The 57671-nt window shown below is 60.0% G+C and carries 46 protein-coding genes (2 of these 46 cut by a window edge); 27 read left to right on the plus strand and 19 right to left on the minus strand.

Annotated elements, in window-relative coordinates:
• On the minus strand, positions 1 to 646 hold the 5' portion of the coding sequence (locus tag N008_RS12755; protein ID WP_071884529.1) for a murein L,D-transpeptidase family protein. Its footprint begins 143 nt before the window's first position; the window shows 646 of its 789 coding nt (coding positions 1–646); its start codon is at positions 644 to 646; its stop codon lies beyond the left edge, outside the window.
• Positions 647 to 985: 339 nt separating this feature from the next.
• Between N008_RS12755 and N008_RS12760 the strand changes: the two genes are divergently transcribed.
• From N008_RS12760 to N008_RS12775, 4 genes are all read left to right on the plus strand, one after another.
• Positions 986 to 1963: an alpha/beta hydrolase gene (locus tag N008_RS12760; protein ID WP_044018718.1), complete on the plus strand. Its 978-nt coding sequence runs from the start codon at positions 986 to 988 to the stop codon at positions 1961 to 1963.
• Between the two features lie 221 nt (positions 1964 to 2184).
• On the plus strand, positions 2185 to 2631 hold the full coding sequence (locus tag N008_RS12765; protein ID WP_081910782.1) for a DUF4174 domain-containing protein: 447 nt from the start codon (positions 2185 to 2187) through the stop codon (positions 2629 to 2631).
• Between the two features lie 152 nt (positions 2632 to 2783).
• A complete protein-coding gene (locus N008_RS12770) occupies positions 2784 to 3443 on the plus strand; it encodes a DUF2461 domain-containing protein (RefSeq protein WP_044016500.1) in 660 nt (219 codons plus the stop codon).
• A gap of 72 nt (positions 3444 to 3515) precedes the next feature.
• Positions 3516 to 4682, plus strand: a complete 1167-nt coding sequence (locus N008_RS12775; RefSeq protein ID WP_044016502.1) for an NAD(P)/FAD-dependent oxidoreductase — start codon at positions 3516 to 3518, stop codon at positions 4680 to 4682.
• Positions 4683 to 4804: 122 nt separating this feature from the next.
• Here N008_RS12775 and N008_RS12780 read toward each other — a convergent pair whose 3' ends face one another.
• Positions 4805 to 5536, minus strand: a complete 732-nt coding sequence (locus N008_RS12780; RefSeq protein ID WP_052381509.1) for a DUF2490 domain-containing protein — start codon at positions 5534 to 5536, stop codon at positions 4805 to 4807.
• Between the two features lie 194 nt (positions 5537 to 5730).
• Between N008_RS12780 and N008_RS21670 the strand changes: the two genes are divergently transcribed.
• The 3 genes from N008_RS21670 to N008_RS12795 all read left to right on the plus strand — a co-directional run bounded on the left by N008_RS21670 (position 5731) and on the right by N008_RS12795 (position 8092).
• Positions 5731 to 6495, plus strand: coding sequence for a CPBP family intramembrane glutamic endopeptidase (locus N008_RS21670; RefSeq protein ID WP_052381510.1), 765 nt, complete (start codon positions 5731 to 5733; stop codon positions 6493 to 6495).
• 98 nt (positions 6496 to 6593) lie between these two features.
• Complete coding sequence (locus tag N008_RS12790; protein WP_044016504.1) at positions 6594 to 7334, plus strand: J domain-containing protein; 741 nt, start codon at positions 6594 to 6596, stop codon at positions 7332 to 7334.
• Positions 7335 to 7603: 269 nt separating this feature from the next.
• Positions 7604 to 8092: an ankyrin repeat domain-containing protein gene (locus tag N008_RS12795; RefSeq protein ID WP_044016506.1), complete on the plus strand. Its 489-nt coding sequence runs from the start codon at positions 7604 to 7606 to the stop codon at positions 8090 to 8092.
• A 112-nt stretch (positions 8093 to 8204) separates the two neighbouring features.
• On the opposite strand, the gene N008_RS12800 is transcribed toward N008_RS12795, so the two are convergent.
• From N008_RS12800 to N008_RS12815, 4 genes are all read right to left on the minus strand, one after another.
• Positions 8205 to 8933 (minus strand): metal-dependent hydrolase, encoded by a 729-nt coding sequence (locus N008_RS12800; RefSeq protein ID WP_044016508.1) that lies wholly within the window; start codon positions 8931 to 8933, stop codon positions 8205 to 8207.
• A gap of 97 nt (positions 8934 to 9030) precedes the next feature.
• Positions 9031 to 9903, minus strand: a complete 873-nt coding sequence (locus tag N008_RS12805; protein ID WP_081910784.1) for an outer membrane beta-barrel protein — start codon at positions 9901 to 9903, stop codon at positions 9031 to 9033.
• Between the two features lie 149 nt (positions 9904 to 10052).
• The gene (locus tag N008_RS12810) at positions 10053 to 10490 is read right to left on the minus strand and encodes a hypothetical protein (protein WP_044016512.1); all 438 of its coding nucleotides are present in this window, start codon (positions 10488 to 10490) and stop codon (positions 10053 to 10055) included.
• 108 nt (positions 10491 to 10598) lie between these two features.
• On the minus strand, positions 10599 to 10937 hold the full coding sequence (locus N008_RS12815; RefSeq protein WP_044016514.1) for a winged helix-turn-helix transcriptional regulator: 339 nt from the start codon (positions 10935 to 10937) through the stop codon (positions 10599 to 10601).
• A 146-nt stretch (positions 10938 to 11083) separates the two neighbouring features.
• On the opposite strand from N008_RS12815, the gene N008_RS12820 reads away from it, so the two are divergent.
• The gene (locus N008_RS12820) at positions 11084 to 11848 is read left to right on the plus strand and encodes an MBL fold metallo-hydrolase (RefSeq protein ID WP_044016516.1); all 765 of its coding nucleotides are present in this window, start codon (positions 11084 to 11086) and stop codon (positions 11846 to 11848) included.
• A gap of 151 nt (positions 11849 to 11999) precedes the next feature.
• Here the strand turns inward: N008_RS12820 and N008_RS24065 are convergent, their stop codons facing one another.
• The 4 genes from N008_RS24065 to N008_RS21675 form a co-directional block, all read right to left on the minus strand.
• Complete coding sequence (locus tag N008_RS24065) at positions 12000 to 12125, minus strand: hypothetical protein (RefSeq protein ID WP_262489694.1); 126 nt, start codon at positions 12123 to 12125, stop codon at positions 12000 to 12002.
• 53 nt (positions 12126 to 12178) lie between these two features.
• Positions 12179 to 14587 (minus strand): AAA family ATPase, encoded by a 2409-nt coding sequence (locus N008_RS22385; protein ID WP_071884531.1) that lies wholly within the window; start codon positions 14585 to 14587, stop codon positions 12179 to 12181.
• A gap of 26 nt (positions 14588 to 14613) precedes the next feature.
• A complete protein-coding gene (gene scpA / locus N008_RS12825) occupies positions 14614 to 16734 on the minus strand; it encodes a methylmalonyl-CoA mutase (protein WP_044016518.1) in 2121 nt (706 codons plus the stop codon).
• Between the two features lie 197 nt (positions 16735 to 16931).
• Positions 16932 to 18713, minus strand: coding sequence for a methylmalonyl-CoA mutase family protein (locus N008_RS21675; protein ID WP_052381511.1), 1782 nt, complete (start codon positions 18711 to 18713; stop codon positions 16932 to 16934).
• 182 nt (positions 18714 to 18895) lie between these two features.
• On the opposite strand from N008_RS21675, the gene N008_RS12835 reads away from it, so the two are divergent.
• The 3 genes from N008_RS12835 to dnaA all read left to right on the plus strand — a co-directional run bounded on the left by N008_RS12835 (position 18896) and on the right by dnaA (position 22352).
• Positions 18896 to 19660, plus strand: a complete 765-nt coding sequence (locus N008_RS12835) for a 5'-nucleotidase C-terminal domain-containing protein (protein ID WP_081910786.1) — start codon at positions 18896 to 18898, stop codon at positions 19658 to 19660.
• A 111-nt stretch (positions 19661 to 19771) separates the two neighbouring features.
• Positions 19772 to 20701, plus strand: a complete 930-nt coding sequence (locus N008_RS12840; protein WP_044018724.1) for a bifunctional metallophosphatase/5'-nucleotidase — start codon at positions 19772 to 19774, stop codon at positions 20699 to 20701.
• Positions 20702 to 20855: 154 nt separating this feature from the next.
• Positions 20856 to 22352, plus strand: coding sequence for a chromosomal replication initiator protein DnaA (dnaA, locus tag N008_RS12845; RefSeq protein WP_044016520.1), 1497 nt, complete (start codon positions 20856 to 20858; stop codon positions 22350 to 22352).
• 69 nt (positions 22353 to 22421) lie between these two features.
• On the opposite strand, the gene N008_RS12850 is transcribed toward dnaA, so the two are convergent.
• Together N008_RS12850 and N008_RS12855 are read right to left on the minus strand one after the other, a co-directional pair.
• Positions 22422 to 22910 carry a hypothetical protein gene (locus N008_RS12850; RefSeq protein ID WP_044016523.1) on the minus strand — a complete coding sequence of 163 codons (489 nt, stop codon included), beginning with the start codon at positions 22908 to 22910 and terminating at the stop codon, positions 22422 to 22424.
• Between the two features lie 158 nt (positions 22911 to 23068).
• Positions 23069 to 23497 carry an OsmC family peroxiredoxin gene (locus tag N008_RS12855; RefSeq protein WP_044016525.1) on the minus strand — a complete coding sequence of 143 codons (429 nt, stop codon included), beginning with the start codon at positions 23495 to 23497 and terminating at the stop codon, positions 23069 to 23071.
• A gap of 91 nt (positions 23498 to 23588) precedes the next feature.
• On the opposite strand from N008_RS12855, the gene N008_RS23185 reads away from it, so the two are divergent.
• The 6 genes from N008_RS23185 (at position 23589) to N008_RS12875 (ending at position 28457) form a co-directional block, all read left to right on the plus strand.
• Positions 23589 to 23930, plus strand: coding sequence for a hypothetical protein (locus tag N008_RS23185; protein WP_156109306.1), 342 nt, complete (start codon positions 23589 to 23591; stop codon positions 23928 to 23930).
• Between the two features lie 277 nt (positions 23931 to 24207).
• Positions 24208 to 25707, plus strand: a complete 1500-nt coding sequence (locus tag N008_RS12860) for a GH3 auxin-responsive promoter family protein (RefSeq protein ID WP_044016527.1) — start codon at positions 24208 to 24210, stop codon at positions 25705 to 25707.
• 315 nt (positions 25708 to 26022) lie between these two features.
• The gene (locus tag N008_RS12865; RefSeq protein ID WP_052381512.1) at positions 26023 to 26499 is read left to right on the plus strand and encodes a hypothetical protein; all 477 of its coding nucleotides are present in this window, start codon (positions 26023 to 26025) and stop codon (positions 26497 to 26499) included.
• Positions 26500 to 26530: 31 nt separating this feature from the next.
• The gene (locus N008_RS12870) at positions 26531 to 27376 is read left to right on the plus strand and encodes an endonuclease/exonuclease/phosphatase family protein (RefSeq protein ID WP_044016529.1); all 846 of its coding nucleotides are present in this window, start codon (positions 26531 to 26533) and stop codon (positions 27374 to 27376) included.
• Between the two features lie 41 nt (positions 27377 to 27417).
• Entirely contained in the window at positions 27418 to 27984 is a 567-nt protein-coding gene (locus N008_RS23190) for a hypothetical protein (protein ID WP_156109307.1), read from the plus strand.
• Positions 27981 to 28457, plus strand: coding sequence for a hypothetical protein (locus tag N008_RS12875; protein WP_044016531.1), 477 nt, complete (start codon positions 27981 to 27983; stop codon positions 28455 to 28457). The genes N008_RS23190 and N008_RS12875 overlap by 4 nt, the downstream gene beginning before the upstream one ends.
• A 122-nt stretch (positions 28458 to 28579) precedes the next feature.
• Here N008_RS12875 and N008_RS12880 read toward each other — a convergent pair whose 3' ends face one another.
• Entirely contained in the window at positions 28580 to 29059 is a 480-nt protein-coding gene (locus N008_RS12880; protein ID WP_044016534.1) for a hypothetical protein, read from the minus strand.
• Positions 29060 to 29232: 173 nt separating this feature from the next.
• Here N008_RS12880 and N008_RS12885 point away from each other — a divergent pair, with 173 nt between their 5' ends.
• From N008_RS12885 to N008_RS12895, 3 genes are all read left to right on the plus strand, one after another.
• Positions 29233 to 30399: a 1-deoxy-D-xylulose-5-phosphate reductoisomerase gene (locus N008_RS12885; protein WP_044016536.1), complete on the plus strand. Its 1167-nt coding sequence runs from the start codon at positions 29233 to 29235 to the stop codon at positions 30397 to 30399.
• Positions 30400 to 30518: 119 nt separating this feature from the next.
• A complete protein-coding gene (rseP, locus tag N008_RS12890) occupies positions 30519 to 31865 on the plus strand; it encodes an RIP metalloprotease RseP (protein WP_044016538.1) in 1347 nt (448 codons plus the stop codon).
• Between the two features lie 104 nt (positions 31866 to 31969).
• Entirely contained in the window at positions 31970 to 32476 is a 507-nt protein-coding gene (locus tag N008_RS12895; RefSeq protein WP_044016540.1) for a cupin domain-containing protein, read from the plus strand.
• Positions 32477 to 32617: 141 nt separating this feature from the next.
• Here N008_RS12895 and N008_RS12900 read toward each other — a convergent pair whose 3' ends face one another.
• Positions 32618 to 34354 (minus strand): hypothetical protein, encoded by a 1737-nt coding sequence (locus tag N008_RS12900; protein WP_052381513.1) that lies wholly within the window; start codon positions 34352 to 34354, stop codon positions 32618 to 32620.
• Between the two features lie 235 nt (positions 34355 to 34589).
• Between N008_RS12900 and N008_RS12905 the strand changes: the two genes are divergently transcribed.
• Positions 34590 to 35087, plus strand: a complete 498-nt coding sequence (locus N008_RS12905; RefSeq protein WP_044018728.1) for a DUF6702 family protein — start codon at positions 34590 to 34592, stop codon at positions 35085 to 35087.
• Positions 35088 to 35343: 256 nt separating this feature from the next.
• Here the strand turns inward: N008_RS12905 and N008_RS12910 are convergent, their stop codons facing one another.
• The gene (locus N008_RS12910) at positions 35344 to 37335 is read right to left on the minus strand and encodes an OmpA family protein (protein ID WP_231569705.1); all 1992 of its coding nucleotides are present in this window, start codon (positions 37333 to 37335) and stop codon (positions 35344 to 35346) included.
• A gap of 261 nt (positions 37336 to 37596) precedes the next feature.
• On the opposite strand from N008_RS12910, the gene lon reads away from it, so the two are divergent.
• From lon to N008_RS12930, 4 genes are all read left to right on the plus strand, one after another.
• Positions 37597 to 40098 (plus strand): endopeptidase La, encoded by a 2502-nt coding sequence (lon, locus tag N008_RS12915; protein WP_052381515.1) that lies wholly within the window; start codon positions 37597 to 37599, stop codon positions 40096 to 40098.
• Positions 40099 to 40246: 148 nt separating this feature from the next.
• A complete protein-coding gene (gene porQ, locus N008_RS12920; protein ID WP_231569707.1) occupies positions 40247 to 41284 on the plus strand; it encodes a type IX secretion system protein PorQ in 1038 nt (345 codons plus the stop codon).
• A gap of 110 nt (positions 41285 to 41394) precedes the next feature.
• Positions 41395 to 42804 carry an ATP-dependent protease ATPase subunit HslU gene (gene hslU, locus N008_RS12925; RefSeq protein ID WP_044016548.1) on the plus strand — a complete coding sequence of 470 codons (1410 nt, stop codon included), beginning with the start codon at positions 41395 to 41397 and terminating at the stop codon, positions 42802 to 42804.
• Positions 42805 to 42933: 129 nt separating this feature from the next.
• Positions 42934 to 43671: an SDR family NAD(P)-dependent oxidoreductase gene (locus N008_RS12930; RefSeq protein ID WP_044016550.1), complete on the plus strand. Its 738-nt coding sequence runs from the start codon at positions 42934 to 42936 to the stop codon at positions 43669 to 43671.
• A gap of 79 nt (positions 43672 to 43750) precedes the next feature.
• Here N008_RS12930 and N008_RS12935 read toward each other — a convergent pair whose 3' ends face one another.
• The 4 genes from N008_RS12935 to N008_RS12950 all read right to left on the minus strand — a co-directional run bounded on the left by N008_RS12935 (position 43751) and on the right by N008_RS12950 (position 53325).
• The gene (locus tag N008_RS12935; protein WP_052381516.1) at positions 43751 to 45115 is read right to left on the minus strand and encodes a RagB/SusD family nutrient uptake outer membrane protein; all 1365 of its coding nucleotides are present in this window, start codon (positions 45113 to 45115) and stop codon (positions 43751 to 43753) included.
• Positions 45116 to 45142: 27 nt separating this feature from the next.
• Positions 45143 to 48250: a SusC/RagA family TonB-linked outer membrane protein gene (locus N008_RS12940; protein ID WP_052381517.1), complete on the minus strand. Its 3108-nt coding sequence runs from the start codon at positions 48248 to 48250 to the stop codon at positions 45143 to 45145.
• Positions 48251 to 48678: 428 nt separating this feature from the next.
• Complete coding sequence (locus tag N008_RS12945; protein WP_071884532.1) at positions 48679 to 50172, minus strand: SusD/RagB family nutrient-binding outer membrane lipoprotein; 1494 nt, start codon at positions 50170 to 50172, stop codon at positions 48679 to 48681.
• A 33-nt stretch (positions 50173 to 50205) separates the two neighbouring features.
• Positions 50206 to 53325 carry a SusC/RagA family TonB-linked outer membrane protein gene (locus tag N008_RS12950; RefSeq protein WP_071884533.1) on the minus strand — a complete coding sequence of 1040 codons (3120 nt, stop codon included), beginning with the start codon at positions 53323 to 53325 and terminating at the stop codon, positions 50206 to 50208.
• Positions 53326 to 54265: 940 nt separating this feature from the next.
• Here N008_RS12950 and N008_RS12955 point away from each other — a divergent pair.
• Positions 54266 to 57301, plus strand: coding sequence for a SusC/RagA family TonB-linked outer membrane protein (locus N008_RS12955; RefSeq protein ID WP_044016553.1), 3036 nt, complete (start codon positions 54266 to 54268; stop codon positions 57299 to 57301).
• Between the two features lie 36 nt (positions 57302 to 57337).
• Positions 57338 to 57671: the beginning of a RagB/SusD family nutrient uptake outer membrane protein gene (locus N008_RS12960; RefSeq protein WP_052381520.1), read on the plus strand. It continues 1082 nt past the right edge of the window; only the first 334 of its 1416 coding nucleotides appear in the window; the start codon lies at positions 57338 to 57340; its stop codon lies beyond the right edge, outside the window.

Here is a 57671-nt window from a genome sequence, read left to right on the forward strand (position 1 = left end):
GGTGCGGGCTGCTCACGCGGCGCGCCAGGTTTTCGGCGGTCATGTCAAACGGGAAGATGTGCACGGCAATAGCCGGCTGGCCGGCGGCGCGAGCCTCCACCGCCAGCACGTATAGCTCCCGGATGCAGGCATCGGTGATGGGCAGGCAGCCGATGGTGACGTCGGAGCCGTGCAGGAAAATGTCGCCGCCGGGGTCGGGTCCGGCGTGGCGGCGGTCGGCGGCGTTGGGGTAGTCGAGGCCCAGCGAGAGGTGGTACTCGCTGTCGGGGTTGAACCGGTCGATGTGGTAGAAGCCTTCCGGAATCTGCCGGTCGCCGGCGCGGCGCTTGGGGCCCAGCGTGCCCGAGGTGCCGGCCAGCCGGTAGGTGCGCAGCAGCACAAACTGGCCGGCGTCCTGCTCGCGGCCCCACACTTCCACCCGGCGCCCCATCTTGAAGGCCCGCACAAACAGCTCCAGCCGCTCGGGCCGGATGCCGTTGCGGCGCAGCAGCTGGTGCAGGCTGGTCTGGTGGAGCACATAGGCGGCCCGCACCCGCTCGAAGTGGAGCTGGCGCTGGCGGAAGGCAGGATTGGGCATAAGGCCCGTGGAAGCCGGCGCACAAAGCGTCAGCAGCAAAGCCGCAGCCAGCAGGATAAGTAAGCGCATAGAGTAGCGAAGGATAGGAGGGGGAGAGCCTGCCGGGCAGGGTTGGCGTTGGAACGCCGGGTAGGCCGGCGGTAGTATCGGGAGTAGGATATATAGAGGTAGGTTGCGGATTATGCGGGGAGGATGTAGGCTCCGGTCCGGCGGCTTTTTAGCCGTCGGGCCGGTCGCCGCCAGCGGGCGTTGCCGGCCGTGACCATGCTACCGGTGGCCGGGCATACGACGACCGGCCCGACGGCTAAAAAGCCGCCGGACCGGCGCCTGTTCCGCAATCCGGATTGCAAAGCGCCCGAGAACCGCCGCGCTGTTGGCCGGCCGGGCCGGGAGTTACGTACTGTCGGCATGGCTTCTACTCCTGCTTCCGGCTCTTACACTCCCGACCCGCTGGGCCCCGATTTCGAGCAGCGCCGCCTGCCGCAGCCGCCCGACTACGAAGGGCCGGTGCAGGCCGTGCTGGTGCGCGCCACCGCCGCGCCCGCCACGGGCCGGGCGGTGCTCTACGTGCACGGCTTCAACGACTACTTCTTCCAGACCGAAATGGCCGCGCAGTATACCGCGCACGGCTACCGGTTCTACGCCCTCGATTTGCGCAAGTACGGCCGCGCCATCCTGCCGCATCAGCACCCCAACAACGTGCGCAGCCTAACCGAATACTTCGCCGACCTCGACACCGCGCTGGCCGTAGTACGCGCCGAAGGCGGTCAGCAGGTGGTGCTCAGTGGCCACTCTACGGGCGGGCTGATTGTGGCGCTCTACGCCGCCGCCCGTCCGGCCGCCGCAGTGGCGCTGGTGCTGAACAGCCCGTTTCTGGAGCTGCACCAAGCCCGTATCAAGCGGCTGGGCGTGCCGCTGCTGGCGGCGCTGGGGCGCCTGTGGCCCAATCTGCGGGTGCCGGCCGGCCTTTCCGACTCCTACGGCCAAAGTCTGCACCGCGCCTACCGCGGCCACTGGGACTACAACCTGGCCTGGAAGCCCAACCACGTATTTGGGGTGAATGCGGGCTGGCTGCGCGCCATCCGGCAGGGGCACGCGCAGGTACGGGCCGGGCTGGGCATCGCGGCGCCCGTGCTGGTGCTGCACGCCAGCCGCACCGCCGTCGGCCGGCAGTGGTCCGACGACTTCCAGCGCGCCGACATCGTGCTCAACGTAGCCCATATCCGCCACCTAGCGCCCCGGCTGGGCCCCAACGTCACGGTGCAGGAAATCCCCGACGGCATCCACGACCTGTTCTTGTCGGGCCCGGCGGCGCGGGCGCGGGCCTACCAAACCGTGTTTTCGTGGCTGGCGCAGGTGCTGCCGGCGCTGGCTGTGCGGCAGTAAAGTGTGTATAAGGTTCCCAACGGAACATTATGCTGAGCGAAGCCGAAGCATCTCCGCCTCTGGCTAAACCCAGTCATCTGGCTCCCCCTCCCCCCCTGGAGAGGGGGCCGGGGGTGAGGCGCCCACCAGCACGATGCGCCAAAGCTGTTTCGGCAAGTTCCGCAGCAAACCTTACTTCCGCGTCGCCAAAACATGCACTACGTCCCGCCACTTCTAATATCATGCGTTCTGCTTTTGCCTATATCGGCCTGCTGGCTGCTTTCCTGATGAATCCAGTACCTACTCCGGCCCAGACGGCTCCGAAACCAACATCCGTGGCGGCGCTGCTGAAAGCCAGCCGCTGGCAGCAGCGCGTACTGCTGCTTTACGCGCCCACCGCCACCGACCCCGCGTTGCTGCGGCAGCAGGAGCTGCTGCGCGCCGCAGGGCCCGAGCTGGAAGCCCGCCAGCTGCTGGTGCGGGAGCTGGTGGGCAGCATGCTGTCGGCTGCCGATGCGCGCTACCTTGCGCAGCAGCTGGGCGTAGCGCCGGGCGGCTTTGCCGTGGTGCTGATTGGCAAGGATGGCGGAGTGAAGAAGCGCGCCACGCAGCCCCTGCCACCTGCCAGCCTGTTTGCCACCATCGACGCCATGCCCATGCGCCGGCAGGAAATGCGCCAGCAGCCGTAGCTTCGACGCCTGAATCCTTGGGCCTTTACTACGATGTAGAGACGCATAATTGCGTCTCGTCGTTGAACAACAGCCCGTCTTGTGGCGCTGCCGATGAGACGCAACCAGGCGTCTGAACACCAGGCCCACGGCCTCTCAACCCTTCCGAAAGAATGAACACCACGAAGCTGTTTGCCTTCCTCACGGAGCTGGCTCGCCACAACGAGCGGGACTGGTTTCAAACCCACAAACCCACCTACGAGCAGCTGCGGCGCGAATTTGAAGCGGCCGTGACCGGCTGGCTGCGCGAGCTGACGGTTTCCGACCCGCGCTTGGCCGGCCTGGAGCCCAAGAAGACCCTGTTCCGCATCTACCGCGACGTGCGCTTCTCCAAAAACAAAGACCCGTTTAAAACCCACTTCAGCGCCTATTTCTCGGAGGGTGGTAAGGCCGGCACCGGGCCGGGCTATTACGTGCAGCTGGGGCCCCAGGGCCAGACGCTGCTGGCGGGCGGCATCTACGTGCCCGAAAAAGACCAGCTCACCCGCATCCGGCAGGAAATCGACTACAACGGGTCGGCGCTGCACCAGCTGCTGGAGGCGCCGGAGTTTCGGCGCTACTTCCCCGGCCTGGGCGGCGAGAAGCTGAAAAAGGCCCCGGCCGGCTACCCCGCCGACCACCCCGACCTGGAGCTGCTCAAGCACAAAAGCTTCGTCGTGACCCACCACATTCCCGCTGCCACCGTGCATCAGCTCGACCTGGATACCTACGTGCCCGCCGTTTTCCGGGCCCTGCAGCCGTTCTGCGAGTTTCTGCGCGAAGCCGTGGAGTAGCGCCAAGCCACCGGAGGACGCGAAATGCGGCCCCGGCAGCGCGGCGCGAGCAACTGGCGCTTACCTTCGCGTGTGCTCAGCTCGTTTACGCATGATGTGGTGATTGTGGGCGCCGGTCCGGCCGGGGCGGCGTGCGCGCTGGCGCTGCGCCACAGCGGCCTGCGCGTGGCCCTGCTCGACAAGGCCCATTTCCCGCGCGACAAAGTCTGCGGCGACGCCATTCCGGGCCCCACGCTGCGCCACCTCAGCCGCCTCGATGTCGCCTACGGCCCCGAGCTGCACGCCCTGCTGGCCCCGCACCGCACCGATGCCCGCTACAGCCGCCTGCTGGCGCCCGGCGGCCGCAGCCTGCGTATCCGCTGGCACAACCCCGCCTTCAACTGCGCCCGCCTGCCTTTTGATGATGCCCTGCTGACCTTGGTGCGCCGCCACACCGCCACTGAAATCCTGGAAAACTGCGCCATTCGGCGTGTTGTGCCCGATGAAACTGGCGTAACGATTCAACTAGCCGAGGCCGGCCGGGAGCCGCTGCGGGCGGCGCTGGTTATCGGCTGCGACGGGGCCAACTCCGTGGTGGCCCGCCAGGTGGGGGCCGCCGCGCAGCTCGACCGCGCCCACCACTGCGCTGCCGTGCGCGCCTACTACCAGGGCGTGGCCGACGCGCCCGCCGATACGTCGGATTTCTACTTCCTGCGCGAGTTTGGGGCAGGCTACTGCTGGGTGTTTCCGGTGGGCGGCGGGCGCTACAACGTGGGCCTGGGCGTGCTGTCGGAGGAAGTGGCGGCGCGCCGGCTTGATCTAAAGGCCGAGCTGCGGCAGCTGCTGGCCACCCATCCGCACCTGGCCCCGCGCTTTGCCGGCGCCGAGCTGCTGACGCCCATCACCGGCTTCGGGCTGCCGCTGGGCGGCTCCGGGCGGCCCGTGCACGGCTCCCGCTGGCTGCTCTGCGGCGACGCGGCCGCCCTCATCGACCCGCTGCAGGGCCACGGCATCGACAAGGCCGTGCACAGCGGCATCCTGGCCGCCGGGCAGGTGCTGCGCAGCTTCCAAACCGGCCGCTTCGACCAACAGTTTCTGAGCGAGTACGCCCGGCAGGTGGAGCAGCACATCGGGCGGGAGCTGACGCGCCGCTACCGTCTCATGCAGCTGCTGGCCGGCAAGGCCTGGCTGGTAGACCTAGCGGTGCGCGCCGCCGCCTGGCCCTGGCTGCAGCGCCGCCTCGTGCGGCTGGTAGGCTAGGAGCCTTTTTATCGCGCTTATCAGAACGCGACGCCGGGTAGGGTTTTTTGTGCGTGTGCCGCCGGGAGCAGTAGCGCGAACTTTGTAGTTCGCGCTACTGCTCGCTGGCTACTGCTCGCTGCTTACTCGTCTTTCTGCTTTCGGAAATCGGGGTTGAAGTTGACACTGAGCTGCAGGGCGCGGTTGTGCTCGAACACCACGCCGTCGTCGTGCTGCACAATCTGGTTGAGGTAGCTGGCTTCCACACTCAGCGCCTCCGTGAGCTGGTAGCCCAGGCCCGCGTAGAGGCGGTTCTGGTTGAACACCTGCGCCACGCCGGGCCCATAGGCCAGAAACACCTCGTCGGAGGCTAGGGCGTAGAGCGTCTGGGGCTCGATGGTGGGGCGGGTGAGCGGAAACTGCAGCTGCAGGCGGTAGCGCGAGCGGTAGTTGCGCGGGGCGTACGCGGATTCGCCGGGGTTGCGCAGCCAGCGCACATCCTGAATGTAGCGGTGCGTGAGCTGCAGCCGCCCGATTTCGTCCTGCAAATCGGCGCGCAGGTAGAAGCGCCGCTCGTGGGTGCGGCCAGTATCGGGGAAGTCACCGTAGGGCAGCGAGAGCAGGTACACGTAGCCGGGCGTGAGCGTAAGGCGCTTGGTGGCGTGGTAGTTCAGGCCCAGCCGGTAGAAATACTGCTGCGGGTCGCGCAGGCCGTGAGTGCGGCGCAGCTGAAACTCGGTGTGCAAGCCCCAGCGCTTGGTCAGGCGCGCATCACTGAACCAAGCCAGCCAGGCGTTGTGGTTACGGTCCTGGATGGTGCCGGTAGGGGCCGGCTGCACCTGAGCGGCAACGGGTAGCAGGCTGCTGGCCAGCAAGGCCGCCGCAGAAAGAAAAAAACACGCATGCTTAGCCTAACGCAATTCCGGCCGTCCGGATGCCGCGAGGTTGTTCAATCCCTGTTTCACGCATTTCAACTGAAAGAGTCCCGGCTTCATCAGATTGGGGTTCTGAACGAGGCGGTCTGCGGGCACCTTTGGGCTATCCATTCGCCCTTTACTGACTGTAGCTCATGAAAAAGCTTGTCGTAGCCATCGTCACGCTGCTTACGTTCCTGGTCGCCGTGTATGCGCCTCGTTTTGTCAATCCGTGGCTGGGGCTGGTGCCCGGCCAGCTGGCGCCCGGTCTGTACGTGCTGTACATGGCGTTGTGGTGGCTGGGGCTGCCACTGCTGGCGCTCAGCGGCCTGTATGGCTGGCGCCGAGCCGTGCCCGAGCTGGGCTGGCAGGCTTCAATGGGGGAGGGTCTGGCTATGGGCCTGGGCTGCACGCTGCCAATGCTGCTGGGCTATCTGGCCGTTTTTCAGCTCACCAGCATCACCGGGCCGGTGCTGGCCGGCAGCCTGCTGCGGGGCGCCGTTTGGGCCGGACTGGGCGAGGAAACGCTGTTCCGGGGCTTTCTGTTCGGGCAGCTGACGCGGCGCGTTCGGTTTCCGTGGCTGCTAACCATCCTCATCGAGTCGGGCATCTTCGCCACGGGCCACCTCTACCAAAGCCACGACCTAGCTTCGGCGGTAGGCGTGCTGGCCGTCACGTTTGGGGGCGGCGTGTGGTTTGGCTGGCTCTACAAAAGCTGGAACAATCTGTGGGTGCCCATCTGCCTGCACATCTTTATGAATGCCTGGTGGATGCTGTTCGACGTCTCGGACTCAGCGGTAGGCAACCTGTGGGCGAACGTATTTCGGGTGCTGACCATTGCCCTGTCGGTGGCGGCTACACTCTGGTACCGGCGGCGGCCCCAGCAGCCCGCGCCGGCCGCCGCGCTGGTGGCGGCCTAGCACTAAAGCGGAGGTAGAGCAGGCAGCCGGAGCTTCCATTTTCAGCTGGAAAACACGTACTTCGGCAGGTTGGCCGTTACGCTATTCTACCGCTGTTTATGCAGAATTACTATCGAATCCTGGGCGTGTCCTCGACGGCACCGGCGGCCGAGCTGGAGCGTGCCTACCGCGCCCTGCACGCCCGCCTGAGCAAGCGCGCTGCCCGCGACCCGGCCCTCAATGAACGGCTCACCGAAGCCTACGGTGGCCTGCAGATTCTGCTGGATCCGCGCCGCCGCTGGGCCTACGACCAACTGCTGGCCCAGCAGCCCGCGCCGCCGCTATCCGGCTCCCGCGCCCTGATGCACCGTTACGCCCCGGTGGCCCGCTGGCTGAACCTGGCGCTGCTGGCGTTCTGCGCCCTGCTGGCTCTGGATGTGGCGCTGCCCCTGCGCGAGCTGCCCGGCGAGCTGGTGCTGCGCCGCAAGCTGGTATCGGTGAGTGTATCAGCCGCCAATCCGCAGGTAGCCTACGATATCCGCACGCCGCTCACCAAATTCCGGCTGTCCAGCAGCATTGCGCCCCGCGCCCGCGAAGGCCAGTTCCTGACCGTGTGGCGCACGCCGCTGCTGGGCGTAGTGCGGCGCGTCAGCTCGCCGTCGTCGGCCGAGGGGGGGGCGCCGTTTGAGCCATATGGCACCGGCGTGTACGGCGGGGCGCTGGCGGCGCTGCCGGTGGCGCTGCTGCTTACGGCGGCGCTGGGCGCCTGGCCGGGTCGTACGGCCGAAGTGCGTGTAAATACGGCCGTGGTCGGCAGCCTGCTCTGGCTGCTCACGGTGGTGGTGATGTGGCTGTTCTGAGCCTTAACAGGCCACGCAGGTGCCATCATCAGGAAAATCAGCACCGATAAGCCGGTTGCCGCGAAAACACGAAACAACCACAGGCGTACTGTGCTTTCACCACTACGCTTGGGGATGCCCACGCGCGCCCACCACCTGCTTTCTTCACCCGTTACGGTTCCTCTGCTCCCTTAAACGGCTTGCTTGTTACGGTCTACCCACTCGTCAAGCAGCCTCTACCAGTCACCTGTCACGGTTCACCTCATCACTTCATTACCTCATCACCCCTCATGTCCGATTTCACTTCATCCAGCTCTGACACCCTGTTTTTTGACGCCGCCCGCCGCGGCGACGTAGCCACCCTGCAAAGCCTGCTGGCTCAGGGAATGGACGTAAACGCCCGCGACGGCCGGGGCTTCACGGCCCTGATTCTGGCTGCCTACGATGACCACGCCGACGCCACCCGCCTGCTGCTGCAGGCCGGCGCCAACCCCAGCCTGCCCGATGCCAGCGGCAACACCGCCCTGATGGGCGTGGCCTTCAAAGGCTACCCCGAAATTGCCCGCCTGCTGCTGCAGCACGGCGCCGACCTCAACGCCCGCAACGGCAATGATGGCACGGCTCTGATGTTTGCCACCATGTTCGGCCGCAACGACATGGTGACCATGCTGCTGGAAGCCGGCGCCGACGCCACCCTGCGCGACGTGCGCGGCCTTTCCGCCCGCGACCTGGCCTTGCAGCAGGGCAACCACCAGGCCCTGGAGCTGCTGCCCGAGTAAGGCGAATGCGTCAGTAGCCCGTCATGCAGCGCGGAGTAAAGCCTTTGGCTGGTGTAGTAGAATAGTTTACTGCACTGGCAAGAGGCTGCACTCCGCGCTGCATGACGGGCTTTTAGTTGCCTAATGTTAAGGATTCGCCAGCCTGCAGGGCGTGTACCGTTACGCCATCGGCCGGCGTGAGGTGGGCGCGGAGCTGGGCGGGCGTGCCGGTGAGGCTGGGGTAGGTGCCGTAGTGAAACGGCACCACGTGCGGCACACGCAGCAGCCGGGCGGCGTGGGCGGCTTCCAGCGGCCCCATGGTGTAGCGGCCCCCAATGGGCAGCAGCGCCACTGTTGGCTGATAGAGGTCGGCCAGCAGGCGCATGTCGCCGAAGAGGCCGGTGTCGCCGGCGGCGTAGAGCACGGTGCCGTCGGAGAGGGCCAGCACGTAGCCCACGCTTTCGTGGGGGGCGGTGGTAGTGCCGTCGGGCAGGTCGATGTGGGCAGTGTGCTGGGCGCGGGTCATGGTGAGCTGCAGGCCGGCCACGGCTATGCTGCCGCCCACGTTCATGGGCTCGGCCTGTTCGCGCGGCAGCCCTTGCTGGTGCAGATAGAAGCGCACCGGGGCCGGAGCCACCAGCACGGCCCCGGTGCGGGCCAGCAGCGCCAGTAGCTGCGAGTCCATGTGGTCGTCGTGGCCGTGGGTGATGAGCACCAGGTCGGCGCGCTCGGGGTGGCGCAGGGCTTCCGGCACAAAGGGGTTGTCGCTCAGCCATGGGTCGATGAGCACTACTAGCCCCTCGGGCGTGGTGAGGCGGAAGCTGGCGTGGCCGAGAAACTGGAGCTGCGTGGTAGTGGGCATGGAGCAATGCAGGAGGAGGCAAGCGAAAGTAGCGCGCCGCCTCGTCTTTCGCCAACGATACCCTGTGGATGCTTATTTAGTGAGGCTGATTGGCTTGCTACAAGTGCGGAAACGAATGCCCATCAAATAGGCGCCAGCTTACGGCCACGTAGCGGGTGCGCGGAGTGGCGTAGTAGCCATCGGCAGTGCCAAAGCCCATCAACTGACCAGTCAGGCGGCTTTCCTGGCGATGGGCGGCGGAGCTTACGTCATTGAGGGAGTGGCTGTGGTTGCGGCGGTAGCCCACGGCCAGCGTCCAGCGGCGGTAGTGGGCCCCGGCTTCGGCATATACGCCGCCCGCCCGGCTGCGGTAAGAGCTGGACGCCTGCCGCGACACGGCCGCCGGGTTGAGGCCCTGCATGAAACTGCCGCTGACGGGCAGCGCAATGCCGTCCAGCTCCCGGCTTGCCACGCCGTCGTAGCGCGCTTCCGACTGCACATTGGCCCACTTCGTGACGCTCCAGCCCGCGCCGGCAAACAGGCGCCATTGCTGGCCCACGGGCAGTTGGTAGCGCACGCCCAGCGTGGCCGTCAGGGCGGTGGCTTGCATGCTGTAGGTTTTGGTAGGAAAATCGGGGTGGCCGGTGTTGAACTGCTGGCGGTAGCCGCCAAACCGCCGCGCCGTGCCCTCGGCGTGCAGCGCCCAGCGCCGCCCCGGCGACTCCAGCCCCAGCTGCAGCCCGCCCATCGGCCGCAACTTCGCGTCCATGTCTTCGCCCAGCAGATACAGCGGCTCCGCTACCTGGCCGGTTTCGTAGTAGCCGGCGTACGGAAAGTTGTTCTCCCACTGCATAGTTGGCTTAGCCAAACCCACCGTGGGGCCGGCATACCAGGTCCAACGGCGCGGTGCAGGCTGGGCCAGCGAATCGCGAGAGGCGGCAATCGGGGCCGGCGCCGACAGCGCCGCCAAAAGCGTAAAAACGGGTAGCATACAACAAGCAGAATAGGAGGTGAATAATACTTCCTGCCCCACGTCGAAAAACCGCGCCAGTTTCCGGCTCTAGCTAACTGAACTTCCCGCAATGGCGCGGCCCCGACCCGGAAATGAAACCGGCCCGCTGGTGGGCGGGCCGGAGTGACTTACTGGATGCTGGAAACGTCGAAGGTGGTTTGCTGGGCCACGAAGCCCGATAGCTGCGTGCGGCGCAGCAGCGCGGCCAGCGGTGGCGGCAGCTCAGCCACAGTGAGCGGCTGCAGCGGCCGGGCCACGAGGTAGTAGCGCGGGTCGTGGTGGTCGTGGAGGTTGGTTTTGACGAACGAGAACAGGCCGCGGCGGGCGTAGCGGGCGGCGCCAGGGTAGCCGCCATCGGCCGCGTCGGTGGTGGCCTGTGCCCCGCCGGCCGCCGGCTCCGGCAGCGTCAGGAAATACTGGTGCAGCTCCAGCAACGCCGCCTCATCTGCCGCCACCGATTCGGGCAGGACGCCGCCGCCGGAAGCTACGTGCAGAATGTGGCCGGCCTCGTCGGTGGCAAACCAGTCGATATCGGCGTCTTCTTGCTCTGTTTGGTTGATGCGCATGAGAATCTGAGTTGATGAGTAGGCTTGCTGGGTGGCCGGCGCGCTACGGGTGTTGTTTTCGGTCTGTGCCGGCCGGCTGCCCGGTTGCTGCTGCCGCCGGCGGCGCCGTCAGGAAATCTGCACTACGCCTTCGATGTGGGTGAGGGCCCATTGCTCCAGCTGCTGCAGAATGGGGGCCAGCTGCTGGCCTTTGCCGGAAAGATGGTAGGTGACTTCGGGCGGAAAGCCGTTGTGCACGGTGCGCTCAACCAGCGTGGCCGCTTCCAGCTGGCGCAGCTGCTCCAGCATCACCTTCTTCGATACGCGCGGAATCTCGCGCCACAGCTCGCTGAACCGCCGCGGCCCCGCCGACAGATGGAAGATGATAATCGGCTTCCATTTGCCCGAAATCTGGTCGAGGGCCACTTTGGCGGCGCAGCATTCGATGTCGTGGTAGGTGTGGCGCATGGCAGCGAAACGAAAAGGTAAACAGGTAACCAGCCGGTAACCTTCTTGAGCCCGCGGCAGGGCGGGGGTACCTTTGGCTTGGAGGAGGCTGGCGGTCAGCAACGGCGGCGGCGTCCGGTCAAGGTAGTGCTTAACCCCCTTTTTCGATGCAAGTTCAACTAATTCGTCATGCCACGCTGCTGCTGAAAGTGGCCGGCAAAACCATCCTGGTAGACCCCATGCTGGCGCCCCGCTTCCAGTACGACCCCGTGGCCATGTCTGCCGGCACCAACCAGCGCATTCCGCTCGTCGACCTGCCCTTCGCCTCCACCGAGCTGCCGCAGCTGCTGGCCTCGCTCGATGCCGTGCTGCTCACCCACACGCACCGCGACCATTGGGACACCACCACCCAGGAGCTGCTCGACAAACACCTGCCCATCCTGGTGCAGCCCGCCGACACGGAAACCCTGCGCGCCCAGGGCTTCACGAACGTGCTGCCGGTGGAAAACCAGCTCGACTGGGAAGGCATCCGGCTGTACCGCACCGGCGGCCAGCATGGCACCGGCGAAATCGGGCAGAAGATGGGCACCGTTTCGGGTTTTGTGGTGGAAGCCGACCAGGTGCGCCTCTACATTGCCGGCGACACCATCTGGTGCCCGGAGGTAAGCTCCGCCCTCGACCAGTACCAGCCCACGGCCATCGTGCTGAATGCCGGGGCGGCCCAGTTCCAGGTCGGGGACCCTATCACCATGACGGCCGCTGAAGTAGTGCAGGTGGCCCATTACGCGCCGCAAGCCACGGTGCACGCCGTGCACACCGAAACCGTCAACCACTGCACCGAAGACCGGGCCACTACCCGGGCGCAAATAGCGCAACACGACCTCACCGCCCGGGTACACGTGCCGGCTGACGGCGAATGGCTAACGCTGTAGAAGCACAAGTAGCACCTGCCCCCATGGCAAGAGGCCGCTGCACCAAACGCCCCACCATAAAAGCAAAACGGCCCGTCACTGACGGGCCGTTTTGCTTTCAGGTGGTACCAGCGGCACACAGATACTTCCGCTTCATTTCAGCAGCGCCGCCTCATTCGCCGCCCCCAACCACGTAGCTACCGACGCTACCGGAAGCTACGTGCAGGGTGTGAACGGCGTCGTCGGTGGTGAAGTAGTCAATGTCTAAGGTTTCCTGTTCGGTGGGGTAGATGTGCATGGGGGAGGGATATTACAATCAGTATCTAGTTGCTTACGTGAATAATTATTGATTCAATCAGTTTTATATTGCCAAATGGTTTTTGATAAAATCTGTAAAGATTCATCAAAAACGAAGGGGGAATATTGAATTATTGAATTGTTTTTATTTTTCTGACCACTAAGACTGTTATTTATCATCATGGACATCTTTTTCGTATGTCTAAATCTTTCAATATCTGTTTTGTAGATCGTTTCCGCTATGTCTTTGTTATCTCCTAATAATTTACTTAAGTTTTTGATAGATTGATCTTTGACATTGTCAGAAGCAGATGTTATTATTTCTGCAATTTTTTCATCTTCAAGGTTAGGGAATAATTTTTTAATATGTTTATTATTTATGAAATAACCTTCAATGTCATTATATTTGGTTATAAATGCATGTGTTTTAGTTAACTTATTAATAGATATTTGTCTGTTCAAAAATTCTTGTCTTTTGGTTAGCTCACCATCTTGGTCTTGATGGATTATTATGCATTCAATGTTAGGTAATTTCTCTATAGATTTTGCCATGCCAATTGCTAGCTGATAATTAGCTTTGCCATTGTAGCTTTGTAGACTAGTTTCCTCTAGTTTAAAGCCTGATGCTTTTAGTATATGATTTATGGCTGGCTCTTTATCAGTTGCAGCTTTTTCATCTTCTGTTAAAACTATGCATTTTATTTTAGTGTTAAACTTATCATTTATTTCTATAATGTCTTTTTCATATTCTTTTATTTTCTGTGCTCCTTCTAGCTCATCTTTTAACGTAGTTGCTTCATCAAAGAAATCACTGCTAAATTGCTTCTTGAATCCGCCAGATGAATCTAAAGGCATGTCTTTTACTGTAGAATGGTTTTTATGTATTTGTTCTACATTGAATACTTTTATATTTGTGTTTTTAATATATCCATTTGCTATATGATATTGTAATCTTCTTATTAAATATTCGCTATGCGTTTCGACTATGAATTGTGTGTTGAATTTAGTGCATGCATCAATTATTACGTCAGCTAAAAGTGCCTGCCATTTTGGGTGTAAATGAGCTTCAGGTTCTTCTATTAGAATGATATGAGGTTTATATGATTCCTCATAAAAATCATCATATCTATTTTTGGCGGCTTCTAATGCAATTTTAGATAATAATATTATCAATTGGGAAGTTCCGAAACCCAAATCTGCTAAAACTTTAGTGTTAGATGTGTTATAAGGTGGAATCTTGCTTTTTTCAATAAGCGAGAGAGTATATACATTGAATTCAGGGAAACTTTTTATTTGAATAGACTCAAAATCATCTATTTTAAATTTCTGAATCCAGTTGTCAATAAATGCCTTTTCATTAGAATGTTCGTCAAAATTAATATATTCATCAAGCTCGCTTATAGTATCATTTAGAACGCTTCCTTCCATGAAGTGTAATCTTTCGATATTGTTTCGTATCAAAGGAAGGTAGCTGAAACTTTCGTCAAATTTGAGTTCTAATTCCTTGAATCCATTCTTAATTAAATGTTGCAATATAAGTCTTAGTTTTCTGTGAATTATATTTCTATCAGAGTATGTCCCATTTGCTTCATTTATTTCTGAGAAAAACATTATATAATCCAGTAGTGTAATTTCATTGTCCTTTGGTCCTCCGCCATACCAATTTTCAATATCACCACCTGTTATGTTGTAATTTTCTTTAATAGATTGGTTGCCTAGTAATGTTCTGTACTCTGATAAAGCAATGCTTATTTCCTCTAGTTCAGCGCTAGAAAAAGATTTGATGCTAATAATATCTAATTTCAATAGTGCTAATTGATTGCTTTCTGTTATTAAAGATTCTTCTAAATTATTGACTGTGTCATATGGAATATAGCTTTGCTTCGTTGAGAATAGACTTTCTAGAACCGCTTTTCTAGAATCTATTTCTTGATTAATAATTGAGCTGTAATCTTCTATTTCTGAATTAAGTAAATTTCTATTTACTTGAAGGGTAAATATGTTTTGAATAGATTCTTCGTAAGTGCTACTTGTGTCATAAATGGATCTGTCTAAACTTGCTTCTAGTAAATACGTGTTATTAGACTTGTTTAATATTTTAATTTCTTTGCATGATGCCGTGTATGATTTATTTTTATGCGTGCCTGTGTATTTAAGAAATATTGAATAATGTGTCTTGCCAAAAAATATAAATGGTAATTCAATTTCAATATACTTTTTGTCTGATAATATGTTTATGACATTTTCAAAATATGCCAAATAATGGTCATGGCCTCTGAAATTCAATTCTTGAATGAGAGGGTCATTATTGAAGCTATCTTTAACTAATAAAAGCAGTTTCGATAAAGAGCTTTTTCCAGAGTTGTTATTGCCAGTTATGATATTTACTGGGGCCAGTTCAAGATATGTATGGTCCTTGAAAGTCCTAAAATTTGATGTTCCAATGAGGTTAATGTGGCCCATAGTTTAAAAGTATTCTGCTTGTCGATTTATTCCCCCAGCTTCTCCAGAATCTCCTGCGCCGCTATGGCAATGACGGTGCCGGGGCCGTAGACGCCAGCCACGCCGGCGTTGTAGAGGAAGTCGTAGTCCTGGGCCGGGATGACGCCGCCGGCAATGACGAGGATATCGTCGCGGCCAAGCTGCTTGAGGTCGTGGAGCAGCTGCGGAATCAGGGTTTTGTGGCCGGCGGCGAGGCTGCTCACGCCCACCACGTGCACGTCATTTTCGGCCGCCTGGCGCGCTACCTCGTCGGGAGTCTGGAACAGGGGGGCAATGTCCACGTCGAAGCCCACGTCGGCGAAGGACGTGGCAATGATTTTGGCGCCCCGGTCGTGGCCGTCCTGGCCCATTTTGGCCACCATCATGCGGGGGCGGCGGCCTTCCTTCACGGCAAAGGCATCGGCGGCGGCGCGGGCCTTGGCAAACTCCTCGTCATAGTCCATCTCGGACGAATACACGCCCGAAATGGCGCGAATGGTGGCCTGGTGGCGGCCGTACACGTTCTCCAAAGCATCGGAAATCTCGCCCAGCGTGGCGCGGTGGCGGGCGGCCACTACAGCCAGGGCCAGCAGGTTGTCGGCGCCGGAGCGGGCGGCTTCCGTGAGGGCCTCCAGGGCGGCCTGCACGGCGGCCTGGTCACGGGTGGCGCGGATGGTTTTCAGGCGCGCAATCTGCGACTCGCGCACGGCGTCGTTGTCGATGTCGAGCACGTCGAGCTGCTGCTCCTCGCTGGGGCGGTACTTGTTCACGCCCACAATGATTTCCTTGCCCGAGTCGATGCGGGCCTGCTTGCGGGCCGCGGCTTCCTCGATGCGCATCTTGGGCAGGCCGGTTTCAATGGCCTTGGCCATGCCGCCCAGCTCTTCCACTTCCTGCATCAGCGCCCAGGCCTTGTTGGCCAACTCGTGAGTCAGGGTTTCCACGTAGTAGGAGCCGCCCCAGGGGTCTACCACGCGGGTGATGTCGGTTTCGTGCTGCAGGTAGAGCTGGGTGTTGCGGGCAATGCGGGCCGAGAAGTCGGTGGGCAGGGCAATGGCCTCGTCGAGGGCGTTGGTGTGCAGGCTCTGGGTGCCGCCCAGGGCCGCGGCCAGGGCTTCCACGGCGGTGCGGGCCACGTTGTTGAACGGGTCCTGCTCGGTAAGCGAGTAGCCCGAAGTCTGGCAGTGCGTGCGCAGCGCCAGGCTCTTAGGGTTTTGAGGCTCGAACTGCTTCAGCAGCTTGGCCCACAGCATGCGGCCGGCGCGCAGCTTGGCAATTTCCATGAAGTGGTTCATGCCAATGGCCCAGAAGAAGCTCAGGCGGGGCGCAAACTGGTCGATGGTCATGCCCGCGGCCAGGCCGGCGCGCACGTACTCCAGGCCGTCGGCCAGGGTGTAGGCCAGCTCGATGTCGGCGGTGGCGCCGGCTTCCTGCATGTGGTAGCCCGAGATGCTGATGCTGTTGAACTTGGGCATATGCCGCGCCGTGTAGGCGAAGATGTCGGCAATGATGCGCATACTCGGCAGGGGCGGGTAGATGTAGGTGTTGCGCACCATGAATTCCTTCAGAATGTCGTTCTGAATGGTGCCCGCCAGCTTCTCCGGCCCCACGCCCTGCTCCTCAGCCGCCACAATGTAGAAGGCCAGCACCGGCAGCACCGCCCCGTTCATGGTCATGCTCACCGACATCTGGTCCAGCGGAATCTGGTCGAACAGAATCTTCATGTCCTCCACCGAGTCGATGGCCACGCCGGCCTTGCCCACGTCGCCCACCACCCGCGGGTGGTCGGAGTCGTAGCCGCGGTGCGTAGCCAGGTCGAAGGCCACGCTCAACCCCTTCTGGCCGCCGGCCAGGTTGCGGCGGTAGAAGGCGTTGCTTTCCTCGGCCGTGCTGAAGCCCGCGTACTGCCGAATGGTCCAGGGATTCTGGACGTACATGCTGGCGTAGGGCCCGCGCAGAAACGGCGCCTGCCCCGCCCCGAAGCCGAGGTGGTCGAGGTGCTGCACGTCGTGGGCGGAGTAGTGGCTTTGGAGCTGGATGCCCTCGGGCGTCACGGTGGCCGCCTCAGCCGCCGGAGTAGCCGGCAGCGGCGCGTCGTTGTAGGCTATCTGGGAGAAGTCGGGTTTCATGTTTTTGGGGTGATGAGGAATGGATAGGGGCTAGCTCTAGTCGCCTCACCCCCTAGCCCCCTCTCCGAAAAGGAGAGGGGGGACTAAACACTAGATGTTGTTACTTATTTTGAATAGTATAGAATTGATTTCTAGAGCTAATTCCCCCTCTCCTTTTCGGAGAGGGGGCTAGGGGGTGAGGCGACTAGAGCTAGTCACTATTTCTTCCCCTGCAGCCGCGCCAGCACGTCTTCGGTGCTGTAGCCCTGCACGGTAAACTCCTGGAAGCCGAACACGCGGACGGCTTCCTGCAGGTTGGCCAGGTCGGCCGTGAGCAGGGCTGGTGGCACGAAGGGCACGTCGTTGGGCACGTTGTAGATGTAGCGTGAGAGGCGTCCGAACTGCTCGGGCGTGGCGTACATCAGTGTGGCTTCTTCGGCCGAGGAAAACAGCACCGACAGCGTGCCCGCCGGGTGCGCCTCCCACAGCTCAGGCCGCTCGGAGGCCGGCAGCAGCCGCAGAAACGACTCCACAATCAGCTGGTTGGTGTGGGCACCTAGCAGCACCACGGCCGCGCGCTTCTTCTTTTTCTCGCGCCGCTCGAAGTGTAGACTGGTGGCCAGCCGCAGCACCTCCGACGGATACGTAGCCCGCGTGGAGTCGAACTCCGGGCTACGCAGCAGCTTCTTGGGGTTGAAGCTGAATTTCTCTTTGGGGTTCTGAAACCGGTTGGTACCCACCACCACCTGCTCGCCGTTGGCGATGCGCCGGAACTGAGCCTGCGCGGCTTGGTGCAGCTCCTGCATGGCCAAGCCAATGGCCGCCGGCAGGCCACCTTCAGCCTGCAGCCGCTGAAACAGGGCCCAAGCCTCGCGGGCCAGCGTGTCGGTGAGGGTCTCGAGGTAGTAGGAGCCGGCGGCGGGGTCGGCTACGGCGCCCAGGCCGGCTTCTTCGCGCAGCAGCACCGAGAGGTTGCGCGCCAGTCGGTCCGAAAACTCGTTCGGGGCCTGGTAGAGCGCATCGAACGGGCGCACGCTGAGCACATCGGCCCCGCCCAGCACGGCGCTCATGGCCTCGGTGGTTACGCGCAGCAGGTTGGTGTGGGCGTCGAGCGTGGTTTGGCTCCAAGAAGCGGTTTCGGCCAGGATGGGCACCTGCGCCGCTTCGGGCGGCAGGCCGTAGGCGTGGCAGAGCGTGGCCCACACTTGGCGCAGCGCCCGCAGCTTGGCCAGCTCGAAAAAGTAGTTGGGGCTGGTGGCCGTGTGCACCCGCAGCGCCGCCGCCACGTCGGCCACGCTCAGCGTGTGGTCGGGCAACTCGCTGAGGTAGGCCGCCGCTGCCGCCAGCGCAAAGGCTATCTGCTGCGACGCCGTGGCACCGCGGTTGCCATAGTAGGCCACGTCCAGCGTCAGGGCCCGGAAGTCGGGCATGCCTTTGGTGAGGTGTAGCACCTCGCGCAGCTCCCGCAGCTGGCCTGGCAGGTCGGGCAGGTGGTTGGCAATGGGGTCGAACTGCAGGAAGCCGCGCAGCAGGGGCGTACCGGTTTCCAGCAGCTGCCGCACCAGCGCGGCGGGGCTGGCCGTAAGCGAGTAACCTATATAGGTGTCGGCGAGGGGCAACTGCTCGTGCAGAAACTCCACATCGAAAGCCGCGGCATCGGCCAGCACGAAGTGGGCGCCCTCGGCCCCGCGCGCCAGTCCTTCGGCTGCCCGCCGGATGGCGGCGTGGCCGTTGTCGAGGGCCGGCACGGAGTAGGCGGGCACGTTGCGCCAGCGGTTGCCAACTGTAGAGCGCAGCTGCGGGGCGGGCTGCTCGGGCAGGGCATCCAGGGCTTCACGGTGGTAGAAGGGCTCCAGCGTAAAGCCGTCGGGGGTGAGCCAGCGCAGGGCGGCCGGGTCGGCGCCCTTCAGGTCCCGCTCGATGCGGGCCTGCCAGGCGGCTGTCGTGACAGGTTCAAACTCCGAAAAGGTAACGGGCGCGAAATGCGGCGTATCGGACATAGCCAAAGGCACAGAGAAAGTGGGATGGGAACAGGCGGGTTAAAGATACCGCATCAAGCCGGAAAGGCCGGGAAATAATGCGGGCCGGGGCGGCGCCCGACGGGCCGGCACCATCTTGGCTGACACCGGCCGAATAGTCGGGCGGGCAGAGTACCTTTGCGGTCCGTTTCTTTTCTGACCCGATGCAACTCCTTCGTTCCCGGACGGCTGCGCTTAGCCTGCTGGCGGCTGTAGCCCTGTTTCCTGCCTGCCAGCGCGCCACCTACGTGGCCAAGCCCCAACTGGCCCCCACCACGGCCCAGCCCGTAAGCAGCAGCCTGCCCGACGACGCCACGGCCGCCGCCACCATCGCGCCCTACCGCCAGCGCGTCACCGAGCAGATGACCACCGTGCTGGGCACGGCCCCGGTGGCCATCACCAAAAACCCGGGCGAGTCGCCGCTGGCCAACTTCGTAGCGGATTTGCAGCGGGTGCGCGCCGCCCGCGAAACCGGCCAGGCCATGGACCTGGGCGTGATGACCAACGGCGGCCTGCGCGCCCCGCTGCCGGCCGGTGCCATCACCACCGGCTCGGTGTTCGAGCTGATGCCGTTCGAGAATGAGCTGGTGGTGCTGGACGCCCCCGGCGAAGTGGTGCAGCAGCTCTTTACGTATGCGGCCCGCGTGAAAATGGCCGTGTCGGGCTCCACCTACACGGCCACGCCCGACGGCAAGCCCACCGATATCCGCATCGGTGGTCAGGCCTTCGACCCCGCTCAGGACCGCCTCTACACCATCGCCATCAGCGACTATCTGGCCGGCGGCGGCGACCAGCTCACGTTCTTCAAGGCCCTCAAGCCCCGCGGCACCGGCGTGCTGCTGCGCACCGCCATCATCGACCACATCCGGGACCTCACCAAAGCCGGCAAGCCGGTAGAGGCCAAAGCCGAAGGCCGCGTGAAATTCTAATGTGCTGGTTGCTGATGAGTTGCTGTGCTGAGTTCGTTCAGACAGCAAGCACAGAACTCATCTATGCAGCCGCCGCACATAAGCACATCCACACATCAGCAAATCAATACCGTGAATCGTCGCGACTTTCTGAAAAATAGTGGCCTGGGAGCCGCCAGCCTGGGTTTGTTGGGGCTGAACAGCCTGCCGGCCGTGGCCGCCGACGCTAAAGCCGGCCGCCTGGTGATTCTGCACACCAACGACATGCACTCGCGCGTGGAGCCCTTCCCGGCCAACGCCTCGCAGTGGGCCGGCATGGGCGGCATGGCCCACCGGGCCGCGCTCATCAAGCAGATTCGGGCCCAGGAGCCCAACGTGCTGCTCCTCGATTCCGGCGACATCTGGCAGGGCACGCCCTACTTCAACTTCTTCCAGGGCGAAGTGGAGTACAAGCTCATGACCCAGATGGCCTACGACGCCAGCACCCTCGGCAACCACGACTTCGACAACGGCCTCGAAGGCCTGCAGAAGCAGCTGCCCAACGCCGGCTTCCCGTTCCTGATTGCCAACTACGACTTCTCCGACACCATTCTGGCCGGCAAATTCCAGCCGTACAAGGTGTTCGAAAAGGCCGGCCACCGCATCGGCGTGTTTGGCATTGGCATTGAGATGGCCGGGCTGGTGGCCGACAAGAACTTCGGCGCCACCAAATACCTCGACCCGATTGCAGTAGCCAAAGACATGGTGGCCAAGCTGCGCGGCCCCGAAAAGTGCGACCTGGTGATCTGCCTGTCGCACCTGGGCTACAAGTACGAGTCGGCCAAGCTCGACGACTTCAAGCTGGCCGCCGGTGCACCCGGCATCGACCTGATTCTGGGCGGGCACACCCACACCTTCCTGGAAAAGCCCGACGTGGTGGTAGCCGCCAACGGCCACCAGACCCTCATCAACCAAGTGGGCTGGTCGGGCATCAACCTCGGCCGCCTCGACTACACGTTTGAGCGCGGCACCCGCCGCCCGAGCGTGGCTGCCGCCGCCGTAGTGCCCATTCAGGCAGCCTGATAAAAGCCGGACAAATACAAGGGGCAAAACGGTTTTTTCTCTCCTGACTTTTCCACATTTTTGTCTCCCTTTGGAAAAAACGGGCCCTTCCGGGGCCCGTTCGCGCCTCTGCTATTCTACCTAGACACCACCGAATTTCGTAACTAACTGCTTGATGCTGAAGGATTGCCGTACAGTCTGGGCCAATTGCCTTCGCGTCATCAAAGCGAATATTGGTGAGCAGAGCTACCGAACGTGGTTCATGCCCATCATGCCGGTGCATTTGCAGAACAACGTGCTCATCATTCAGGTGCCGAGCACGTATTTCTACGAGTTTCTGGAGGAGCACTACGTGGAGGAGCTGAAGCGGGCCATCCATCAGGAGCTGGGTCCCGACGGGCGGCTGGAATACAGCATCGTGGTCGACCAGGGCAACAGCCAGAACCAGCCTCGCACCCTCAACCTGCCCACCGCCCGCAAGGCCGCCGGCCCCGCCGACGTAGCCACCCCGGCCGCGGCCCTGGCCAGTGGCCCCATGTCGTCTTCGGCGCGGCACGTGGCGGGCGCGGCGGCGGCGCCGGCTTCGTCGGCCACCACGCTGCGCAACCCCTTCGAGGCCAGCAAGGCCATCGACCGCAACTACCTGCACTCGCAGCTCAACGGCAGCTATACCTTCGAAAACTACATCGAGGGCGACTGCAACCGGCTGGCACGCTCGGCGGGCCTCGCCGTGGCCAACAAGCCCGGCACCACCAGCTTCAACCCGCTGATGGTGTACGGCGGCGTGGGCCTCGGCAAAACCCACCTCGTGCAGGCCATCGGCAACCACATCAAAAGCTCCAACTCCGACAAGTTCGTGCTCTACGTGTCGGCGGAGAAGTTCACCAACCAGTTCATCGAGAGCCTGCGCGCCAACGCCGTGCAGGACTTCGCGAACTTCTACCTGCTGGTGGATATTCTGATTCTCGACGACGTGCAGTTTCTGTCGGGCAAAGACAAGACGCAGGAGATGTTCTTCCACATCTTCAACCACCTGCACCAGGCCGGCAAGCAGATTGTGATGACCTCGGACCGCCCGCCGCGCGACCTGGTAGGGCTGGAAGACCGGCTGCTGTCCCGCTTTAAGTGGGGCCTGACGGCTGACCTGCAAAGCCCCGACTTCGAGACGCGCATGGCCATCATCCAGAACAAGATGCAGCAGGATGGCATCGACATCCCGCCGCAGGTGGTGGAGTACCTGGCGCACTCCGTGAACACCAACGTGCGCGAGCTGGAAGGCGTGCTGATTTCGCTGGTGGCCCAGAGTAGCCTCAACCGCCGCGAAATCGACCTGGAAATGGCCAAGCAGGCCCTGCGCCACATCATCGAGGAAGTGGAGGCTGAGGTCAACATCGATTTTATCCAGAAAACCTGCGCCGAATATTTCAGCGTGCCGCTGGATTTGCTGAAGGCCAAAACCCGCAAAAAGGAAGTGGTGACGGCCCGGCAGGTGGCCATGTACTTCGCCAAGGAGCACACCAGCCATTCGCTTAAGAGCATCGGCCACCACTTCGGCGGCCGCGACCATAGCACCGTCATCCACTCCGTGCAGACCGTGTCGGATTTGATTGACTCTGATAAGAATTTCCGCAGCCAGATTGTGGAACTGCGCAAGAAGTTCGCCGGCCGCTAAAGGCCTTACAATCCATAAAAAAGGCTTCCCCAGCGGGAAGCCTTTTTTTATGCTGACGGTTGGCCGGCGCTACGCAACGGCCGGGCCTTCCACAAACGGAATCTGATACTGCGTGGCGAATCCGCGCAGCTGCTCCATGAGCAGGCGGCGGCGCTTGCGGCCGCGCACTTCGCGCAGGCTGAGCGCGTAGGTGCCGTCGTTGTGGGTGTGCACGCGCACCTGGCGTGGCACCAGTTCCAGCCGGCTGATGTTTTCGGCCGCAATTACCTGCTTGGCGCGGAACAGACCGGCTTTGTGCACGATGTAGCCGGGCGTGAACTCCAGGTAGCTCTGCGTGCCAAAAATCGGCGCATTATGCACCAGCACGTAGCCCACGTAAATCAGGCTGAACACCAGAAACACGTAGTGCAGGAAGTGCAGATCGTTGAGGCCCTGGTCGGTGACGATGAGCGCCACGGTGTAGGCAATCCAGAGTGAGCCGATGAACAGTTGCCCCCAAAACGGGATGCGGGAAGTGTTGGCGGGCTGAAGCCGGATGCGGGTAGAGGTAGTGGGCATAAAACGGTGATGGTCGCAACAAAAGGCAAAGTAAGCGAAAAACCGGCAACGCACGCGGCGCAGCCGGTTTTGCACGGACTGTCATTCCGAGCATAGCGAGGAATCTGGGTAACTACTTGTGATGAATCCAGATTCCTCGCTGCGCTCGGAGTGACACCTTACTTCAGCTTTGCCGAAGCCAACTCCATTTCCGGTACGGCTTTCAGCAGGACTGAAATAGGGCAGTTTTCCTTTGCCTTCTCGGCGTACTGCTGGAATTCTTCCTGCGAGATGCCTTCTACTTCGCCTTCGGTGGTCAGGCTGATTTTCACCACTTTCGGCACCTCGCCTGAAGTATCGAGCGTCACCTTCGACTCGGTGTTGATCTGCTTGACGGCTTTGCCATCTTTGGTGAGGATGCTGGTCAGGAACATGGTGTAGCAGCCGGCGTGGGCCGCGCCAATCAGTTCTTCGGGGTTGGTGCCTTTCTGGCCCTCGAAGCGCGCACCTACCGAGTAAGGGGCTTTAACGGTGCCGCTCTGGGTGGCAATTTCGCCGCTGCCTTTGATGTCGCCGTTCCAGACGGCCGTGCCACGTTGGTTGATCATGGGGAAGTAGAGTATGTTTGGAAGTGAGGGTTGCGCCGATACGCAACTAGCATACTGCCTTACGGGAGCAGAGGTTTCTATACTCGCTTTCATGGACCGTAAACTTTTCCCAACAATGCCATTACCTTCTGTAGATCCACCTTCCTCATCAGATCCAAATAACTGGGTCATTACCTTGGGCTGGTTAGGATTTGTGCTTTGGACCATAGAGCTCTTGTCGAGTTACGCTAAAGTTGAAATAGTTGATAGTACAGACCTTCGAACTTCTTTCCATTTTTTACAGATAGGATTGGGCTGGTTATGGCCTATTGCATTGGTCTTGAATTTCCGCGCTTCAACCTTACGTCCCGTCTTGCGGTATCTGTTGATGAGTACGGCAGCATTTCTGGCTGTGCCTGCATTCTTCTATTCCTTGTTGTTGCTGGGCGTTTAATGGGTTGGTCATGAGGCAACATGGCAGGACAAGCAGGTTCTATATCAAAGCATAACTGACGCAAACGTTCGAATAGTGGCACAATCCCGGGACGATGGTTTTGCAACCAGTTATCCGCAGCAGCGGATTGTTAAGCTCACCCCGTTATTGGGCCTATGGCAGTTTGCTGAGCCAGTGGATACATCCTGTTTCAAAGCAACGGGATGGAAGAGAGTAGGCTACGAGTAGGCGACAAGCGCAGTACATTTACGCCTTTACTTTTCGATGCTGCCTACATATGGGTCTGAAATCCACCCTGAGCCGGCCGCTGGCCGCCTACGTTGTCCGCCAGTACGCCCAGTGGCAGCAGGACCCTATCGGCACGCAGCAGCGGGTGCTGCGCGGGCTGCTGGCGCAGGGCGCCCGCACCGCTTTCGGCCGCGACCATGACCTGGCCACGGCCCGCACCGCCCAGGACCTGGCCGCCCGTGTGTCCGTGCGCGACTACGAAGCCCTGAAGCCGTATTTCGAGCGGGTGAAGGCCGGCGAGGCCGATGTGCTCTGGCCCGGCAAGCCACTGTACTTGGCCAAAACCTCGGGCACTACGTCCGGGGCCAAATACATTCCGCTCACCAAAGACAGCATCCCGAACCACATCAACGGGGCGCGGGATGCCCTGCTCCACTACGTGCACCGCACCGGCAAAAGCCGGTTTCTGGATGGAAAGCTGATGTTTCTGTCGGGCTCGCCGGAGCTGGAAACGGTGGGCGGCATCCACACGGGCCGGCTCTCGGGTATCGTCAACCACCACGTGCCGGCCTACCTGCGCCGCAACCAGCTGCCGAGCTACGCCACCAACGTCATTGAGGACTGGGAAACCAAGCTCGACCGGATTGTAGATGAAACCCTGCCGGCGCCGATGACCCTGATTTCGGGGATTCCGCCCTGGGTGCAGATGTACTTCGACCGGATTGTGCAGCGCACGGGCCGGCCGGTGGGGGAGGTGTTCCCCAATTTCGACCTGTTCGTGTACGGCGGCGTCAACTTCGAGCCCTACCGCAAAAAGCTGTTCGACACCATCGGCCAGCCCGTGGACAGCGTGGAGCTGTTTCCGGCTTCCGAAGGCTTCCTGGCCTTCCAGGACGAGCCCGGCAACCCCGGCCTGCTGCTGCTGCTGGACGCGGGCATCTTCTACGAGTTCATCCCGGCCGAGCGGTTCTTTGAGCCCAACCCGCCCCGCCTGACGCTGGCCGAAGTGGAGCTGGACCGCCAGTACGCGCTGGTGCTGAGCAGCAACGCCGGCCTCTGGGGCTACTCCATCGGCGACACGGTGCGCTTCGTAAGCAAGTACCCGTTTCGGGTGGTGGTGTCGGGCCGCATCAAGCACTTTCTGTCGGCTTTTGGCGAGCATGTTATCGGCGAGGAAGTGGAGCAGACTCTGCGCGAAGCCATGCGCCAGCACCCCGAAGCGGAAGTGGTGGAGTTCACCGTGGCCCCCCGCGTCAGCGACGACCCCGCCGTGCCCTCCCGCCACGAGTGGCTGGTGGAATTCGCCCATCCGCCCCACAACCCTGCCGCCTTCGCCGCCGCCCTCGACGCGGGCCTGCGCCAGCGCAACACCTACTACGACGACCTGCTGGCCGGCAATATTCTGGCTCCGCTGCTGCTCACGCCGCTGCCAGCCGGGGCCTTCCAGCGCTACATGAAAAGCCAGGGCAAGCTAGGTGGTCAAAACAAAGTGCCTCGCCTCAGCAACGACCGGACGCTGGCGGAGGGGCTGTTGAGTAGTTGGCTATGAATCAGGTAAATGGCGTCGTGTCAGTAATAGTGGGTATTCTAACGTGCTTGTTAGCTGCCTTCTTCTTTTTAGGAACTCCGGAGGGACATGCTGAATTACTGCAGAAGGAGTGGTGGACGGCCTTCACGGGGCGGTGGTATGGGTTCAGTGTGCTCGGCTTATTTCCATCCGCAGTATGGTGGCTTGTCAATGTCCTGTGGAGGTGGGTAAGACCAGCACATTCAGTAAAGCTTGGGCGCGCTGCTTGGACTTTAGCTTGTGGCCCAATCATAGGGTCTTTTTTGGGAACCGTTGCCTTCTGCTGGCATTAGAAGAATGCACATCGCCTTCGACCTTGACAATACGCTCATCCGCAACAACTATCCGTTTCCGCTGGAGCAGCCCCGCTGGCCGCTGCTGACGCGGTTGCTGCGAACGGAAAGGCTGCGGCAAGGGATAAAGGAATTGGCGGCCTATTGTCGGGCGCAGGGGTGGGAAGTGTGGGTGTACACTACGTCTTACCGCAGCGTGTGGCATATCCGGCAGCTGTTCTGTCTGCACGGCATCCGGCTGGATGGGGTCGTCAATCAGCCGCGCCACAACCGGGAAGTGCGGGCCCAGTGTAGCAAGCACCCGCCCACATTCGGCCTCGACCTGCTGGTGGATGACTCTGAAGGCGTGCGGCTGGAAGGCGAGCGGCACGGCTTTCGGGTGGTAGTTGTGCAGCCGGAGGATGCCGACTGGGTAGCCGCCGTGCGGAGGGTCGTGCGGCCTGGCCCGGCTGAAAGCACCCGGGTAAGCCAGAACCCGTAATTTGCTCCGCCTTCCACCTTTCACTTCCACCATGCGCCTGCTTGTTCTGGTGCTGCTGAGCTTCCTGCTCGGCAGCCATTCCACCGTTGCTCAGAAGCCCACCCAACCCTTACGGGTAGCCACTTACAACCTGCGCCTCAACGTGGCCAGCGACGGGGTGAATGCCTGGCCTAACCGCAAGGAGCTGGTCAAAAACCTAGTGCGCTACCACCAATTCGATGTGTTCGGTACCCAGGAAGGCTTCCGCGGCCAGCTCAACGATGTGGCCGAGCTAACAGACTACAGCTTCGTTGGCCACGGCCGCGACGATGGCAAGGAAGCCGGGGAGCACTCGGCCATCTTCTACCGGAAAAGTCGCCTGCAGCTACTGCAATCCGGCGACTTCTGGTTGAGCCAGACACCCGACCAGCCCTCCAAAGGTTGGGATGCCAAATGCTGCAACCGCATCTGTAGCTGGGCCCGTTTCCGCGACCTTGCCACCAAAAAAGAGCTGTTCTTCTTCAGCGTCCACTTCGACCACGAGGGCGTGGAAGCCCGCCGCCAGTCGGGCCTGCTGATGGTGCAGAAGATCAGGGAAATTGCCAAAGATGCTCCCATTATCTGCGTCGGCGACTTCAACTCCACCCCCGAAACCGAGCAAATCCGGACGATGCAGACGCTGCTCCAGGATGCCTTCCGCATCACTCGGCAGCCACCCTATGGCCCCGTGGGTACGTTCAACGGCTTCAAGCTGGATGCGCAACTGGCTGACCGTATCGACTACATCTTCGTGAGCCGGCAGTTTACCGTCTTGGATTACGCCGTTCTTACCGATTCCATGCGCGGCCTGTACCCTTCCGACCATTTTCCGGTACTGGTGAACGTAGTGCAGCAGTAATCAAATGAATTGCAGAAAGCGAATCATACATTTCCTGACTGATGCTTACGTTCCTGCTGAGCCTGTTATTATCGATGGTGGCTGCTACCTCTGCTCCACCGTTTTTGGATATCCCTGTTATTACAAATACCTCCGTGGGCAAGGCTCAAATAGGTATGGCGACAGGTAAATTGCGGGAGCTATACAAAGGGTGCACCTTCACCAAAGTAGATATGGCTCGCTACGGCTGGTATGGAGATGGTGACACGCCTCGCGGTGTGCTGGTTACTCAAGAGAAAAGACCTTTTTTCGTATACTTTGAAGACTGGGAAAAACCTGGTAGAATCCGCGGAATAGTGGTTTTACACCCCTCTTACCGAACTCGAAAGAATATTGGAGTGGGTACCACATCAGGGGCATTACGAACCGCTTTTCCGGCCATTACTGTTGGGCAGGACATGATGGATGATTACAACCAGAACATTCAAACTGCCTCCTTAAAGGGAAGTCCGATTACGTACACGTTTGCTAAACAGAAGGACGTTGGTAAATACACGGATGAAGTGTTTGATTCTCGTATTGTGAATGTAACGGCGGTTATTTCCTGGATTACGATTTTTCCCAAATGACAAATACTACAACGGAAGTCACTTTCCAGATAAAACCCCAACTCCACGCCCTCTGCCTGGCCTACGTGCAGGAGCGCATCGACGCCTGCCAGGCCGCCATCCGCGCCGCCCAGGAATCGGCCAACTCCGAAACCAAGAGTAGTGCCGGCGACAAGTACGAAACCGGCCGCGCCATGGCCCAGAACGAGCGGGACCGGAACGCCATCCAGCTGCAGCAGGCTCAGCAGCTCCAGGGTGAGCTGCAGCGCATCAACCCCGCCCTGCCCTGCGACACCGTGCGGCCCGGAGCGCTGGTGCGCACCAGCATGGGCACGTTCTACCTCGGCATCAGCGCCGGCAAGCTCACCGTGGAGGAACAGGACTACTTTGCCGTATCAGCCGCCGCGCCGGTAGCGGCGGCGCTGGCCGGCAAGCGTGCCGGGGAGGCCGCTACGTTCAACGGCAAGCCAGTCCGGATTGAAGACATTACGTAGCGCGTGAAAGGTGGCACGGACTGCAGTTCGGAGCCCGAACACGCTGCGCAAACAGGCCCGTAGCTTGTACAGCGGAGTGCTCAGTCAGACGGGCTACGGACTGAAGTCCGGGCCACAGCCGGCTACAGCCGCGGCAGCAGGCTGCCCAGGCCGCGGATGTTGAGGCGTACGAAGTTGCGGACCCGCTCGAACTTGGTGGCGGCTTCTTCCAGCTCCTCGTCCTTGTCCATGCGGCTGGGGCGGTGCGTGTCGAGCAGGGTGAAGATGGTGGCGGCCACGTCCATGTAGCCCAGAATCATCATAAACAGCAGTTTCTTGTCGTCCTCGGCGTAGCTTTTCTGGCGCACGGCTTTCACCAGGCTATCGAGCTGGCTGGTTTCGTCCACGAACAGGTCGCGCAGCACGGCGCGCTGGTGCTGGTAGTCGAGCAACTGCTGGGGCTCCAGAGCGGCGGCAGAAAAGGGGAATTCGGTGGTGAAGGCCGTGGCCGCCCGAAACTGCTTTTCGGCGGCGTACACGGTGCTCAGGTGTTTTTGCAGGCTGGCCCACAGGCCGGTGCGGGCTTTGTCGAAGGCAGCAGAAGCGGCGGCAGGTTCGTTCACGGGGAGTAGGCAGGTAGCTGAAAGAGCAAAGTACGCGGTTTTCGGGGCGGCAGGCCAGATTCCGGCCGAATGGTTCTGCCCGCACAGCTACAGCCGCCCACAACGCCCGCCGTGGCTGCCGCTAACTGTGCGGGCTTGCACTACCTTTGCTTACCCCAGTATCCCGATTTTCTATGCCCTCTGAATTCCCCAAACGCGTCAGTCTGCTGGGCTCCACCGGCTCCATCGGCACCCAGGCCCTCGACGTGGTGCGCGCCCAGCCCGGGCGGTTTCTCGTTTCGGCCCTGTCGGCGCAGTCCAACGCCGACTTGCTTGTAGCGCAGGCGCGCGAGTTCCGGCCCGCCGCCGTGGTCATCGGCGACGAAGCCAAGTACCAGCAGGTGCGCGACGCCCTGGCCGGGCAGCCCGAAACCGAGGTGCTGGCCGGCGTGGCCGCCCTCACCGAAGTAGCCGCCCGCCCCGACACCGACGTGGTGCTCACGGCCATGGTGGGCTACGCCGGGCTGCTGCCCACGGTGGCCGCCATTCGGGCCGGCAAAGACATTGCGCTGGCCAACAAGGAGACCTTGGTGGTGGCCGGCCAGCTCATCACCGGGCTGGTGCAGGAGCACGGCGTGCGCCTGCTGCCCGTCGATTCCGAGCACTCCGCCATTTTCCAGTGCCTGGTCGGGGAAGAGCAGAATCCCATCGAGAAAATCATCCTCACGGCCTCGGGCGGCCCGTTTCGGGGCCGCAGCCGTGAGCAGCTGGCCCAGGTCACGAAGGCCCAGGCCCTCAAGCACCCCAACTGGGACATGGGCGCCAAAATCACCATCGACTCGGCCTCGCTCATGAACAAGGGCCTGGAGGTGATGGAGGCCAAGTGGCTGTTTGGGCTGCGCAACGACCAGATTGAGGTAGTAGTGCATCCGCAGAGCATCATTCACTCGCTGGTGCAGTTCGAGGATGGCTCCCTGAAGGCCCAGCTGGGGCTGCCCGATATGAAGCTGCCCATTCAGTACGCGCTGGGCTACCCGCAGCGGCTACCCAACGACTTCCCGCGCTTCCGCTTCCTCGACTACCCCCAACTCACCTTCGAGCCGGCCGATACGGCCGCCTTCCGCAACCTGGCGCTGGCGTTTGCGGCCATGGAGCGCGGCGGCAACGCCCCCTGCATCCTCAACGCCGCCAACGAAGTGGCCGTAGCGGCCTTCCTGCGCGATGAGGTCGGTTTTCTGCAAATGTCGGACGTGGTGGAGGAGTGCCTGAGCCGGGTTTCGTACCTTGCCAATCCGTCGCTCGACGACTACGTGCTTACTGACAAGGAGGCACGGCGCGTCGCGCAGGAAGTCATTGGCTGAAGCGCGCGTAAGTGTAAAGAATAGCGGCAGACAACAGACGACACGTTTATCGTTGTTTCCGTGTTTCATCCGCATCAGCCACCTCATCACCGTTCACTTCATCACCTAATTACTTTCCGTTGGAAATTCTCATCATGGCCGGGCAAATGCTGCTGGGCCTTTCCATTCTGGTTGGTTTGCACGAGTTCGGACACTTCGCAACCGCCAAATACTTTAAAATCCGGGTCGATAAGTTTTACATCTTCTTCGACTTCCTGTTTCCACTGCCGAACGTGCTCAACTTCGCGCTGGTGAAGAAAAAAATCGGCGAAACGGAGTACGGCATCGGCTGGTTTCCGCTGGGCGGCTACGTGGCCATCCACGGCATGATCGACGAGACGCAGGACGCCGACAGCCTCGCCGCCGAGCCCCAGCCCAACGAGTTCCGGGCCAAGCCCGCCTGGCAGCGCCTGATTGTGATGCTGGGCGGCATCATCATGAACGTCATCACCGGCGTCCTCATCTTCACGCTGCTCACCTACTCGCAGGGCGATACGTACCTGCCGGCTTCCGAGGTGCGCTATGGCATCCTGCCCAGCAAGCTGGGCGAGGAAATGGGCTTCCGCGCCGGCGACAAAATCGTGAAAATCAACGGCCGCCCCTTCACCGAGTTCAACGACGTCTACAGCCCTGACGTGATGATGGGCTCCAACTCGTTCTACACCGTGGAGCGCCAAGGCCAGCTGGTGGACGTGCCCGTGCCGGCCAACTTCCTCGACCGCCTCTCCGACCAGGGCCCCGAGCGGTTTGTGATGCCCCGCAACCCGTTTGCCGTGGATCGGGTGAACTCCGGCAGCCCCGCCGCTGTGGGCGGCCTGCTCCCCAACGACCGGATCGTGCAGCTCGACAACAAGAAGGTGGAGTTCTTCCCCGAGTTTCAGAAAGACCTGCTGGCACGCGCCGGTAAGCCCGTGAAGCTGACCGTGGAACGCGCCGGCGCCCTGAAAACCCTAGACATCACCGTGGACGAGGAAGGCCACCTGGGCTTCTTCCCCAAGTCGCTGCTCAAGGAATCGGTGCGTTACTACTCCTTCGGCGAGTCGGTGCCGGTGGGTACGAAAAAGGCCTTTGGCGTCATCACCAACCAGATTACGGCGTTCGGCAAGATCTTCAAGGGCGAAGCTTCGTTCCGCAAGTCGGTGGGCGGCCCCTGGGAAATTGCCCAGCAATACGGCCCCACCTGGGACTGGGTGTGGTTCTGGACCATGACCGGCATGCTCTCGATGGTGCTGGCCTTCATGAACCTGCTGCCCATCCCGGCCCTCGACGGCGGCCATGTGGTATTCCTGCTCTACGAAATGGTAGCCGGCCGCAAGCCCTCCGACCGGTTTATGGAGAATGCCCAGAAGGTAGGCATGATGATGCTGCTTACGCTCATGGCCTTCGTGCTCATCATCAACCCCATCCTGAAGAAAATCGGGATTTAGGCGAGTCTAACGGATGCCCGGTGGTTGCCTGCTGTTAAAAAGGTAGCTGCCGGGTATTATTGCTTTTTTCAGAACTTGCGCCATTATTCCTTTTTGCATTTTTGATGAGCACCCTCGACGAGAGAAAGACACAGCTATTTCAGCAAACTGAGACTCAACTTCAGCAGCAAGGGTTTCGCATTGATAGGCAGGACCAGGCCCGGCCGTGGGGCGGCTTTTTCGTAATTGCGGAAGACCAGGCCCAGCAGTTTGCCGATGTCTATTTTGATAGCCTATCAGTAGATACGTTGCGCATTTCCGGCAAGCTGAGCCCTAAAATTCTGCTGGTGGCGCCGAGCAAGCGGCTGTCGTGGCAGTACCACCACCGCCGCGCCGAAATCTGGCGCGTGGTGCAGGGGCCGGTGGGCGTGGTCACGAGCAACACTGACGAAGAAGGTGAGCTTAAAACCTACCAGCCCGGCGAAATGATTACGCTGCGCCAAGGCGAGCGGCACCGTCTCGTGGGCCTGAGCGGTTGGGGCGTGCTGGCTGAAATCTGGCAGCACACCGACGCCGCGCAGCCTTCCGACGAAGACGACATCGTGCGCGTCCAGGACGACTTTGGCCGTTAGAATCACGGATTAGCACGGATTTTAGCGGATTTCACGGATTTTGTGGACGGAGTTGGTTTGGTTTTCCACATCACCTGAAACAGAAAGAGGCTTGCCAAACGGCAAGCCTCTTTCTGTTTTACTCAGCTACTGAAACCTGCGTTACTCGGCGTTTAGGGCTGTGCTCAGGGCTTGTAGCAGCTTGGTTACGCCGGCTTCTTCGCCGGTGGTGCCGAGGTGCACGCGCAGGGTGCGGCGGTTGTAGTCGTGCAGGGCCTGCAGGTCGCCGGCGGCCTGGGCGTTCTGGAACGTGCCGAACGTGTACGGGCGGCCGGGCAGGTCTAGGTCCTGGGCGTGGTCGGTGGTGATTTGCAGGAACAGGCCGGTGTCGGGGCCACCTTTGTGGTACTGGCCGGTGGAGTGCAGGAAGCGCGGGCCGTAGCCCGAAGCCGTGGCAATGTGCTTGCGCTGCTGCACCAGGGCGCGCAGTTCGTCCAGCTCGGCGTTCAGGGCGGGCGTTTCCATCAGGTAGGCCTGAATGCAGAGGTAGTCGCCGGCTTTAGTCTGGTCGAAGAAGGCGCGCAACACGTCGGCGGGGGTGGCGCCCGCTACGCTGGTGTAGTAGGCCAAGCCGTCCTGCTCCAGCACCGGGGAGCTGGTCTGGGGCAGCGCGCCTTTTTCCACCACCACTTTCATCAGCTGGTCGGTGGCGGTTTTGGCGGCCTGCACGTTGGGCTGGTCGAACGGGTTGAGCTGGAGCACGGCGCTGGCTACGGCCGTGGCTACTTCCCAGCGGAAGAACTCCTGGCCTAGGTCCAGTGCATCGTGGAGCAGAATGGTGATAACCGGATGGCCCGCGGCCTGCAGCGCCGCCACTTTCCGGCGGTTCTCGGTGTCCGGCTGACCTTCGTAGCCCACGTACACAAACACGCGGTCCTGGCCATATACCTCGGGGCCGTTGAGCGGGTCGCCAGCCAGGGGCAGGATACCTTTGTCTTCCTTGCCGGTGCTTTCAGCAATGAGCTGCTCCAGCCACAGGCCGAAGTCGGAGAGCCCGGCGGGCACCACCAGCGTGAGCTTGTCGCGGCCCTGCTGGGCCAGTACGCCCAGCGCCACGCCCAGATCCAGGCCGGGGTTGTTGGCTACGTGGCCCTCCGAGCCGCTGGCCTTCATCATGCCAATGGCGCGCTCCAGCAGCGTTTTAATGTCGATGCCATACAGCGCGGCCGGCACAAGCCCGAAGTAGGAGAGGGCCGAGAAGCGGCCGCCCACCTCCGTGAAGTTCAGGAAAATGCGGCGGTAGCCCTCGGCGGTGGCCTGGGTTACGAATTTGGAGCCGGGATCGGTGATGGCCACGAAGTTTTCGCCGGCCTTCTTACCTTTCAGCTCTTTCAGGCGGGCGTAGAAGTAGTCGCCAAACGCCAGCGGCTCGGCCGTGGTGCCCGATTTGCTGGCTACCACAAACAGGGTTTCGGTTAGCGGCACGGCGGCTTCAATCTCGCGCACCGAGCCGGGGTTGGTGGTGTCGAGCACGGACAGCGGCAGGCCGTCGGCGCTCTGCTCGAAGGCCTGCTTGAACACGATGGGCGTCATGGTGCTGCCGCCCATGCCCATCACCACTACGTGCCGGAAGCCGGCGGCCTTCACCTCGCGGGCAAAGTCCTGGATTTCGCCCACCCGGGGCAGCATGGTTTCGGCCACGCGCAGCCAGCCCATGAAGCTGCGCAGGCTCTGCTGGGCGTCGGCGTCCTGCACCCACAGGTCGGCCTGCTTCTGCCAGAAGCCCGCCGTGAAGTTTTTGTCGTTGAATTCCTGCAGCTTGCTGTCGACAGCGGCCTGGTAGGAGCCAAGCTGCATGGTCTGGGCCGGAATAGAGGTAGAAGGAGTGTTGTGCGCCATATCGGGTCAGTTGGAATGTTGCGAGAAAAGGGGCTGATGGCGGCAGTGCCTGGCAGTAGGTGCCGGGTGAAGCCGCGCGCTGCCCGCCGCAAAGGTAGAGAAGCCCGTTACTTTTGCAGCCCTGCTCCTCGAAACCCGTCTGGTAGTCGCCGGCTGCCACCCGGACCCGTCTGCGCGGACTGCCTGCCCCGGCATGATTATCGCCTTGGCCGGGTTCCTGTCTTACTCTCCTATGATGTTTCGTAAACTCCTGTTGTTCTCGCTGCTGCTGCTGGCCTCGCTCACGGTATGGGCGCATACCTACCACGCCAGCATCCTGGATGTGCGCTACAACCCGGCCAAGCAGCAGCTGGAAGTGGCCCTCAAAGTCTTCACCGACGACTTCGAGGAGGCCCTGTCGGTAGGGCAGCCAACCCCCATCAGCCTCGACCAGACCCCCAAGCCACTGGTGCAACAGCTGACCACGGCCCTGCTGCGCAAGTCGCTGGCATTCGGGGCCCGGCCGGGCGAGGCGCTGCCGCTGCAGTTTCTGGGGCTGCAGAAAGAGCGGGATGCCCATTGGCTCTACTTCACCCTGAAAACCGCCCGGCCGCTTACCGGTTTCACGCTGCGCAACACGCTGCTGCTCGACCAATTCCCCGACCAGATGAACATCGTAAACCTGGAAGCTGGCGGCAAAAAGCAAAGCCAGCTGTTCCGCGACGGCGAGGAAACCCAGAAGTTCAACTGGTAGCGGCATGTAGCATAGGCTTTAGCCTGTGCCCGCTGTCGTTGCGAGCATATGGCGAATCAAGCCAGTGTCGAAGCAATCCTTCCTCTCGTGGCAGACACTTTCCTTATAGATAAGCCCTCCGGTGTTAGGTGCGTAACCTAGTGCCGGAGGGCTTTGTGCTTAATTTGCGCTTAGCGCACGGAGAGGAAGGATTGCTTCGCGCTGCTCGCAATGACACGCGCTGGCGAGCACAGGCTGAAGCCTATGCTACATTTCGTTACTTCCACTCGCCGCCACCGTCGGCGGCGGGCTTCTTGCTTTCTTCGCCGTCGGGCCGGATGAGGCGGAACTCCACGCGGCGGTTGGTTTTGGCGTCTTCGTCGGTGACTTCCTCCTTCAGCGGTTTGGTGGAGCCGTAGCCGAAACTGTCGATGCGGTTGGGCTTGAGCTTGCCCTTGGTTTCGATGTAGCGCCGGATGGACTCAGCCCGCTCCTGCGAGAGCCGCTCGTTGAATTCCGGGTCGCCTTTGGAATCGGTGTGGCCCGTGATGCTGAGGCGGAACGTCGGGTGGTCGACCATGAACAGCGCAATGCGGTCCAGAATGGGCTGCATGGACGCCCGGATGTGCGACTTGTCTTGGTCGAACTCGATGTTCTGGAAAATCAGCGGCAGGCCGTAGTCAATCGAGTTGGTCATGAGCTTCATCACCGTGTCGCCTTTCAACTCAAACTTCTTCTCCAAACTAAAGAAATCGGGGCTCTGGATAATCATCACGTAGTGCGAGCCGTCAATCAGGTCGAAGTCAAACGAGCCGTCGGGCCGCAGGTACTTGGCTGCCACCTCAATGCCGTTGTCGGTATCCACAATCGTGACGATGCCGCCCAGGGGCCTGCGGCTGACGGAGTCCATCAGCAGGCCCTCCACGTGGGTGGTGGCCAGCGGCTGCGCCTCCATCGGGAGCGGAAACGAGAAGAGGTCCAGGTTCTTCATTTCCTTTTCCTCGGAGCGGGCATAATACAGGTTCTTCGACTCGCTGTCGATGGTGAAGTAGTACTCCGAGCCCTTGCCGTTCACGAGCGGGCCAATGTTGCGGGGCTCCTGCCAGCGGCCCTGCACCCGGTAGGTTTTGTAGATGTCGAAGTCGCCGTAGTTGAGCAGCTGCCCGCGCGAGCTGAAGTACAGCACGTTGTAGAGCGGGTGGAAAAAGGGGCTCACCTCGCTTTCGCGCGTGTTCACAATCGGGCCCATGTTCAGGGCCTTGGCCCACTGCCCGTTCTTGGTTTTGTAGGTGTACCAGATATCCGACAGCCCGAAGCCGCCCAGCCTATCAGAGGCGAAATACAGCGTGTCCTCGCCGCGCGAGAGGGTGGGCTGCGAGTCCCAGGCGCCGGAGTTCACCTGGGAGCCCAGGCTCTTGGGCACGCTCCACTGCCCATCCTGGAACGTGGACGTGAACAGGTCGCAGTTGCCGTGGCAGTTGGGGCACTCGCAACGGGCGAAGTAGATGGTTTTGCCGTCTTTGGTGAAGCAGGCCGAGCCCTCGTTGTAGGGCGAGTTGATGGGCTTGGGCAGCGGCTCGGCGTCGGTCCACATTTCGCCATCCTTGCGCGACACATACAAATCCTCGTCAATCACCTGCTTGATGCCGCCGCGCACCTTGCGCTTCGACGAAAATAGCAGCATGCTGGCGTCGGGGTTCAGGGTGGGGCCGTAGTCTTCCACCGGCGAGTTCACGGCGTCGCCCATGGTGGTGAGCACGCCCTTGGGCGGGCGAAAGGCCACGATGTTCTTGCGGTACTCCACCAGCTCGTAGTACACCTTCAGCGGCACGTAGAAGTCGGCCGTTTTCTGCTCCAGTGAGTCGTAGTAGAGCTGAATCTTCTTCACGTCCTGGCGGTGGTGCTTGAGGGCCAGGCGGTAGTAGGCCTTGGCGCGCTCCTGGTCGCCTTCCTTTTCCCACAGCTGGGCCATGCGCCAGAGCATGGGCGTGTTTTTGTAGAAGTTCTCGATGCCGAACTTGGCCACGTACGCGCCCAGCAGCACGCGCGCCTGCCGCCACTGGCGGCGCTTCTCGGCTTTCTGGATGGCCTTCAGCTCTTTCTTGTTTTCGTAAAACGCCACCCGGTTGATGTTCGGAAAGCTGGGGCTGAGGTCGGGCCGGGCGCGCACGACGCGGGTGCGGGCATTGATGCTTTTCTGGGCCTGGCAAACCAGCGGGAAAGCCGCCAGCCACAGCAGCAGCAGCAAAGAACGAAAGGAGCAGAACATAGCAGAATACAACACCGGAGCCGGCCGGGGGCGGCGCGGGCGGTCAAAAATAGGAATTTTCAGGTATACCCCGCTAGTGGCCGGCCGGGCTGCCGGAGTGGCCGGGCCGGGTGCCAGCGCGGCGCACCCGGCGGGCCCGGGGCAGGGTGGCACGGCACTTGTCAACCCTGTATATTGGGTAGCGGTGCCCGGGCGCCCCGGCCGGCCGCCGGGGTGCTGCCATTCTGGCACCGCCTGCCGCTTTTGCTCCGATCCGCGTATATGCCTTCAATTCCAGCTGCCTTTTCTTCGCCTTTCCTGCTGATGACCGACGACTCTTCCGATATCGTATCCATTGTAGCCACCGACCCCGACCAGCCGCTCAACGCTCAGGAGTCGCCCGAAACGCTGCCGCTGCTGCCGGTGCGCAACACGGTGCTGTTTCCGGGGGTGGTGCTGCCCGTCACGGTCACGCGCAAGAAGAGCATCCGGCTGGTGCGCAAGGCCTACCGCGGCAACAAGATTATCGGGGTGGTGGCGCAGAAAAACAACCAGCACGACGACCCCACGCTGGCCGACCTTTACCAGGTGGGCACCATGGCCAAGATTCTGAAGCTGCTGGTGCTGCCCGACGGCAATACCACCATCATCATCCAGGGCCAGTCGCGCTTCCAGATTGAGGAGGAGCTGCAAAGCACGCCCTACCTCACTGCCCGCGTCAGCTACGCCCCGGAGATTTTCCCCGACAAGGCTTCCAAGGAAGTGAAGGCGCTGGTGGCGTCGCTGAAAGACGCGGCCGCCAAGATGCTCAAGCTCAACCCCGAGATTCCGCAGGAAGCCCAGGTGGCCCTCGACAACATCGAGTCGCCGTCGTTTCTGACGCACTTTCTCTCGTCCAACATCAATGTGGAAGTGGGGCAGAAGCAGAAGCTGCTCGAAATCAACGACGGCGTTGAGCGCGGCACCATGCTGCTGGAGCTGATGCTGAAGGAAATTCAGCACCTCGAAATCAAGCACGAAATCCATACCAAGGTCCACACCGACATCGACCAGCAGCAGCGCGACTACTTTCTGCGCCAGCAGATCAAGGTGTTGCAGGACGAGCTGGGTGGCGGCGACAGCCCGGATCAGGAAATCGACAAGTTCCGGCAGCGGGCCAAGCTCAAGCAGTGGCCGGAATCAGTGGCCAGGCATTTCGCCAAGGAACTCGACAAGCTGGGCCGCGTGAACCCGCAGGCCGCCGAGTATCCGTTGAGCGTGAACTACGTGGAGTTTCTGCTGGATCTGCCCTGGGCCGAGCAGACCAAGGACAACTTCAACCTGAAGCGCACCAAGAAAATCCTCGATGCCGACCACTACGGCATGGAAAAGGTGAAGGAGCGCATCATCGAGTACCTGGCCGTGCTTAAGCTGAAGCAAGACCTGAAGGCGCCGATTTTGTGCCTTTACGGCCCTCCCGGCGTGGGCAAAACCAGCCTCGGCCGCTCCATTGCCAAGGCGCTGGGCCGTAAATACGTGCGCATGAGCCTCGGCGGCGTCCGTGACGAAGCCGAAATCCGGGGACACCGCAAAACCTACGTGGGCGCCATGCCCGGCCGCATCATCGCCCAGATCAAGAAAGCCGGCGCCTCCAACCCCGTCATCGTGCTCGACGAAATCGACAAGCTGGCCTCCGACTTCCGCGGCGACCCCAGCTCGGCGTTGCTCGAAGTGCTGGACCCCGAGCAGAACTCCACCTTCACCGACAACTACCTGGAGGTGGAGTACGACCTGAGCCGGGTGCTGTTCATTGCCACGGCCAACTCGCTGGAAACCATCCAGCCCGCCCTGCGCGACCGGATGGAAATCATCGACCTGACCGGCTACACGCTGGAAGAGAAAACCCAGATTGCCAAAAAACACCTCTGGCCCAAGCTCCTCACCGACCACGGCCTGAGCACCAAAGACGTGGCCATCACCACGCCTGCCCTGTCGCGTGTGATAGACGACTACACCCGCGAGAGCGGCGTGCGCAGCCTGGAGCGCAAGCTGGGGGCCGTGGTGCGCAACATTGCCAAGAGCAAGGCCATGAAGGAGGAATTCCCGGCGGCGCTGGAGCCCAAGGACATTGTCCGCATCCTCGGCGCGGCCACCTTCGACCGGGACCTGTACCAGGACAACGAAACTGCCGGCGTGGTAACCGGCCTGGCTTGGACCAGCGTGGGCGGCGACATTCTGTTCATTGAAAGCCTGCTGAGCCGCGGGCGGGGCAAGCTCACGCTCTCGGGCCAGCTCGGCGACGTGATGAAGGAGTCGGCCATTACGGCGCTCAGCTACCTGCGCAGCCGCGCCGACGAGCTGGGCATCGACTACCGCCTCTTCGACCAATACGACCTGCACATTCACTTCCCCGAAGGGGCCGTGCCCAAGGACGGCCCCAGCGCCGGCATTGCCATCTTCACCAGCATTGCCTCGGTGTTCACGCAGCGCAAAATCCGCAGCCACCTCGCCATGACCGGCGAAATCACGCTGCGGGGCAAGGTGCTGCCGGTAGGGGGCATCAAGGAGAAGATGCTGGCCGCCAAGCGCGCCGGTATCCGCGACATTATCCTGTGCCAGAAAAACCGCAAGGACATCGAGGAAATCCCCGCCGAGTACGTCAAGGACCTCACCATCCACTACGCCGACCGGGTCGACGACGTGCTGCGAGTGGCGCTGCTCGATGAGCTGGTGGCGCACCCCATGCCACTCGTCGTGCGCGATGAAGCGCCGATAGCCCCGTCGCCCAGCGTGGAGGTGCAGTAGCAGCCAGCAGGTAGTTGGGAAGTGACCGGCAAACTCCAGGCGCGGAGTGCAATAAATGCACCGGCCCGTCCGTCTTAGCTTCTGCAACTACCTGCCAAACGCCGTATCTTGGTGCCCGATGACTGGACCGCTACACCGCCGTATTCTTGTGCCCTTATCCGTTGCCCTGGGGTTGGGCGTTTCGCCTGCCATGGCCCAGATTGGGGGGCAGCAGGCCTTCTCGTTTCTGAACCTGCCGCCGGGCGCCAAAACGGCCGCCCTGGGCGGCGTCAACGTATCCGTGCGCGACGCCGACCCCACCATGCTGCTCAGCAACCCCGCGCTGCTGAACGCCGAAATGGATGGGCGCCTAGCCCTGTCGTTTGTCGATTATGTGGCCGACATCAAGCAAAGCACCCTGGCCTACGCCTTCAAGCCCAAGGAAGCGGATGCCGGGCGGCGGTGGGGCGCGACCCTGAGCTACCTTAACTACGGCGAGCTGGTCATGCGCGACCCGGCCAACAACGTATTGGGAACATTTTCGGTGAACGAGTATGCGGCCGGCCTCACGTATGCCTACGTGCAGGGCCCGTTCACGCTGGCCGGCACTGGTAAGCTGGCCGTATCGGGCATCGGCGGCAACCACTCGGTGGGGCTGCTAGCCGATGTGGGCGCCGTCTTCAAGCACCCCGAGAAGGACTTTACGGTGGGCCTGGCCGTGAAAAACGCCGGCTACCAGCTCAGGCCCTACGCTGGCGCCGGCCGCGAGCCAATGCCGCTGGACGTGCAGCTGGGGGCCTCCATCAAGCCCGAGCACATGCCGCTGCGCTTTTCCATCACGGCCCACAACCTGCAGCGCCTCGATATCGTGTACCTCGACCCCAATCAGCGCGGCCAGCTCGACGAAAACGGCGAGGAAGTCAAGCGCAAGAAAACCCTCGGCGACCAGATAGCGCGGCATTTCGCCGTGGGGGGCGAGCTGCTGCTGGGCAAAAACCTGAACGTGCGCCTGGGTTACAACCACCTGCAGCGCCGTGAGCTGCGGCTCGACAACGCGGCCGGGGGCGCCGGTATTTCCTTTGGCGTGATGCTGCGCATCAGCCAGTTTCAGCTCGACTACACCCGCGCCGGCCTGCACGCCAGCGGCGCAGCCAACTACTTCACCGTCGCCCGCAACCTGAACTCGCTGTTCGTTAAAACCCAATAGCTGCCCTCGCACTGCGGCACACGATAAAGCCCGGGCTCCGGGCCCATCCGCGGCAAACATTTCCGGCAGCGCTACGGTATTTCCGCTACGTCTATTTCCCCACACCTTTTATGCTCGATTTCCAGACTTTTCTTACCCCTTCGCAGATAGTTGCCGAGCTGGATAAGTACATCATTGGCCAGCACGAGGCCAAGCGGCACGTGGCCATTGCGCTGCGCAACCGCTGGCGCCGCCTGCATGCCCCGCTGGACATGCAGCGCGAAATCGTGCCCAACAACATCCTCATGATTGGCTCGACGGGCGTCGGCAAAACCGAAATCGCCCGCCGCCTGGCCGCCATTGCCGATGCCCCCTTCACCAAAGTGGAAGCCAGCAAGTTCACGGAAGTCGGCTATGTGGGCCGCGACGTGGAAAGCATGGTGCGCGACCTGGTGGAGCAGTCGGTGAACCAGGTGAAGCAGCGCCGCAAGGAAGAAGTGAAAGTGCAGGCTGCCCAGGCCGTGGAAGACCTGATTCTGGACGCCCTGATTCCGTCCGTGAGCGGCGGCAGCAGCAAGTCGTCGGTCGGCTTCAGCGGTAGCCACGATGGCAGCGCCATGCCCGAGTCGGACTACGAGCTGAACGAGCGCACCCGCGACAAGTTCCGCGAGAAAATCCGCAGCGGCGAGCTGGACGACCGTAAAATCGACATCAAGGTGCAGCAGGGCGGCGCCCCCGGCATCGGCGTGCTGGGCGCCGCGCCCGGCATGGACGAGGCCTCGATGGCCGGTCTGCAGGACATGCTGGGCTCGATGATGCCCAAGAAAACCCGCAAGCGCAAAGTCACCATTGCCGAGGCTCGCAAAATTCTGCTCGACGAGGAAGCCGCCAAGCTCATTGATATGGATGAGGTGAAGGACGAAGCCATCCGCAACGCCGAAAACGCCGGCATCATCTTCATCGACGAAATCGACAAAGTAGCCAGCCGCAGCGGTAAAGGCGGCAGCGGCCCCGACGTCAGCCGAGAAGGCGTGCAGCGCGACCTGCTGCCCATCGTGGAGGGCTCGGCCGTGAGCACCAAGTACGGCATCATCAACACCGACCACATCCTGTTCATTGCTGCCGGCGCCTTCCACGTCGCCAAACCCTCCGACCTGATTCCGGAGCTGCAGGGCCGCTTCCCCATCCGCGTGGAGCTGCAGAGCCTCACGAAAGACGACTTCTTCCGGATTCTGAAGGACCCCAAAAACGCTCTCACCAAGCAGTACGAAGCCCTGCTGCAGGCCGAGGACGTAGTGCTGACCTTCGAGGACGAGGCGCTGGAGCAACTCGCCGAAATTGCCTTCAATGTCAACGCCGAGGTGGAAAATATTGGAGCGCGCCGCCTGCATACGGTCATGAGCCGCCTGCTCAACGACATCCTGTTCGACGTACCGGACCGCATCGGCCCCAACGCCCGCATCCTCATCACCCGCGACCTGGTAAATGAGCGCCTGCAGAACATGGTCGGCAACCGCGACCTGAGCCAGTATATTCTCTAATAGGGCCGCTGGCCTGGGCCATAGCTAGTTCCCGCAGTGCGCATACAAGACAAAAAGAAGTGGCCACCGGCCGCTTCTTTTTGTTTACGGCCGTATTTTCATTAGCTCTCACTACACACCATTCCTTTCATGCATTACTACATCATCACTGGCGCCAGCCGCGGCTTAGGCAAGGCGCTTGCCGAACAACTGCTGTTGCAACCCGATACCATAGTCGTGGGGGTGTCACGACATGCTACTATCCAGCACGAGCGGTACCGCCACCAGCCCTTGGACTTGTCTGACATGCTGGCTGTGCAGAACAACCTGTTCAAGGTATTTCCTGCCTGCCCCGATGCTGCCAGCATCACGCTCATCAACAATGCGGGTGTGCTGGGCGAGGTGAAGTACATGGGCGAACTGCCGAATGAGCACTTTGAGTTTGTGTTCGATGTCAACGTCATTGCCCCGGCTATGCTGATGAATACGTTTTTGGCTACCTACCAACAGCACACTGGTATTCCCCGAACTATCCTTAACATTAGCAGCGGTGCCGCTCAGCGCCCTGTAGATGGGTGGGGAGCCTACTGTGCCTCCAAAGCCGCCCTCGATGCGTTGTCAGCGGTGGCTCAAAAAGAACAAGACCTGCGTGGCTCCGGCATCCGCATCCGCAGCCTCGCCCCCGGCGTGCTGGACACCGCTATGCAGGAGCACATCCGCTCCGCTGACCGCGAGCAGTTCAGCGAAGCAGAGCGGTTTGTTGGTCTAAAGCAGGACGGCGCGTTGGTATCGCCCGCCGAAGCAGCTCGCCAGATCGTCCGGTGGCTGCAGCAGCCCGCCCAACCCCAGGAGCCGGTAGTGCTACGCTTGGCAGATTTGTCCGAATAGTTACTAGCGCTAGATATGCCAGCTACAAAAAAAATACCCCGACCACTGGCCGGGGTATTTTTCTATAAATCCATCAGGCTTAGTTGTAGCCCGGGTTCTGAACCATGTTGGGGTTGTTCAGGGTCTCGCGGAACGGAATCGGCAACAGCAGACGGTTTACGTCGGTGATGTTGAGAACCGCCTGGGCCCGGCCCGTGCGAATCAGGTCAAACCAACGGTGGCCTTCCAGAGCCAGCTCCACGCGACGTTCGCGCTCAATCAGATCCAGTACCTGGGTCTGGGTGAGGCCAGCCGCTACGGGCAGACCAGCTCGTGTACGAATACGGTTCAGGGCCGTAATGGCGCCGGGTGCGTCGTTCAAACGAGCCTTAGCCTCGGCGCTGATCAGGATAATCTCAGCTAGGCGGATAGCCTTGAAGTTGTCGGTGCCCGTGCCTGGGTCGGTGTATTTCACCTGGTTGCCAACAGCAATGGCGCGGCCGTTGAGCTGAAACGAACCGTTGGAGATGGTAGCGTCACGACGCTGGTCGCCGGTTTCGTAGGCAGTAGTGAGCGTTGAGCCAGGGCCGGTAGGGCTCATCTCGTTGCGGCCACCATTAGTGGTAGGCAGCATGAAGAAGGCATACGAGCTCTGGTTCTGGGCGTCAAACTGCACTTCGAAGATGGACTCCGTTGGGTTTTCGCTGGCCACCGCGGCACGGTAGCTGGGGTTGAGGGTGTACCCACCAGCCAGCACCAGGTCAGCCAGGCGCGAAGCCTCGGAGTATTGCTGGCGGTACAGTGCAATGCGCGCCTTCAGCGCCGTGGCAGCCAGACGTGAGGCGCGAGCAGGGCCGCCCGTGGTGGGCAGTGCTGCTTCGGCTTCAGTCAGGTCAGCCACCATCTGGTCATACACGGCTGCCTTTGGGTTGCGCGACACGAACAGTGTATTGTCCGGGGTAGTAGTGGGCGTAATTACCAATGGCACATCACCCCAGTAGTTGACCAGGTAGAAGTAAGCCAACGCACGAACGAACAGCGCCTCTCCGATAATCTGATTTTTTACAGCATCTGTGGTGCCCGTAACGGCCGGCGTGTAGGCAATGACGTTGTTGGCGCGGTTAATGGTGCTATACAGCGACGACCACATGTTGGTCACCTCCGCATTGTCCGGCAAAACGGCCCGGTTTTTCAGCTGGGCAAACGACGGGAACGTGCCGATGTGCGCCAGGTTGTCGGCCAGCATGTCGGCAAAGATGGGAACGCGCAGGCCCGTATTGTTGGCGCTTAGCAGGTTGCCGTAGGTGCCGTTCAGGGCAGCGCGGGCGCCTTCTAGGTCCGTAAATACCTGTGAGCGGTCCACAGAGTTACGCGGCTCTGGGTTCAGGAAGTCGGAGCAGCTGCTGGTGCCCAGACTCAGCAGCCCCAGAACTGCCAGCGTAGAAAATTTAGAACGAATATTCATGAACGTGAAGCTGTTGCGAAGTGGAAATTACAGGCCGATGTTGATGCCAACCTGGTATACCCGGGCTTGAGGGAATGTCAGGAAGTCGGTGCCCTGGGCAATGTTGGAGTTTGTGCCCGTGAACGTGTTGATTTCCGGATCCAACCCCTGATACTTCGTGAACGTGAGCAGGTTCTGGCCGGCTACGTAGATGCGGGCCGACTGCAGGCGCACCGGAGCCAGCCAGGTAGCGGGCAGGTTGTAGCCCAGCGTAGCCGTCTTCAGGCGCAGATACGAGCCATCTTCCAGGAAGCGGGTTGAAGTGCGGCGGTTGTTGTTTGGGTCACCGGAGGCCGCGCGCGGCATGGTGGTGCTGGGGTTGTTAGGTGTCCAGCGGTCCAGCGTAGTAGCCAGCTGGCCAAACTGCGCGTTCATGCCTTCAGCAAAAGCGCGGGTGTTGTTATAGATATCGTTGCCTTTAGTGAACTGGAAGAAGAAGCTCAGGTCAACACCTTTGAAGTTCAGCGTGTTGGTGATACCGCCAAAAAACTTCGGCTGGGCCGAACCAATGATCTGCTGGTCCAGCGCCGAGATAACGCCGTCGCCGTTCAGATCCCGGAAGCGAATGTCACCAGGCCGGGGCGTGGTAGCAGCGCTGTTACCCTGATAGAGGGCCGTTGGGTTGCCGGTCAGGCGGCGTGCCTCCGAGATGTCTGCGTTGATTTCATCCGCGCTCTGGTAAATCCGATCTACCACGTAGCCGTAGAAGCTACCCAAGGGCTGGCCTACTTCCACCCGGCTGGCGAAGCCAGCCAGGAATGCGGCATTGTTTACCAGACGGGTTACTTCGTTGCGGATAACCGAGACGTTTAAGTTGGTCGTCCAGCTGAAGCCGTCGTTTTTGACGTTCTGCGTGGTCAGGTCAAACTCCAGACCCTTGTTTTCCATGTCGCCGATGTTCTGGCGTACGGTGCCGAAGCCCGAGGTGAGCGGCAGCTGACGGTTCAGCAGCAGGTCGTTGGATTTGCGCCGGAAGGCATTCACCGAGAGCAGTACCCGGTTTTCTATCAGGCCCAGGTCAGCACCCACGTTGAATTCCGTGGTCTGTTCCCAGCCCAGATCCGAAACCCCCAGTTGCGTAGGAGCGAAGCCGGCCACAGCGTTGTAGTTGGCCAAGTTGCCGGCGCCCACGCCAAACAGGTTGCGTGAATCGAAGTTGCCGATTTCAAAGTTGCCGACTACGCCGTAGCCACCGCGCAGCTTCAACTCGCTAATGACACTATTGTCTTTCAGGAAAGCTTCCTCCGACACGCGCCAGCCCACCGAGGCGGCTGGGAAGTAGCCGTATTTGTTGTCGACACCGAAGCGCGACGAACCGTCGCGGCGTAGAGAGCCCGAGAAGATATACTTGCCCTGGTAGTTGTAGTTAACGCGGCCGAAGAACGAGAGCAGCGTCCAGAGCGTTTCGTCGGACGAAGCATCCGTTTTCACCGAGCCAGCCGAGAGTTGGGTGATTTTGTTGGTAGCGAAGCCCGAAACCGAGGTGATAATACCTTGCTGCACCGAGCGCTGCGCGCTCTGACCCAGCAGGAAGGTCAGCGAGTGGTCACCGAACTGCTTGTCGTAGCTCAGAGTGTTTTCGTTGATCCAGCCTACGTCGTAGCGGCTGTTTGCATTACCGCTGCCGTTGCTGCCTACAGCCTGCAGGGCTGTGCTCGGGATGAACACATCTTCCTTCAGGTTCAGGTAGTCACCCCCGATGGAGGAGCGCAGACGCAGGCCTTTTGCCAACTGGTAATCGCCGTAGAGCGAGCCGATAGCGCGGTTGTTGCGGGCTAGGAAGGTAGGCAGCGTAGCTGCTGCCACCGGGTTTTCCACCGAGTTGAACGGGTCGCGGCCGAACGTACCGTCGGCGTTGCGTACCGGAAACTGCGAGCCCAGCAGAATGGCCGTGCTCAGTACCCCGTAGATGTTGTTGTCGTTGTTGATACGGTTGCTCAGCGAGCGGCTGCCAGTCAGGCTCAAGCCCACCTTAAACTTGTCCGTAACCTGGTGGTCGAGGTTGAAACGACCGCTGCCCCGGGTGTAGTTCGAGCCAAGCACGATACCTTCCTGGTCGAAGTAGGTACCCGAAATCAGGAAGCGCGTTTTGGGGTCGCCGCCCGAAGCCGTGAGCGTGTAGTTCTGCACGCGGGCGTCGCGGAAAATCTCGTCCTGCCAGTTGGTGCTGGCGCCCGTGAAGAGCTGTTGCGAGGCAGGGTTTGGGTTAGTCGTTACATAACGGGGAGCCAGGCCTACGTTAGTGCGGGCTTCGTTGATCAGGTCCTGGGCCTGCTGGCCGTCGAGCACGTCCAGGCGGTTCCAGGTTTGCTGTACGCCGGCATAAGCATCGAGCGTGATTTTGGTTTTGCCGCTCTGGCCGCGCTTGGTGGTCACGAGCACTACGCCGTTGGCACCCCGCGAGCCGTAGATGGCTGCCGCCGAAGCATCCTTCAGCACCTCAATAGACGCAATGTCGTTGGGGTTGATGTCCGACAGCGCGTTGAGCTGCTGGTTACCTACGCCCACGTTGGAGTAGTTGCCGCTGTTCACGGGCACCCCATCCACCACGTACAGCGGGTCGCTGCTAGCCGAAATGGAGTTGTTGCCGCGGATCCGCACGCTGATGCCGCCGCCGGGCGTCCCGGAGTTGGACGTTACTTGCACGCCGGAAGCGCGGCCCTGCAGTACCTGCTCTACGCTGGCAACGGGCTGGCTGGCAAATTCTTTGGCCTGCACCTGCGATACCGACCCGGTTACCAGGGTTTTCGACTGTTCGCCGTAGCCTACTACCACCACCTCGCTCAGCGCTTTGGTGTCGGTTGCAAGTCCAATATTGATGGTGTTATCGTTGCCGATTGCGCGTTCAAGGCTAACAAAGCCAACAGAGCTGACAACCAGTGTACCGCCTGTTGCTGGTACATTGCTCAGCGAGAAGGTGCCGTCTGAATTAGTAGACACACCATTGGTTGTGCCTTTCAGCAGTACGGTCACGCCTGGCAGACCTTCACCGGTCTGGCGGTCGGTTACCCGGCCGGAAATACTCCGGTTTTGAGCCGCTACCTCCTGGAAAGCGGAGGCCATGAGCAGAGTGCTCACGAGTAAGGTTTTTTGCATGAGGAGTGTGTAAGAAAATGTGAATTTGTGTCTCTGAATGTAGAGGAGGAAAGTGTACCCAATCAGCTACATCACCAACCTCTGAAGTCCGAATTTACAACCGGATTACCAATTCCAAAATAAAGGGAGAATATTCGCTGATAGTGCGTCAACCGGCAAGTGACTTGCAACAGCTTGTTTAGAGGTAACCATGAAACAGGCTGTTGCAAGTCAGATTTTTTGGCTCGACAATAAATTGCTTAGGAGTAGGCCTCTATGGCACTTTATTGCGTGTTTTATCGGAAGCTCGCCACTTTATTAAATGCTTTTAATCTATTGTTCAATTTCAATGAAGAAATGGCACCTGTTAGAGAGAACCCTGCGAAAGCGCAAAAAAAAAGGAGACCAGATAACTTCTGGTCTCCTTTTTTTCAGTGATAACGGGTCTGCTAATCTTCCGAACCATCATCCCACCATACCCCATTGCCGATGGCAGTAGTGGGTACGTTGTCGGCGTTTGTATCCAACTCACTTTGCGGATACGGGAACCGGCGAGGGAAGAACACCGAGTTGCGGGGGTTGTTCAGGACAGGGAAACCCGTGCGACGATAGTCATTGTAGGCTTCAATCGACTGGTACACGAAGAAGGAGATGTACTTCTGGGTGATGATGTCGCGCAGGCTCAGGTTAGCCGCGCCCACGAACACGCGGTTGCGAAACTCCAGCGAAGCAGGGCTGGTGCTGGTGCTGATAAAGTCAGCGCCACCTTTGCTGGCTAGGTCGGTGTTGACGGCCGTCACGTAGGCTGCATAGGCCCCAGTCCGGTCGCCGGTGCGCAGACGGGCTTCCGCCTCGATGAACTTCAGTTCCGAGTACGTCAGCATCGGCTGCACGGCCGTGGCGTTAACTAGGTTAACCGAGGCGCGCGAGTAGCGGGTGCGGCCCTGGTCGTTGATGGCGGTGCCGTTTGGGGCACCCACCCGGGCGGCCGTAGCCACGCGACCTACTGGGTCAATCAGGAACGGGATACGCGGGTCGTTGTCGGCAGGGTTAGCGTCGGTGGCGGCGGTAGTGTTGCGCAGGATATTGAAGAACGTCGTGCTCACGGCGAAGTGGCTACGGTCATTCTCTTCCTGGAACCAAGGGTTTTCCCCGATAGCCGTTGAGGTGTACTTCGTGAACGACAGGTTATCGGCCGAGGAGGCAAAGGCATTTGGCATAGCTGCCAGCACCGCGGCCGCGGAACCGGCAGGGTCACGCTTGCTCAGGTGGTTGGCCAACCGCACTTTCAGCGCGTACGCCGCCTTTTTCCACTTAGCCGCGTCGCCGTTGTAGTAGAAGTCGGCTGCGCCTGGTGTCTTGGCCGACGGCTTGTCCAGATCCACAATGGCCTCGTCGAGCAGCGCATTCAGGCTGGTGTAAATGCTTTGCTGCGTGTCGTAGGTAGGCTTCAGATTAGCAGCCCCCTTGTTTGCCTCCGAGTAAGGCACACGGCCAAACAGGTCCGTGGTTACGCTCATCACGTAAGCCTTGAGCACTTTGGCAATGCCCACATAACGCCACGAGTCGGCTTCGGCACCACCGGTAGAGCCCCGTGAGATCATCAGGTCCAGATCCTGCAGCTCGGTGGCGTAGATATCGTCCCAGTTGTTGGACGTGGCCGTTGCATTGAAAGAAGCATTGGCGCGCTTATCGGCCGACTCGAACTGGGCATGCACCCCAGCGGTGTGCTCTACAAAGATAGAGGAGTACCAGGCCAGGTCGGTGCCCGAGATGCCGAAGGCCGCATCAACTGCTACCTGGGGCATGAGCAGCGCCAATGGAGCGTCTACCGGGCTGTTGGGGTTGGTGTTTATTTCATCCAGCTTATCGTCGGAGCAGGCGTTGGTTCCAAAAACCAGGCCCATCATCATCAGATAAGGAGTCAGTTTAGAATGTCTCATATGACAGAAAATGCGCAAGTAGAGTGAAGGAAATTAGAACGTAACACGCAGCGATGCGCCATAGGAGCGCAGTTGCGGCAGCGATACATATTCCAGACCCTGGAAGTTGGAGGCACCGCCTACACTGGTTTCCGGGTCGAAGTTGGGGTAGTCCGTAATCAGGAACAGGTTGCGGCCGATGGCCGAAATGGCAATGTTGCTGAAGACACCCGTTTTGCTAACCAGCGAAGTGGGCAGCGTGTAAGACAGCGATACTTCGCGCAGACGCACAAAGTCGGTGCTGTACACGTTCGACTCCGAAATACCGTCCAGTACCTGCGACCAGTATACCTGGTCGCGCTTGATGGCCGTCGTGTTAGGCGTGTAGCCCGTCACGTTGTTGTTGGCGTCGCGCACTTCCTTCACCCCGGAGAAGATGTAGTCTGACTCCCGGTCTTCGGTTTCCTTGTCCATGCCGTATAGCTTGGCCAGGCGCGTGTTGCCGCCGTACATCTGAGCTCCCCGACGCATGTCAACTTGCACGAGCAGGGCGAGGCCTTTGAAGCTGAAGTTGTTGGTAACGCCCAGTTCATATTTAGGCTGAACCTGGCCGATTACGCCGTTTTCCTCGTCAGCAACGGGGTAGCCGTCGTCGTCCACCACGATGTCGCCGTCGGGACTACGCTTGTAGCGCGAGCCAAATAGCACAGGGTAGAGGTTGTTGGCCTGCGCGCGCACGTTCGGCGTCACGAAGCCCCCGATGAAGATGTTGTCTACACCATCCGACAGCTCTTTCACGCGGTTCCGGTACGAGGTGTAGTTCGCCGTGATGTTCCAGTTGAAGCCATCCGTGCTCTGGAAGGGCGTTACGCCTACAGTCAACTCGTTGCCGGTGGTCTGCAGGTCGCCGGCATTGATGAAGCGCGACGTGTAGCCGGCCGATGGAGCCATCGGTACGGAGAAGATCTGGTCCGACGCCACCGACTTGAAATAGGTGTAGTCGAAGGTCAGGCGGTTGTTAAGGAACCGCAGATCGGCGCCAATTTCTGACACTTTGATGTTGATAGCCCGCAGATCCGGGGAGCGCAGGATGTCGCTTTGCGTCAGGCCACCTTGCCCGTTGAAGGGGAAGTTGATACCGTCGCTGAGGAAGCCGCTACCGGCGCCACCGCGGTTGAACACCGTGCGGGTCGCATACGCGTCGCCTGGAGCCTGCGCGGTTTCTGCGTACGAAGCGCGGATTTTAGCGAAGCTCAGAATATTCTGTGGCACCGAAATGGCTTCCGTAATCACGAAGCCGAGACCAGCCGAGGGATAGAAGATTTTGCGGTTGTCGCGCTCCAGGTTGGAGATGTAGTCCTGGCGGCCGGAGGCGTTCAGGAAAATCATGTCCTTCCACGAGGCAATCATGTTGCCGTAGAAGCCAACCGTGCGCTTACGGTCAAGCGTTTCGCTGGTCGTCTGCGTGATGGTAGAGCCAATGTTGCGCAGGCCACCGATGGTGATGCCCTGGCCCAGCATGCTCTGGAACCGGTTGCTGATGTTGTAGAATTCGTTACCAACCAGCAGGTTCAGGTTGATGTCTTCCGTCAGATTTTTATTGAACGACAGGTTGACGTTGGAGTTAACCTGGTTTTGGATAACGGAGTAGTCGTTTACCTGGCCACCGCTCGGAATAGCCGTGCGGCCGCCGGTGAAGCCTGAGCCCAGGTCGTATACTTCTTTGCCGTCGGTGGTGTACTGGTCAACCCCGACACGGTAGTTGAGCGACAGCCAGTCGGTGAATTTGTACGACGAGTTGATATTGCCGAATACCCGGTTGGTGCGCTCGTTGAAGTAGTTATGCTTCAGCGACCAGCGTGGGTTGTCGATGGCAGCCCGGTAGTGGATCTGCAGGAATGGGTTGCTGGCATTTTCGAATGGAATGCCCCACAGGTCGTAGCTACGCGGTGCGAAGTAAGTGGTGAAGAGTGGGTTCGACGTGTTCGAGCCACCGGCAATCTTATCGATGTCGATGTTGGAGTAGTTCAGCGAAGCGCCCACCGTCAGCTTAGGCGTAACCTTGAAGTCGCCACTGATCTTGCCAGTATAGCGCTTCATGCCCGTAGTAGGTACAATGCCATCCTGGTTAGTGTAGCCCAGGCCCACGGCATAGTTGCCATAGCTACCATTGCCTGCCAAGCCCAACGAGTGGTTGACTGTATGGCCAGTCTGGAAGAATGGATCTACGTTGTCGTAAACCTTGCCCGGCACCAGTGGCTTGCCGCCGTTGTCAAGTACGGTAGGATCCAGATCTGTCAGCAATGGTCCCCAAGAGAGGGACGTGTTAGGGCTAAATGTACCGGCACTACCCTGAGCGTACTTGCTCTGCAGATCCGGCAGCACAGAAGGGGTATCCCAAGAATAGTCGGTGCTGTAGCTCAGCTGAGCTGGCTTATCGATGCCTTTGCCGCGCTTGGTAGTGATAACCACTACGCCGTTGTTGGCGCGGTTGCCATAAAGGGCCGAAGCAGCCCCTCCTTTCAGCACCGAGATGCTCTCGATATCATTAGGGTTGATATCGAGGGCCCGGCTCGAAGCGTCGGTGCCGGAAACGCCACCGCCAAAGTCGGCATTGCTTTCAATTGGCAAACCGTCTACTACGTACAGCGGCTGGTTGTTACCAGTCAGAAAGCGGCTGCCCCGAATGGTAATCTGCGACGACGAACCAGGCATCCCGCTCGACTGCCGTACCGTAACGCCTGCTACCCGGCCCTGCAAGGCATTGGTAACGTTAGGCTGGCCGGCCTGGACCAGGTTTTTGCCTTCTACTTGCTGTACGCTGTAGGTCAGTTCCTTGGTCTGGCGCTCGATACCGAAAGCTGTTACCACTACTTCACTCAGCTGTTTGGAGTCAGTAGCCAAGCCCACGTTGATCTGGCTGTCGGTACCAATTGGGCGCTCTACGCTGATGAAGCCAATAGAGCTGATAACCAACGTGCCGCCAGTTGCCGGCACGTTAGACAACGCGAAGGTACCGTCTGAGTTGGTGGACACGCCATTGGACGTGCCTTTCAAAAGTACCGTTACACCTGGCAAACCCTCGCCAGTCTGGCGGTCAGTTACCCGGCCGGAAATACTGCGGTTCTGCGCCGCTACCTCCTGGAAAGCGGAGGCCATGAGCAAAGTGCTCATGAGTAAAGCTTTTTGCATAAAGGGTGAAAAATGGGTGAGTGAAAAAAGTGCTGATAAGCAAAACGTGAAGCTCCGTATAATCTGCAGAGTCCGAGCGTTAGGAAGCTAAACTTACAACCTTGCCAAGACTTCCAACAACAAAGCCGATAATATTTGAATAATTGGGATAGTAAAGCAGGGAAATCAAGCAGTAACTGTACATTATTCACTTGTTCTCAGTGGCGCAGTTTACAGCCCTTACGGTGATGGCAAAGGCGGCACAGAAGCTGATACAACAGGGTATATATGTCAATTCTTGCCTATTCTCGGCATAAAAGCCCTTCTAAGTGCTGGCACCGTGGTCCGGGCGCACTGAGCTAGTTTGCTACTGGTAAAGAGCCTCAGGTCTGTCAAAAGAATGAAATATAAGCTGGGGCAGATGTCGATAACACCTTCCCGCTGTGTTGCGTGCGTGAAAGTATTTATGGCTGCACTAAGTCGCATTGCCAGCCAGTAAGATGAGCACCCTGCAGAACTCTCTTGGCGATCTAAAGGTGGCCTACCATTACCAACGACTCCCATGTCTCACTACATTAGTTTTAGTGGAAAGCCAGGCTAGCGGGCTGCCGGCACTAGGCTGGTTTAAGCGGGTTTCAGCCAACATAAGGCACTCATAAAGTAAAGTATGCAGCTAATCTGACGCTTGCTGCTAACCAGCCTTTGACAACTATAGTTGAGTTGAAAGAGCTAAAAAAAAACTATGATATATTTAATTAATCAAAGATCAAATTGTCAGAAAAGCATTGGTTAAAAGGCGCATTTATATAAATATACTTGACTCCATTGACGCACTAAATGCAAATTTTACTGACTCCGGCGTCATTTCATTGAGTTTTTTCGCTACGTTTGGCCCAAACCTTTCACATCCTTCAACTTTCACTCACTAAACTCACTCACCTACATGCGTAAACTTCTCCTAAGTGCGCTGATGGTGTCGCCAGTCCTGATGCAGCAGGCAGCGGCCCAGAATCGCAGCATTTCCGGCCGTGTTACCGACACGGCCACTGGGCAAGGCCTGCCTGGTGTAACCGTTCTCGTGAAGGGAACCACGGTAGGAGCTTCTACCAATGCTGATGGCTCGTACACGCTGAGTGCACCTGCTTCGGCTACTACGCTGACTTTTAGCTTCATCGGTTACAGCTCCGTAGACCGCCCAATTGGCGACGGTTCGGCTGTGAACGTGGCACTCTCTTCTTCAACCCGCAACCTGGATGAAGTAGTAGTAACGGGTTTGGCCACTAACATTAAGCGCGCCAACCTGGCTAATGCCATCACCACGATTTCTGCCAAAGACCTGACGGGCAGCACGCGTCCTGTATCGGTAGATGCTGCGTTGAGTGGTAAAATTGTGGGCGCCAACATTGCCCAGACTAGCGGTGCTCCCGGTGGTGGTATGTCGGTGCAGTTGCGGGGTATTTCTACCATCAACGGTTCGTCGCAGCCTCTGTACGTTATCGATGGGGTATACGCTATCAATGCTGAAGTCGGCAACGGCGCCGGCTCGGCGGCCTTCTCGGGCGCTGCGGCCGGTACTGGCCGTACCAGCCAGGACAACGGTATCAACCGTCTGGCCGACCTTAACCCCAACGACATTGAGTCGATTGAGGTACTGAAAGGCCCCAGCGCGGCGGCTATTTATGGTACCCGTGCTAACGCCGGTGTAATCGTAATCAGAACCAAGCGCGGCGCTGCCGGCAAAACCCGCATCAGCTTCAACCAAGACCTGGGCTTCGCCGAGGCATGGCGTCTGCTCGGCAAAGAAGACTGGACCGATGCCAAGCTGGAGAAATTCTATGGAGGTGCCCGTCTGGCTGATGAGAAGGCTAAACTGGCCGCCGCAACGGCGTCAGGTAAGATATACGACTACGAAAAGGAAATCTACGGTAATACGGCTTTCCTGCGCAACACAGGCCTGAGCGTTTCGGGTGGTAACGAGCGTACCCGCTTCTACGTGGCCGGTTCTACCGCCAAAGAAGACGGTATCGTAAAGCGCACCGGTTTCGAGCGTCATTCGGTACGGGCCAACATCGACCAGAAAATTGGTCAGCGGATTGACATCGGCCTGAGCGGCAACTATATCAACTCTTCTAACCGTCGTGGTTACACCGGCAACGACAACAACGGCATCTCGCTGGGCTATAACCTGGCTTACACGCCGAGCTACGCGCAGCTGTTCCCGAACGAAGCCGGCCAGTATCCGGATTCCGACTACACCGGCGACAACCCGCTGGCAGTAGTTGGCCGCGCCATCAACGAAGAAACCACCAACCGCTTCGTACAGACGGCCAACTTCACGTTGCGCCTGATCGACAACGAAACCTCCTCGCTGCGCTTTGCCGCCCAGGGTGGTGTCGACTATTCGGCCAGCGAAGCCCTGCTCGCGCTGCCCGGCGACATGCAGTCGCAGCGTGCCCGGCCGCTGCCCGGCGTTGCCCGCGTATCGAAAAACAACTTTTTCAACACCAACCTGCAAGGTTTCCTGATCTACGACTGGAAACTGGGCGAGGCGCTGAGCCTGACTTCGCAGGTAGGTACCGTACGCCTATCGCAGCGCCAGAACCTGAGCTTCAACCAAGGCCAGAATCTGTCGCCCGGCGCTCCTTACACGCCTAACCGCGGTACTGTAACCACGCAGGAAACGGTGCTCACCAACGAAGCCGACGTGGGCTTCGTAGCACAGCAAGAAGCTAACTTCCGTGACCAGATCATCGCTACGGCTGGTATTCGTTTCGACAAATCCAACCGCAACGGCGACCCAGGTAAGTACTATTCCTTCCCGAAAGCCTCGCTGGCCGTCAACTTGGCCAAGTTCGGTTTTTGGACAGTTGAACCAGTGAACCTGGTGAAGTTGCGGGTTGCCTACGGTGCTACTGGCGGACCAGCATTCTTCGGCGCCCTCTACTCACCACTGGTAGCTACGTCCACGGGCGGCCGCGCCGGCCTGTTGCCATCCACGTTGCTGGGTAACCCCGATATCAAGCCAGAACGCGCAACCGAACTGGAAGCGGGTATCGACCTGGGTTTCCTAGAAAACCGCATTGGTCTGGAAGCTACAGTCTACAACAAAGAAGTGTTTGACTTGGTCAACACCTACTCGCTGGCTCCCGCTACCGGTCTGACGTCTATCCGCGCCTACAACATCGGCGATCTGCGCAACCGTGGTCTGGAACTGGCCCTGAACCTGAATCCCGTACGTAAGCCGTTCCTGAACTGGAACTCGTCGACGCAATTCTGGCTGAACCGCACGGAAGTAACCAAGCTCTACGAAACCCCGCTGCGGGTAGCGCCCTTTAACACGGGCTCCGGCTTCGGTGCCACTTTCGGCCGTAACGTGTTCGTAGTAGGTGAGTCGCCTTCGCGCTGGTACGGTACGCCGAACGATCCGAACAGTCCGAACTTCAGCGGCCTGACGCGTTACGAAGACGCGCAGCCGACGTTCCAGATGTCGTTCCTGAACTCCTTCACGATTGCCAAAAACTTCGAGTTGTCGTTCCTCTTCCACTGGAAAAAGGATGGCTACAACAGCAACCTGAGCGAACTGCTTAAGGACGAAGGCGGTACATCGAAAGACTGGAGCGAGGACAGCGGCTTGTTTGACGCCGATGGTAATCCAGTTACAAAGGGTGAGGCCCGCCAGGGTGCATCTACGGCTGGTCTGACGGCTCGTCAGTTCATCCAGAACTCGGGTTATGTTCGTCTGCGTGAGGCTTCCCTGTACTACTCGCTGCCTACCACTCTGCGTACCAGCTTGTTCAAGGAATATGTATCGAACATCAGAATTGGTGTGTCAGGGAACAATTTGATTACCTGGACGGATTATGTAGGCTACGACCCAGAAGTTTCCAACTTCGGCGCAACCTCCAACTTTGCTCAGGTTGACGTGGCCGGTTATCCGAGCACTCGCCGGGTATTCTTCCACTTGGGCATCGACTTCTAAGTCCTGACTTTTTCACCCTCTGATTTTTTCAACCATATGCATACTTTCTCCCATAAGCGTACGCTGACGGCCGCCGCGCTCGTCATGCTGCTGGGGACTTCTTCCTGCGGTTTCTTTGAAACCGAAGCCGTAACTGACCCCAACAACCCGAGCCTGAACGCCGTTCTTTCCAATGCCGACAAGGCGCAGCTTGATGCGCTGGCGGTTGGGGTAGAAGCTTCTTATCGTAACGGCCACACCGGCAACGCCCCCTTCAACTGGGTAGCCGGCGTACTGGGCCGCGAAGTAACGGTGCTTGCTTCCACCGAGTCGCGCTGGTACGCCGAGCTGCAGGGCACGCGCACCACGCTCGACGACGCCGCTTACTACA

This window comes from Hymenobacter sp. APR13, assembly GCF_000737515.1.
GTDB lineage: Bacteria > Bacteroidota > Bacteroidia > Cytophagales > Hymenobacteraceae > Hymenobacter.

What these genes read in the sequence shown, in the direction of transcription:
- N008_RS12760 (WP_044018718.1), top strand. Translation starts at nt 986, where the DNA reads ATGGCTTCTACTCCTGCTTCCGGCTCTTACACTCCCGACCCGCTGGGC.
- N008_RS12765 (WP_081910782.1), top strand. Translation starts at nt 2,185, where the DNA reads ATGCGTTCTGCTTTTGCCTATATCGGCCTGCTGGCTGCTTTCCTGATG.
- N008_RS12770 (WP_044016500.1), top strand. Translation starts at nt 2,784, where the DNA reads ATGAACACCACGAAGCTGTTTGCCTTCCTCACGGAGCTGGCTCGCCAC.
- N008_RS21670 (WP_052381510.1), top strand. Translation starts at nt 5,731, where the DNA reads ATGAAAAAGCTTGTCGTAGCCATCGTCACGCTGCTTACGTTCCTGGTC.
- N008_RS12790 (WP_044016504.1), top strand. Translation starts at nt 6,594, where the DNA reads ATGCAGAATTACTATCGAATCCTGGGCGTGTCCTCGACGGCACCGGCG.
- N008_RS12795 (WP_044016506.1), top strand. Translation starts at nt 7,604, where the DNA reads ATGTCCGATTTCACTTCATCCAGCTCTGACACCCTGTTTTTTGACGCC.
- N008_RS12800 (WP_044016508.1), bottom strand. Translation starts at nt 8,933, where the DNA reads ATGCCCACTACCACGCAGCTCCAGTTTCTCGGCCACGCCAGCTTCCGC.
- N008_RS12805 (WP_081910784.1), bottom strand. Translation starts at nt 9,903, where the DNA reads ATGCTACCCGTTTTTACGCTTTTGGCGGCGCTGTCGGCGCCGGCCCCG.
- N008_RS12810 (WP_044016512.1), bottom strand. Translation starts at nt 10,490, where the DNA reads ATGCGCATCAACCAAACAGAGCAAGAAGACGCCGATATCGACTGGTTT.
- N008_RS12815 (WP_044016514.1), bottom strand. Translation starts at nt 10,937, where the DNA reads ATGCGCCACACCTACCACGACATCGAATGCTGCGCCGCCAAAGTGGCC.
- N008_RS12820 (WP_044016516.1), top strand. Translation starts at nt 11,084, where the DNA reads ATGCAAGTTCAACTAATTCGTCATGCCACGCTGCTGCTGAAAGTGGCC.
- N008_RS24065 (WP_262489694.1), bottom strand. Translation starts at nt 12,125, where the DNA reads ATGCACATCTACCCCACCGAACAGGAAACCTTAGACATTGACTACTTC.
- N008_RS22385 (WP_071884531.1), bottom strand. Translation starts at nt 14,587, where the DNA reads ATGGGCCACATTAACCTCATTGGAACATCAAATTTTAGGACTTTCAAG.
- scpA (WP_044016518.1), bottom strand. Translation starts at nt 16,734, where the DNA reads ATGAAACCCGACTTCTCCCAGATAGCCTACAACGACGCGCCGCTGCCG.
- N008_RS21675 (WP_052381511.1), bottom strand. Translation starts at nt 18,713, where the DNA reads ATGTCCGATACGCCGCATTTCGCGCCCGTTACCTTTTCGGAGTTTGAA.
- N008_RS12835 (WP_081910786.1), top strand. Translation starts at nt 18,896, where the DNA reads ATGCAACTCCTTCGTTCCCGGACGGCTGCGCTTAGCCTGCTGGCGGCT.
- dnaA (WP_044016520.1), top strand. Translation starts at nt 20,856, where the DNA reads ATGCTGAAGGATTGCCGTACAGTCTGGGCCAATTGCCTTCGCGTCATC.
- N008_RS12850 (WP_044016523.1), bottom strand. Translation starts at nt 22,910, where the DNA reads ATGCCCACTACCTCTACCCGCATCCGGCTTCAGCCCGCCAACACTTCC.
- N008_RS12855 (WP_044016525.1), bottom strand. Translation starts at nt 23,497, where the DNA reads ATGATCAACCAACGTGGCACGGCCGTCTGGAACGGCGACATCAAAGGC.
- N008_RS23185 (WP_156109306.1), top strand. Translation starts at nt 23,589, where the DNA reads ATGGACCGTAAACTTTTCCCAACAATGCCATTACCTTCTGTAGATCCA.
- N008_RS12860 (WP_044016527.1), top strand. Translation starts at nt 24,208, where the DNA reads ATGGGTCTGAAATCCACCCTGAGCCGGCCGCTGGCCGCCTACGTTGTC.
- N008_RS12865 (WP_052381512.1), top strand. Translation starts at nt 26,023, where the DNA reads ATGCACATCGCCTTCGACCTTGACAATACGCTCATCCGCAACAACTAT.
- N008_RS12870 (WP_044016529.1), top strand. Translation starts at nt 26,531, where the DNA reads ATGCGCCTGCTTGTTCTGGTGCTGCTGAGCTTCCTGCTCGGCAGCCAT.
- N008_RS23190 (WP_156109307.1), top strand. Translation starts at nt 27,418, where the DNA reads ATGCTTACGTTCCTGCTGAGCCTGTTATTATCGATGGTGGCTGCTACC.
- N008_RS12875 (WP_044016531.1), top strand. Translation starts at nt 27,981, where the DNA reads ATGACAAATACTACAACGGAAGTCACTTTCCAGATAAAACCCCAACTC.
- N008_RS12885 (WP_044016536.1), top strand. Translation starts at nt 29,233, where the DNA reads ATGCCCTCTGAATTCCCCAAACGCGTCAGTCTGCTGGGCTCCACCGGC.
- N008_RS12895 (WP_044016540.1), top strand. Translation starts at nt 31,970, where the DNA reads ATGAGCACCCTCGACGAGAGAAAGACACAGCTATTTCAGCAAACTGAG.
- N008_RS12900 (WP_052381513.1), bottom strand. Translation starts at nt 34,354, where the DNA reads ATGGCGCACAACACTCCTTCTACCTCTATTCCGGCCCAGACCATGCAG.
- N008_RS12905 (WP_044018728.1), top strand. Translation starts at nt 34,590, where the DNA reads ATGTTTCGTAAACTCCTGTTGTTCTCGCTGCTGCTGCTGGCCTCGCTC.
- N008_RS12910 (WP_231569705.1), bottom strand. Translation starts at nt 37,335, where the DNA reads ATGTTCTGCTCCTTTCGTTCTTTGCTGCTGCTGCTGTGGCTGGCGGCT.
- lon (WP_052381515.1), top strand. Translation starts at nt 37,597, where the DNA reads ATGCCTTCAATTCCAGCTGCCTTTTCTTCGCCTTTCCTGCTGATGACC.
- hslU (WP_044016548.1), top strand. Translation starts at nt 41,395, where the DNA reads ATGCTCGATTTCCAGACTTTTCTTACCCCTTCGCAGATAGTTGCCGAG.
- N008_RS12930 (WP_044016550.1), top strand. Translation starts at nt 42,934, where the DNA reads ATGCATTACTACATCATCACTGGCGCCAGCCGCGGCTTAGGCAAGGCG.
- N008_RS12935 (WP_052381516.1), bottom strand. Translation starts at nt 45,115, where the DNA reads ATGAATATTCGTTCTAAATTTTCTACGCTGGCAGTTCTGGGGCTGCTG.
- N008_RS12940 (WP_052381517.1), bottom strand. Translation starts at nt 48,250, where the DNA reads ATGCAAAAAACCTTACTCGTGAGCACTCTGCTCATGGCCTCCGCTTTC.
- N008_RS12945 (WP_071884532.1), bottom strand. Translation starts at nt 50,172, where the DNA reads ATGAGACATTCTAAACTGACTCCTTATCTGATGATGATGGGCCTGGTT.
- N008_RS12950 (WP_071884533.1), bottom strand. Translation starts at nt 53,325, where the DNA reads ATGAGCACTTTGCTCATGGCCTCCGCTTTCCAGGAGGTAGCGGCGCAG.
- N008_RS12955 (WP_044016553.1), top strand. Translation starts at nt 54,266, where the DNA reads ATGCGTAAACTTCTCCTAAGTGCGCTGATGGTGTCGCCAGTCCTGATG.